This window comes from uncultured Mailhella sp. (assembly GCF_944324995.1).
Lineage (GTDB): Bacteria > Desulfobacterota > Desulfovibrionia > Desulfovibrionales > Desulfovibrionaceae > Mailhella.
Window position 1 is genome coordinate 57,161 of the sequence record NZ_CALUYL010000002.1, and the last position, 57,671, is coordinate 114,831.

Here is a 57,671-nt window from a genome sequence, read left to right on the forward strand (position 1 = left end):
ACGACGGGCAGATCAGCCCTGCGTCTTTCGGCAGTAGCCTCCCGGCAGTCCTTCAGGACTCAGCACCAGCTGCCAGAGCTGAATGCTTCGTGCGCGGAACGCTCCGGCGCAGGACAGCAGATAATAATGATACATGCGGCGCTGACGCTCCGTGCAGGAAAACGCCCCCGAACGGAATCCTCGCTCGAAGTTCTCATACCAGGCCATAAGCGTCTTGTCGTAATCCACGCCGAAATTCTGCCAGTCCTCAAGAATGAAGTCCCGCTCCAGCGCGTCCACCAGCGTGGAAGGCGAAGGCAGAATGCCGTTGGGAAAAATATAGTGCGTCAGCCACGGATCCGCGCCCGCGCCCGCCCCGAGCGCCCCGTTGCTGCCTATGCTGTGCAAAAGAAAAAGGCCGTCGTGTTTCAGGCAGTTTCGGACAACGTCCATAAACTCCCGATAGTTGCGCCTGCCCACATGCTCAAACATGCCCACGGACACCACTCTGTCCCAGGTGCCCCGCAGGCTGCGGTAGTCCATGAGGCGATATTCCACGTCCGCGCCGGAAGAGGCGGCCTTGTCCTGCGCAAAGGCGAGCTGCTCGCGCGACACGGTGATGCCCGTCACCTGCACGCCGTGCTCCTCGGCCATGTGCAGCGCAAGCGTGCCCCAGCCGCACCCGATGTCGAGCACCGTCATGCCGGGTTCCAGCGCAAGCTTGCGGCAGATCATTTCCATCTTGTTCCACTCCGCTTCGTCGAGACCTGCCGCCCCCGTCTGCTCCACGTCTTCCCAGCGGCCGCAGCTGTACTGCATGGTCGGTCCGAGCATGGCCCGGAAAAGCGCAGGATCGGTGTCGTAATGCGCGCGGGCCACCATGAACGCCCGGGCGCGACTCTGCAGATTGAACAGCGCGTGCGCCGCTTCCGTGAGCCAGTACGGCATGTTGCGCGAAAACGCCTGCTCCAGGCGGGCCCGCAGCGCGCGGCAGAACATGGCGTCCATTTCCTCGCAGTCCCACCAGCCGTCCATGTAGGCTTCGCCGAGCCCCAGCGTGCCCTGCTTGAGCACTCTTGCGTACAGCTCGTCGTTGTGAACCTGAATGTCCCACGGCCTGTCGCCGTTGATGCGGATATCGGCCTTTTCGGCCAGCTTCTGCACAATTTCCCGTGCCTGCATGAAATTCTCCTTTTTTCCCGCACCGTAGCGAAAAGACAGACACGGCTCCATGATAGAACGACATTTCGGGAAAAATGCTAACCTCAGGGCAAACACCTTGCGCACGAAAGACGGCCGCCAGCATACCGCCCTTGCATTTGCGGTAGAAATCGTGCTTCAATCGCTGCAGTCGTCCCTTATCAGCCGTGCCCTTCTTTCCGCACGCCGGACGGAGCCGCCATGTCCACGATCTCCTCTCCCTCGCGCCTTTTCGGCCTGACTACCCTTGCCGCAGGCGTTGCGCTCACGCTGACCTCCGCCGTCTATGTTTTCTCACGGTACTGGCACGCGGTGCCGGCCGCCGCAAAATTTGCCCTGGCCGGTGCCGGCATCGCCCTCTGCCTGATCCTTGCCCTGATCGCTGAACGAAAACGGCATGAAGCAGCCGCATCCACGGCCCTGTTCGCCACCGCAAGCTTCACAGGCATATTCTGGATCGTTTTCGGACAGACCTTCCAAAGCGGCGACACTTTCCGGGACTTCTGCCTGATCTGGGCGGCAAGCACGGCGCCGCTTTTTCTGCTGCGCCGCCGCGCTCCGCTCTGGAATCTTCTCATTCTGCTGCTTTCCGCGGCCGTCTGCTCCGAGCCTGTTCTGGAGCTCTGGCGCAACTCCTGCACCTCACACCTTCTGAAGCCGCTTCTGGTAGCTGCAACGGCCTGCGTTGCGGCGCTGCTGCCGCCCTCATGGCTTCGCCGCTCTCCCGGCCTGAATGCCTGGCTTGCCCTGCCGCTCACCCTGCTGCTGGCGGAAAGCACGGCTCTATGCACGTTCTGCATACTCTTTCTGCCCCTTGAGTATCACGCCGCTCTGCCGGAGCTCGTCGCCGGGCCGCTTGCACTGGCCGCAGTGCTCACGGCAGCCCTGCGCAGCCGCCACGCCCTCGCGCTCTGCGAACTCGCCCTGTGCGGCGTCGTGCTGCTGAACGCCGCCTTGTTCCGCCTGCTGGAGCCTCTTCCCGCCACGGACAAGGCCGCCCTGTTTCTGCTTGCAAACATCGCCTGCACATTTTTTCTGGTCTTCGCCCTGCCGAAGTTTCCGCAGCGGACCAAACATCCGCGTCTCCATCTTGCCCTCGCCCATGCCCCCGCTCTTTTTGGAGGCTTTGCCGCCGCTCTTTCGCTGCTGATTGCAACAACGGTCTTCTTCTCCTGCGCCGACTTCACCAGCACGCTTCTCCTTGCCGGACTTGTCTATACCCCGGGAGGCGTGCTGCTGTGGAAACTTCGCAGAAAAAGCGTCTTTTTCGCCGTGTTCGGCGCCGTGCTCGTCACCGGCGGCACGTTCTGCCTTCACATCGGCCTGCTCGACGAGTATCCGCCCTCCATTGTACTGCCCGTCATCTGGGCGACGGCCGTTGCGCTCTATCTCGTTCTGGACTACGCGCCGCTGCGCTTCTCCGCCGTGTTCTGGGCGCTTGCCTCCACCATTATTTTCGTTCCGCTGATTGCCACCGCGCACACCACGCTCACACTTCCCCTGTTTTTCTTCTGCTTTCTTCCGCTCGTCGCAGCCGCGTTCGGCCGATTTCCCCGCAACTTTCTGCGCCCCGCCGCCTTCGCCTGCCTCGTCGCGCTGCCCCTCTTCTCTTCATCCTTTTCCTTCATCTTGCCCCTTCTCACGAACTTCGACAGCCCGGAAGAAAAAATCGCCATCTCTCTTGCCGCCCTCAATCTGGGCATCATGCTCCTGCGTCGTCCGCCTTCTTCAAGCCCCGCCCGTCCCCGGCCTGCGGAACTTGCAGCATCCGCCTTCATTCTTCTGGCGCTGTGGCATCTGTGCACGCTGGAAAATCTTGTCGCCCTGAACCTTCTTGCCGCAGGCGTGGGCGGACTCAGACCGTGGCCCCGCGCCGAGGAAAACGACGCCCCCTCTCCCATCGACAGAACCATGCTTCTCTTCGGAGCTCTGGCCCTCATCATAAACAACATCGTGCTGTACTATGCGCCGATCTTCTCCTTCCGCTCCAAAATCCTGTCTCTGGGGATTCCCGGTCTCTGCCTGCTTCTCGCCGGACTCTGGATGGAACACAAAAATCACGCCTTCTCCCGCAGCTCCCATGCTTCCGACATCCCGAACGCTCCCCTTCTGCGGCAGGCTCTGCCCTTTGCCCTGTGCGCCGCAATTCTGACCCTGTTTTTTTCCGCCTTCATTTGGGACAGGCTGCATCTGCTTCACGAAGGAAACCCCGTGCTGCTTCCGCTCAAACCGCAGGACAGACAGATCTTCATGCTCGACGACTCCATGGATCTCCACTACGAGGCAGACTGCTGTCTGCCGCGAGGTCCGATCGGCCCCGGCTGTCTGCCGCTCGAAATTGACGCACACGGAACCGCGAGTCCTCTACCGGACGGCTTTCTGGAAGGAACGGACTGCAGCTTTGTTGCCGGACCCGCCCTCACCGTGGAAAAAACGGCGTTCGGCGACCATCGACTCCGCCTGCCGCGCCGCTGGCATTTTGAAGGGGATCTCGGCATATACTATGAAGACGCCGCCTTCGCCGTGCTGCGCTTCGACAAAAAGAACCGCATTCTTCTGCAAGGCCTTGCCGACGACAAGGGCCGGCTCATTCATCCCCCGCAAAGGTAAAAAAACGCGTCCCCATCCCGCGAAAGGATGAAGACGCGCATGACGCCCGAAAACAGCGGACTTTGGCCGCACGGCCGTTGCCGCCCGCAGCTCAGGACAAAAACGCCTCCGGATTTAGCGCCATGTCCTGCATCTCGTTGATGAGGCGGCAGGTATGATAGCCGTCGGCCACGGCGTGACTGACGGAAACCGACACCGGAATGACGAGCTTTTCGCCGCGCTGCTCATACCTACCGAACTTGATGAGCGGAGAAAAGAATTCGCTTTCGGCGTAGGAATCCTGCGCAAAATGCGTGAAGGTCAGCCACGGCACGTTGGACACGGGGCAGATGTTGGGCGGCTGCCCGTCGCGCGCCTTGATCTTGTCCGTCACATGGCGGTAGCGCTCCATGTCTTCCGTCACCGTGGCGTAAAAGCGGGAAAAATCCCCGGAGTATTCGCTCCAGATGTCGGTAAAGGTTTCCGTTTCCGGGTGAAAGAGCGTGTAGCAGGGGCACAGCTCCTCCCAGAAACCGAGCTCATGCCGCTCGTTGAAGGCCATGCGGAATTCCTCATGCGCGTTCACGGCCCGCATGACGACGTACAGCATGACGGGGAAAAACTTCAGCCCCCTCTCGCGCCTGAACCTCTGAAGATTCGTTATGTCGAGATCGGCTCCGAGATTGTAGCGGCACTTGATGGTCTTGAAATAGTAGTCGAAATACGCGCTTCTGGCCCAGGTTTCGCGATTGACGACGTGAAAGACGGCTTCGCCCATAATCCCTCCGCTTCCGGCAACGGACGCTCCTCGCCGGGCTGTGTTCTGCGGGCAGCCGACACTCAGCAGACGAACAGCTCCACCACAAAGACAAGCACGCAGGCCGCCACCGCCACGCTGAACAGACTGGCGCCGAACCAGGCCAGCGCCACGGCCGCCGCCAGACCGGCAAAGCCGGAAATCGGACTGCCCGTGGAATCCAGTATGGCCGGAAACGTCATGACAGACAAGGTGACGTAGGGAATATAATAGAGGAACGAGCGAATGGTGACGTTATGCACCTCGCGCCGGATGAGCGTGAGGGGAAGCACACGGATGAGATAGGTCACGAGCGCCATCACGGCAATGTAAACAAGAGTGTCACGCATGATCGCCTCCGTTGCCGCCGTCGTTTTTCGGGTTGTCGCCTGCGAGACCTCTGTCCACGGGGAAGAGGAAGGCCGCCGCGCCGGAAACGAGCACCGTAAGAATGATGATCTTCATGCCGCCGGAAATGCCGCTGAACAGAGGCAGACGGGCGAAAATCCAGCTCAGGGCCATGGACGCGAGAATGAGCATGCCGAGCAGACGATCCTTGCGGGCCGGGGGCACGATGATGGCGATGAACATGCCGTACAGCGCCACGCTGAGCGCCACCACGATGCGCGAAGGCAGCACGTTGCCGAGCACGACGCCGAACAGCGTGCCGAGCGCCCAGGCCGGAGAAGCGATGCTCACCGCGCCGTACACGTAGAAGGGATCGAGCCTGCCCGGCACGTTCACGGAAATGCCGAAGATTTCGTCGGTCACGCCGTAGCCCACGAGCAGCCGGTGATACATGGGCGTTTCGGGAGCCATTTTCTGCGAGAGCGAGCAGGACATGAGCATGTAGCGCAGATTGATGACGAACTGTGAGAGCGCCATTTCCCAGAAGGAAGAGCCCGCGGCCATGATGCCGAGCGCGGCGAATTCCCCGGCCGACGTCAGATTGGTGAAGCTCATCAGCGTGGAGTCAAAGGCCGAAAGTCCGATGTTGCGGCAGGCGATGCCCAGCGTGAACGACACGGCAAAATAGCCCAGCGCAATGGGAATGCCGTCGTGCATACCGCTGAAAAAATTCTTTTTGTGTTCCGCCATGGAATGATAATCCCCCGAGCGCGAGATGCGCTGTGCGTTGGCAGGGCGCGCGAATGCGGCCCGGTTCCCGGAAAACCAGGATATGTTCTTCGGCGCAGAACGGCGTTCAGTTCTGCCCTTCTTCCTCTTCTCCGCTGACGTAGAGTCTCTCGCGCAGGGCGCGGGCCCGGTCGCGCAGCTCGGCCGCGCGCTCGAACTCCAGCTCTCTGGCCGCCGCGCGCATGGCCTTTTCCAGCTCCTCGATGAGCTTTGCAATATCTGCCGGAGAATGCGGCGTCTCTTCCGCGGCCACCTGTGCTTTGCGTCCCTTGCCGGTCTTGCCCTTCTTGTCGGCACTCTTGCCGCCCCGACCCTTTTTCGTCGCGCCATCCTCATCCTTGCCGTACAGATTGTCCAGCGGATTTTCCAGCGCCTTGATGACGGTGCGCGGAACAATGCCGTGCTCTTCGTTGTAGGCGATCTGCCTGCTGCGACGGCGTTCCGTCTCGCTCATGGCGGCCTGCATGGACGGGGTCACCTTGTCGGCGTAGAGAATGACGCGTCCGTCGGCATTGCGCGCGGCGCGGCCGAAGGTCTGGATGAGCGCGCCCGTGGAACGCAGAAAACCTTCCTTGTCCGCGTCCAGAATGGCCACCAGCGACACTTCGGGAATGTCGAGGCCCTCGCGCAGCAGGTTGATGCCGATGAGCACGTCGAATTCTCCGGCGCGCAGCGCCTTGATGATGGCGATGCGCTCCAGCGTGTCGATGTCCGAATGCAGATAGCGCGAAGACACGCCCATGTCGTTGAAATACTCGGTGAGGTCTTCGGCCATGCGCTTGGTGAGCGTGGTGACGAGCACGCGCTCGCCTCTTGCCGCGCGCGCCTTGCACTCGCCGAGCAGATCGTCCATCTGCCCCTTGACGGGGCGGATTTCCACCGGCGGATCCAGAAGCCCCGTGGGACGGATGACCTGTTCCACCACGAGTCCCGCGCTGCGGTCCAGTTCCCAGCGTCCGGGCGTGGCGGAAACGAAAATGCTCTGCCCTATGCGCTGCTCGAACTCGGCGAACTGCAACGGGCGGTTGTCCAGCGCCGAAGGCAGACGGAAACCGTAGTCCACCAGCGTGTTCTTGCGCGAGCGGTCGCCCTTGAACATGGCCCCCACCTGCGGAATGCTCATGTGCGATTCGTCCACGAACAGCAGAAAATCCTTGGGAAAGTAGTCCAGCAGCGTGGACGGCGGCTCGCCCGGCGCGCGCCCGTCGAGGTGGCGGGAATAGTTTTCAATGCCGTTGCAGTAGCCGAGTTCCTCCATCATTTCCAGATCGAGCTGGGTGCGCTGCTCAAGCCGCTGGGCTTCCAGGAGCTTTCCGCCTTCCTTGAACTGCACGAGACGATCCCGAAGCTCGTCGCGGATGTCGCTCATGGCGCGCACGAGGTTGTCCCGGTCGGAAACGTAATGGCTCGCCGGATAGATGACCGTTTTGGAAATGCGTCCCAGCACCTCGCCGGTGAGCGGATCAATTTCGCGCACGGCGTCGATTTCGTCGCCGAAGAATTCGATGTGCAGGGCCTTTTCGTCTTCGTAGGCCGGAATAATCTCCAGAACGTCGCCTCGCACGCGGAAGGTGCCGCGATGGAAGTCGTAGTCGTTGCGCGTGTACTGGATGTCCACCAGACGGCTGATGATGCTTTCCATGGAGACGTTTTGCCCTTCCTCCACGGGAATGATGAGTCTGGCGTAATATTCCGGCGAACCGAGGCCGTAGATGCACGACACCGAGGCCACGATGATGACGTCGCGCCGCGTGAGAAGCGCGTGGGTGGCGGCGTGCCTGAGCTTGTCGATGTTGTCGTTGATGGCCGAATCCTTCTCGATGTAGGTGTCGGAAGACGGCACGTAGGCTTCGGGCTGATAGTAGTCGTAATAGGAAACGAAATATTCCACCGCGTTTTTGGGAAAAAGCGCGCGGAACTCGCCGTAGAGCTGGGCGGCGAGCGTCTTGTTGTGGGCAAGGATGAGCGCCGGACGGTTGGTGCGGGCAATGACGTTGGCCATGGTGAACGTCTTGCCGGAACCGGTAACGCCGAGAAGCACCTGATCGCGGATGCCGGCGTTCAGGTTGGCGACAAGTTCGTCGATGGCGGCGGGCTGATCCCCGGTGGGCGCAAAGGAAGAATGAAGCTGAAAAAGCTGTTCGGACATGTCCCCTGACTCGCTGCACGAAAAAAAGAAAGACGGAAACGGACTTCGTCGCGCCTCCGGAGAGGCACATTGTGCCCGAACAGGGGATTTTTTCAAGGGGCAGATTTGCGCCGCAGGACTGAAGGGACGCGTTTCGGGCCGGAAGCCTGCCGCCTGCAAAACCGAAGATCCGCTTGCGCGCACGCAAAAAGCACGCACGTATGGCTTCGGCCTCACTCCCCTGTGGCGGCAGGCCCGGCAGTCCGACGCCGCGAGCCTCCTCGACTCTCCGGCTGCGGCGCGAATCTTCGACGCCGCTCGCCGCGCGATCCCTCTTCGAGCGCCGAACTTCGGAACGTCTTTTCTCAGGCCGCCTGCCTGAGACGCAAAAGCGCGCGCCGCACGCTCTCTTCCGCAAGCCGGAAGTCCTGCGCGTTCGGATGCCTGGCCGCCTCGTTCAGACGGGCCATGCGTTCGGGCGTGCGCGGATGCGTGCTTCTCTCAAGCACCTGCGGATCAAGACGTCCCTGACAGAAAAAATGACCGAGCACACGGCAGCCCCGGCTCTCCAGCAGCGCTTCCGCGAGCCGGGCGCAGCGTCCGGCATGGGGAGAATCGGGAAAGGCGGCCATGGTGCCGAAGAAAAACACGCTCTGTCCGTGCAGGGTTTCCATGAAGGCGCGCATGGCCTCGTCGGGACCGCCGCGCCAGGCCCAGAAGCCGAGCACCAGCGCGTCGTAGCCGGAGTGCGGAGCGTTTTCCACGGAATACAGCGGCAGGGCAAGACGCCCGGAAAGATATTCCCCCACGGCGCGGGTGTTGCCCGTGCGGGAAGAGTACACAATGCAGACGCGCATATCAGTTTTCCATGAGACAGCGGCGCAGCGCCTCTTCATCCACAATGACTATGGTTCTGCGTTCGAGGCGGATGAGCCCTTCCTGCACGAAGCGGCTCAGCTGACGGCTGAGACTTTCGCGCGACAGACCGAGCAGACCGGCCAGCACCTCGCGGGTCATGACGTCCTCAAGCACGGAGCTTTTGTCCACGCGGGCCTTGTGCAGAAGCCAGCCCGCCACACGGCGGCGCACCGAAATCTTGCCCTGCGACACGGCTATCTTGTTGATGAACATGCGCTGACGCATGGCAAGCGCCCGCATGACGCGCTGCGCAAGGCCGATGTTTTCCGAAAGCAGCGCGCCGAGCACCCGGTTTTCCATGGCGAGCACTACGCAGGGCGTGAGCGCATGGGCGGAAATGAAGGAGATGCCGCCGCCGAACACGCCGTAGAGATCCAGAAAATGCCCCGGACGCACCACGTGCAGCACGGTGTTCTTGCCCGCTGCGGAGCCCTTGAGAAGGCCCACGTGGCCGGAAATCAGCCAGAACGTCACGGGAACGGCGTCACCTTCAACGCAGATCCACTCCCCTTTCGCGTAGGAAGAAAGCCGCGTGGCGGAGGCAAGTCTCTCCGTGTCCCCGGCAAGAAGTTCGGGAAAACACGCGCTCAGCCGTTCCCGCATGTCGCGGGAAGCATCTCCAGTCTCCGCCATAGTTCACTCCTGAAAGATGAATAGGACATACCGGAATGAGAAGGGCCCCGCCTGCGCGGTCGGCGTTCTCCTCCGCAGGTTGCCAAGCATAGATGATTTTTCCCGTTTCAGCCATGACCGCAGTCACATTCAAGGAAAACGTCGGGCGAGGCCTGGGAAAGACGCAAAAACGCGTCGACGGCATGAGGATTCAGGCAACGCGGACGATGCAAAAATTCCGCAGCCTGAGCGAAGAAAAAAGGATGGCGACCGGATGACGACCATCGGCAGCGGCACCGCGCCGAACCTGCCTGAGATACGAATGACGGCGAAGGGAAAAACGACGTTCCCGGAAGACGGCACGGCGTCCGCGCCCGCAGGCAGTCGGAACGCAGACAACCTGCCCGCAAAAAACAAAACGCCGAAAGGGAGAAAGTACAAACCTTCTCCCTTTCGGCGTTTTCTGAAAAAACGAAACTTAGGCGTCGAGAGCGTTGACGGCCTTGGCAAGGCGGGAAACCTTGCGGGAAGCGTTCTTCCAATGAATGATGCCCTTGCCGGCGATCTTGGAAACAGTGGAAGTAGCGGTCTTCAGAGCTTCTTCAGCGGCGACCTTGTCGTTCTTCTGAATAGCGGCGCGCACGGCCTTCACCACGTTCTTGATGCGGGTACGGGCGGCGCGGTTACGGGCGTTGCGCTTGACACTCTGCTTTTGGCGCTTGATGGCGGAAGCATGATTGGCCACGGGAATCCTCCAGAATGATGACCCCTGTCGGGGTGTGATGCGATACGTTGTCGGGCGGCGGACAGACGCCGCCCGTTATTGCCAGAACGATTATTCTTATGCGCCTTGGAGCTTTCTGTCAAGGGGAGGCGCGGCTCCTACATCTGCAGGGCCGAGAAATCGGCGAGTCTGCCCATGCGGGAAAGAAGAACCTGCAACAGATTCAGTCGGTTGGCGCGCACCTTCTCGTCTTCCGCCATGACCATGACGCCGTTGAAGAAGGCGTCCACCGTGGGACGCACGCCGTCCATGAGGGCAAGAAGCTCGTCGAAACGGTCCTGCGCCCACAGCTCGTCGAAGCGGGCGGTCATGGCGTCGAGGGCGTCGGCGAGCGCCGTTTCCGGCTCTTCCGCAAGAAGTTCGCGGCTGTACTCGCCCGTGACTCCCGCGCCCTGCTTGCGCAGAATGTTGGCCACGCGCTTGAAGGTCTGGGCGTTGTCGGCAAAGCCGGGCTTGCCGCTTTCGGTCACCAGAGCGGCCAGACGGCGGGAGGCGGCCCACACGTCGCTGCATCCGGCGTTCATCACCGCTTCCACAAGCAGGGTGTCGTTGCCCTGCGTGAGGAAGTAGTTCTTCACGCGGCCCGCAAAGAAGTCGTTGAGTTTTGCCAGCGCTTCCGGCTTTTCCAGCTTCCAGCGGATGCCGTCGCTGTAGAGCGACTGCGCCTTGGCAAAGAGCTCTTCCACGGGGAGGCGGTAGCCCTTTTCAATGAGAATGCGGGCAATGCCCAGCGCGCAGCGGCGAAGCGCAAAGGGATCGGCCGCGCCGGTGGGAATGTTGCCGAGGCCGAAGCAGCCCACGAGGGTGTCGGCCTTGTCGGCCATGGACAGCAGCGCGCCGAGATCGGTGGAAGGCACGGGAGTGTCGGGGCCGGCGGGCAGATACTGCTCGGCAATGGCGTCGGCGGCAACGGGATCAAGGCCCATCTTGTGCCCGTAAATGCCGCCCATGATGCCCTGCAGGGTGTCGAACTCGCCCACCATCTGGGAAACGAGATCGGCCTTGGCGCAGCGGCCGGCCACGGCGGCGGATTCGGGATTCACCTCGGCCGCGCGCTTCACGCCGGGCTGTTCCGCCAGCCAGCGGCACAGTTCGGAAAGACGACGGCACTTGTCGCCCATGGAACCGAGAGGTCCGAGGAAGATGACGTGATCGAGCTTTTCCTTCCACACGTCGAAGGAGGCCTTCATGTCGGTGTTCCAGTAGAAGCGGGCGTCTTCAAGACGGGCGCGCAGCACGCGCTCCCAGCCCTTCTTCACCACCTCGGGCTCGCGGGAGGTCAGGTTGGCCACGGTGAGGAAGTGCGGCAGAAGTCTGCCGTCCTCTCCGGCCACGCCGAAGCTCTTCTGATGCGTTTCCATGCTGGTGAGCAGCACCACGGAAGGCAGTTCGAGGAAGGAAGGATCAAAGTCGCCGAGAATGGGCTCGGGATGTTCGCTCAGGCCCTGCACCTCGTCGAGCAGACTTTCCTTCCACAGGATGTGTCCGCCGACCTTGCGGGCCAGCTCGTTGCCGCCGTCCACAACGATCTTGCGGCGGGCGGCTCCGGAAAGCACCACGCCGCACTTTTCGGCCATCACTCTGTCGAAGTCGTCGGCGCAGGCCACTTCAAAGGGTCCGCGGCCGTGGACGCGATGACCGGTGGTCATGCGGCCGGACTGCACGTCCGCCACGGTGAAGGGAATGACGTCGCAGTCCATGAGCGCCACCACCCAGCGCAGAGGACGGGCAAACAGAAAATGACTGGGGCTCCAGTGCATGCGCTTGGCAAAGGGAAGCGAAGCAATGATGGAAGGGGCGGCCTCGGCAATGATGGAAGAGGCGGACACGCCGCCCACGGTCTTTCTCACGGCCACATATTCGCCCTTGGGCGTTTCCTGGCGGAACAGCGCGGACACGTCCACGCCCTGACCGCGGGCAAAGCCGAGCGCGGCCTTGGTGGGATTGCCTTCGGCGTCGTAGGCGGCCTTCACGGACGGGCCGAGGGCCACTTCCTCGCGCACGGGCGTGGAGGAAAGCAGACCGCGGGCATGCACCACGGCGCGACGGGGCGTGGTGTTCACGGTAAGGGAATCGAACGTGAGGCCGTGTTCGTCGAACAGGGCGGCGAAGCGGTCGTGCAGTTCGCGTTCAAGGGAGGCAAGAAAACGGGCGGGCAGTTCTTCCACGCCTATTTCAAGAACAAAATGACTCATGGATTACCCCTTCTTCAGCATGGGATATCCCATGGCTTCGCGCTGGGCGGCATAGAGATGGGCCACGCCGGAAGCCAGCGTGCGCACGCGGGCGATGTACCCGGCGCGTTCCGTGATGGAAATGGCTCCGCGGGCGTCCAGCAGGTTGAACGTATGAGAACACTTCAGGCAGTAGTCGTAGGCGGGCAGAGGCAGCTTCACGTCGATGAGGCGCAGGCATTCCTTTTCGTAGTCGTTGAAATGCCGCAGCAGCATGTCCGCGTCGCTCTGATCGAAGTTGTAGCAGGACTGCTCGTATTCATTCTGATGATACACGTCGCCGTAGGTGATGGAGTCGTTCCACTTGATGTCGTACACCGATTCCACGCCCTGCAGATACATGGTCAGGCGCTCAAGGCCGTAGGTGAGCTCCACGCTGGCCGGAGAAAGATCGATGCCGCCCACCTGCTGAAAATAGGTGAACTGCGACACTTCCATGCCGTTGAGCCACACTTCCCAGCCGAGGCCCCAGGCGCCGAGCGTGGGCGATTCCCAGTCGTCTTCCACGAAGCGGATGTCGTGCACGGCCGGATCGATGCCGAGCGCCTTCAGGCTGTCGAGATACAGCTGCTGCGGATCGGCCGGCGCAGGCTTCATGATGACCTGGAACTGAAAATAATGCTGCAGACGGTTGGGGTTGTCGCCGTAACGGCCGTCGGTGGGACGACGCGAAGGCTCCACATAGGCGGCCTTCCAGGGCTCGGGTCCGATAACGCGCAGGAACGTGGAGGGGTTGAACGTGCCCGCACCGCATTCCAGATCCACCGGCTGCACCACGGCGCAGCCCTGTCTGGCCCAGTAATCCTGCAAGGTCAGAATAACATTCTGAAAATTCATGTAGTTCTCCTGAAGTTCGCCAATGGAGCCATTGGCCTTGCTTCCCATGCGCGAAGGCGCGCGGAAAAATCCCCGTTTGCCCGTGCCGCGCCGCTAAATGGACCTGAACCGGCCGTTACCCCATTCAAGCCCGAGATGATATCGCACAAAAGCGTCGATAAGGCGCGCGGCCTGCCTTGCGCCTTCCGGCGAAGGGTGCAGCCTGCCCCATGACTCCGGTGAGTATTCCTTCACTTTACCCAGTACGTCAAGAGCTTCCTGCCCCAGAACAAGACTCATGTCGCCCGGACGCCGGCAGGATGAGCAGCACACTTCGCCCTCCCCCACCAGAAAATGCACGTCGGGTTCGGCCTCAAGCGGGCGTCCGCAGCGCGCGCAGACATGCAGCTGCGGCGCGTAGCCCTGCTCCGACGCCAGCCGGAAACGGAACAGCACCGGCATGACGGCAGGCACGTCGTCCTCTTTTTCCAGAAGCTCCAGCATGCCGCGCATGAACGAAAAGCTCGCCCCGGCGTTGTCCGGCGGAACGCCCATGGCCTCCATGAAGCGCACACAGTTGGCGGCCATGCCCTGCCTGCGCCAGTTGCGGCGCAGCCGTTCGGGCCCGGACAGAAGCGTGGCTTCGCTCATGTTGAGAAAACGCCCGTCCCGGGAATAGCCCGCGCTGACCCTGATGAGATTGAACGCGTCGAGACAGCCGGTAAAGCGTCGTCTGCTTCTGCTGCCGCCGAAGGCAAAGGCCGTCACCAGCCCCTTTTCCCGGGCCAGAAGACGAACCCAGAGATCGACTTCCCGAAACTTTCCGACGCGAAGCACCAGCGCGTCATCAGTCCACTGCAGCATGGCAACATTCCCGAACCGAACAAAGAACCGTGCCGGATGCCTCTGTTTCCGGCAGGAGGCGCTCTGCAATGTCACGCGCCCGCCTGCGGCAGGCCCGTTTTCTCAGAAACGACGCACCCGCGCTGCTGCGGCAGCCCATCGGCTTCGCGGCAGGCTCAGGCCGAAATATTCCGGCCTCGCACCCGGCCGGGCACGTCGCGCCAGTCCGGAACGCCGCCCTGCCGACATGCTGCGCCCGGCACGTCGTTCTCCGCCCGACGCGGAAAAACTCCATCTTCGCAAGTCGCGCCGACATATTTTTCTCGGCGCGCCGCCGAAAAGCCGCAGGCGCAAGACACGGCGTTTACGCGTCTCCGCCGCCCCTCCGGCCTCAGCAACGGAAAAAGGAGCTCGTCGCCGGGCAGATCGCCCGTTTCGCCGCTCCCTTTCCGTCAAACACAGCTCAAACACGGGCCGCACGCCAAAGAACGCGCGGCCGCATTGCATTCATAAGTTCCCGGCCTTCCGCTACTCCGCAGCGGGAGGGAAGCTCATGGTCACCACGCGCGGCGAGGTAGAGCGGTCCAGCTCCTTGCCGTCGTAGCTCACGCGCACCGCCCGGGCGTTGCCCAGACGGATGACCAGAGAATCCCGGAAGGTCATGGAAAACGTATCGCCCTTGCGGAGCGTGCGCTGCTGCTTCTTGCCGTCCGGTTCAAAGCCCATCCAGCAGTCGCCGGAGTCGGCCACCACTTCCACCTGATGCATGCCCTCGGGCAGCGCCACGGGCTGGGCGTCGGCCGCAGGATCGGCGGGCGCGGCGGAAACCGCGCTTCCCTGCGTTGCCGCCGGAGCGTCGGACTGGAGAATCTGCGTGGACGGCGCAGGCTGCGTCGCCTGCACGGGCTCGGCGCTCTCCGCGGCAGGCGCGGGCTGGGCCTCGGCCGCGGCTTCGCCCTCCTGCTGCACGGGGGCCGCAGGCTGGGCGACGGGAGCCGGAGAAGCGGGCACGGGCGCAGGCGCGGACGTGCCCCATGTGGGCATGGGCGCGGCCGGTGCGGCCTGCTCGCCGGTTGTCGTCGTCTTTTCGTAGTCGCGCGCGGCAAAGAAGTGCAGATAGGCCATGTAGGCCCCGCTGGCGAGAGCGATCACCAGCACGATTTTGAGCACGCCGCCGACAATGACCGGCAGCAGGCTGGGCTTCACCGAAGTGTAGGGGGCGTTTTCGGCGATTACGGGACGGGAAATGTTCTCAAAGCCTTCCAGTCCGTGGAGCCATTCCGTCACCTCATCCTGGGCGAATCCCAGCAGAAGCGCGTATTCCTTGATGAAATGATGCACGTACACGGTGCGGGGCACGTTGTCCGAACCGTCTTCTATGCCCTGAAGAATGCGGGTGGGAATCTTGAGACGATCAGCTACGTCGGCCACAGTCATATTGCGGCCCTCGCGGGCCTCGCGGAGCCTTGCTCCCAGTTCTGCCAGAGTCATGGTGCGCCTCATTTACGGATGTCGACGAGCGCCTTGTCGCGGAGCTGCGCAGTGTACTGCTGAAAACGCTCCTGAAGACGAGGACGGCGCAGAATCTGTTCAATGCGCATGGCGGTCTGCGGATCGGGCACGGCGCTGCTGTGATCCACGTTTTCCGCCTCCTCAAAGTCAAGCAGAGCAATTTGCGCCTTGTTGGCGTTCATGGAAAGCACGGGGGAAACGTCGCCCTTCTTCATCATGGAAATCTGTTCCATCATGCCGGGGGCCATGTCGGAAAGTTCCATGAAGCCGAGGTCGCCGCCGTCCTGCGGGTTCGGGCCGATGGACACGGCGCGCACCGCGTCGCGGAAGGACACCTTGCCCGACGCGATGTCCGCGGCCCATTTGTCCGCATCGACGTCCACGGGATAGACGAGCATGGCCACACGCGCGCGACCGGACGCGAATCCGGCCATGTTCTTGCGATAGTAGTCGTTGATTTCATCTTCCGTCACGACCACCTTGCTCACCACGTTGCGGCTCATGAGCCGCTGCGACACGAGCTGCACGTACAGCCTGTCGCGGAATACCTTTTCAGTCACGCCTTCCTTTTCCAGCTGTTTGAAAAAGACGTCGCGGGAAAGCTGACTGTCCTTGATGATTCTGTCGAGGGCGGAGTCCACGTCGGCGTCGGAAACGTCGATTTTTTCCTTTTCCGCCTCCTGAAGCAGAATCTTGTCGTTGATCATCTTGTCGAGAACGGCCTTGCGGACTTCGGCCGCCATCTGGGGATTCTTGGCAGGATCGAGCTTCTGGGCGATCAGTTCGGACTGAAGAGCCTTGTCGAGCTCGCGAACGGTAATCATGTCGCCGTTGACCACCGCGGCAATGCGGGAAACGGGAACCGCAAACACCGGCTGTGCGGAAAGAAGAGACGCCGCACAGGCCAGAGATATGAAAAGGGTACGCAAGACAGCACACTCCTGATGTTCGTTATGTCGGTTGTTTATAGCCTGTTTTTTCAGCACTGGCAACGTTCCGCGGCAGCAATTTTCTCCGCAGAACGCCCTCCGGACACAACGCGCAATCGGGCGTCTTTGCTGTCAATATCGCCGATGTGGCCGCGGCGGCGGTGGCAGGGCTCCGCGTTATTTTCTCAAAACGCGCGCTCCGCCCTCCGCTGCGGAAAACGCGCCTCCGACCGGCATGCGAAGCGGCCGCCCCGGCGCTCAGGCCTGCCCTTCGCCGCTCGTGAGCAGAGATCCGAGCAGCGCACCGGCCTCGTCCAGCCTGCGGGCCATGCCGCCCTCCCAGCCGAGCGAGAGTTCCAGCGTTGCCGGAGGCTGAAGGTGAATGCGGTCCCTGTGCGCCATGACAAGACGCACTATGGCTTCCGGCTGCACCTTTTTCTGACCCTCCGCCCATGTGACGCGGACGCGGTCGGGCAGAAGATCGGCCCGGGCCACGCCGAGCTCGTTCACCCGGCCCTTGAACGCCAGCACCGCAAGGAAGGTTTCCAGCGCCTCGGGGAACGGACCGAACCGGTCGCGGATCTCCATTTCCACGGATTCCCTGGCCGCCGCGTCGGTGGCGGAAGAGAGCATCTTGTAGTACTTGAGCCGCTCGTGCGCATCCTCGATGTACGAATCGGGAATGTGCGCCGGTATGCCGAGATTGATTTCCGTTTCCGTGCGCAGCAGCTCCTCTTCGCCCTTGAGCCTGGCCACGGCGTCTTCCAGCATTTCCAGGTACAGATCGAGTCCCACGCGGGCCATGTGCCCGGACTGCGCCTCGCCGAGAATGTTTCCCGCTCCGCGCAGGCGCAGATCCTCCATGGCCACCTGAAAGCCCGCGCCGAGATAGTCCATTTCCAGAATGATGCGCAGACGCTCGCGGGCCAGACTGGGCAGATGTTCCACATCCGACACCACGAACACCGCATAGGCCTGTCTGTCGGAGCGCCCCACCCTGCCGCGAAGCTGATAGAGCTGGCCGAGCCCGAACATCTGCGCCTGATCCACGATGAGCGTGTTCGCCCGGGGAAAATCCAGTCCCGATTCCACAATGGCCGTACACACCAGCACGTCGAGCTCGCCGTGCCAGAACTTGTGCATGGTGTCTTCGAGTTCCTTTTCCGCCATCTGACCGTGCGCCATGCCCACGCGGGCGTTCGGCACGAGTTCCTTCACCATGGCCGCCGTCTGCGGCAGCGTCTGCACGCGGTTGTGAACGAAAAACACCTGCCCCTGACGGGCGAGCTCCCGCTCCATGACCTGCCTGAGCGCCCCGCGATCCCGGTCGATGATGGCCGTGGCCACGGGCTTGCGTTCGGCGGGCGCGGTTTCCAGCACGGAAAGCTCGCGTATGCCCGACATGGAGAGCTGAAGCGTGCGCGGAATGGGCGTGGCCGTCAGCGTAAGCGCGTCCACGTTCTTCCTGAGCTCCTTCAGCTTTTCCTTGTGCCGCACGCCGAAGCGCTGTTCCTCGTCGAGAATGAGCAGGCCGAGATTGGGCAGCTGCACGTCCTTGGAAAGCAGCCGGTGCGTGCCTATGAGAATGTCTATCTGACCGCGCGCCGCGGCCTTCAGCGTTTCCGTCTGCTTGGCCCGGGGCACGAAGCGGCTGAGCAGCCCCACGTTGATGGGAAAGCCCGCCATGCGCGAACGGAACGTCTGATAATGCTGTTCCGCAAGCACCGTGGTGGGACACAGAAGCGCCACCTGCCGCCCGTCGCAGGCAGCGCGGAAGGCCGCGCGAAGCGCCACTTCCGTCTTGCCGAAGCCCACGTCGCCGCACACCAGCCTGTCCATGGGCACGGGCTTGTCCATGTCCGCAAACACTTCCTGAATGGCGCGGGCCTGATCGGGCGTTTCCTCAAATCCGAAGGTCGCCTCGAACTCGTGATACATCTCGCCCACCGGCGAATAGGAAAAGCCCTTGGCTACCTTGCGCCACGCGTACATCTGCATGAGGTCCGCGGCCACCTTTTCCACGGCCTTGCGCGCCTTTTCCCTGCTGCTCGTCCAGGCCGTGCCGCCCAGCTTGTCCAGCGCGGGCGGCGGACCGTCCGCCTTGAACTTCTGCACCACGGAAAGTCGATCCACCGGCAGGTACAGCTTCGCGCCGTCGGCGTATTCCAGCAGCAGATAATCGTTGTCCACGCCGGTTCCGCCGGGACTCATGCGGTGCAGACCGCCGAAGCGCCCCACGCCGTAATCCCGATGCACCAGAAGATCGCCCACACGCAGATCGTCGTACCTGTCCAGTCCGCGGAAGGCCCCCGACGCCACGCGATGCGAACTTTCCGCCTTGGGCTGCAGAATCTCCTCGCCGAGCACGAGGCAGTCGTCCCACACAAGCTCCGCGCCCTGCCGGTACGGGGCCACCACGGCGTAAAGTCCGCGCCCCTCCGGATCGTAGCGGAGATTCGGCAGCAGGCCGTCCTGCTCCGCCAGCTTGAGAAACTTGCGCCGTCCGCGCTCGGACGCAAAGGCCAGCACCACCTGCCTGTGCGAAGACGTCCACTTCCTGAGCCCGGCCGAAAGCTGCTGCCACGGCCGATCCTGCTCCGTGCGCCCCGGAAAGAGCTCGGCAAAACTGTGCAGACTGCGCTCCAGAAGATCCTCGCCCGACGTCTCGGAGCCCATGGTGAGCGGCTCCGCGTACAGCCTCGGACGACTCTCCAGCGCCTTTTCCGCAAGGTCGGCGTCGCGCACGTCCATGTGCGCCGGCTGTATCAGGCTCGTTTCCTCCGACTGCACGCGCAGGTCTTCCCGCCACCGGCGCTCCGCTTCTTCCAGATCGTCGCGCAGCTCGCGTCGTCCGGGCAGAAAGCACATGGCGTCCGGCGCAAACCAGTCGTCGAGAAACGTGGCCGAGGCATGCACGCTGCCCGGCAGAAGACGCATGTCGTCCTGCTCCAGCGCGTGTTCGAGCGAATTGCGCGAGCGCTCGCTCAGCACTTCCGCCCGCGCCCGCTCCTTCCAGAACGCGCGCACCCCTTTTTTCCACGCCTCGCCGCTGCCGAGCGCCGTCACGGGCAGAAGCGTCACTTCCTCAAGCTGGCCCACGGATCGCTGCGTGACAAAGTCGAACACGCGCATTTCGTCCACCGTGTCGCCGAAAAATTCCAGACGCAGAGGCTTTTCATAGCCCGGAGGCAGCACGTCCAGAATATCGCCGCGCCGCGCCATGTCGCCCGCGTGCGCCACCATGGGCACGCGCTGATAGCCCCATTCCACGAGCTGCTCCATGAGAAGCTCGGGAGCAATGTCCTCCCCGCGCCGCACGGTCATGACGCGACTGTCCAGAAAATCCAGCGGCGGCAGCGCGGGAATCAGGTTGTCCGCCGTGAACACCACGCCCTTCGCCGTTCCCGAGCGCAGGGCGTACAGCACCGACAGCCTCTCCGCCCAGCCCTCGCGGCTGAGCGAACGCTGACTGAACGGCGGCAGGAACACCCACGGCCTTTCCCAGAGCGGACGTTCCGCCTGGCTGCGGGCCGAGGAGTCGGACGCGCCGGCGCGTCCCACGGAAAGTTCGGGAGTAAACAGCGTGGTCAGACCACGCATGACGGCAAGCGCGTCCCGGCTGCGCACGGCGATGGCCGCATGGCGTCCGGCCCGCACCGCTTCCACCGCCAGACGGGCCAGCGAGGCCGACCCGGCACGGCACACCGTAAGACCGGCGCTCTCTTCCATTCTACGGAGCAGCGATTCTTTATCCATGAGCAACAAGCGATATGATAGAAAAAAAGACAAAAAATCTCCCGAACCGGGAGCGTACTCTTTCGGTGATATCAGCAAGCCGCGCCATGCGCAAGAACGACGCCGTGAGACTTTGTCCGAACGCGCCCACATCGCCGCGGATCAGGCTCCCGCGCCGGAACGGCAGCCCCGCCTGCCGCCTTGCTGAACCGGGCCTACCGGGGGGGGGGCGTCCGGGCCTGATTTCCGCCCGTGCCGCCGTCTGACGGCAAAGCACGCCGCATCCTTTCGCGTCCGCGCTCCGCACCTTGCCCGATATTTTCCGCCCCGGCTTGCCTTCCCTCTGAGACTCGGCTATCCTCTTTCCATGCATACTCGACGGATACTTGCCCGCATCTTCTTCGCCACCATCGCCGAACGGCACTGGCGCAGCCATCTCTAGGAATCAGCCCTTCGGTCTGGTTCCGAAGCCCGCCCTTGCGGGGCTCGTTGCTGCGGCCTGCCCGCTCTTTCGGTGCGCGCCGTCACTTTCCGCCCCGTTTCCGCTCTCTGCCTCCCGCCGACGCGACATGCGCGTGCGCTTTCGGACTCCCGGATCTTCCCGGTCGCGGCTTTTTCGCCGCACAGCTCCGCTTCCCGCTGAAGCGGCTTCCGCACATCCGAAACACAGGAGCATACCGTGTCTCTTTCCCTTTCTCCCAGGCTGTGCCTGCTCAATCTCGCAGGCAGCGCCATTCTGTCCTTCGGCCTTTACAACATCCACGCGCTTTCCGGCGTCACGGAAGGCGGCATTCTGGGCGCAACGCTGCTGCTGCATTACTGGTTCCACATTTCTCCCGCCTGGTCCGGCCTCGTCATGAACGCCGCCTGCTACCTGCTGGGCTGGAAGCTCATGGGCGGCGGCTTTGTACTCTATTCCCTCGTGGCGGGCGGAGGATTTTCCCTCTTCTACGCTCTCTTTGAACTCTTTCCGCCCCTGTGGCCCCAGCTTGCCGACATGCCGCTCACGGCCTCCGTGCTCGGAGCCCTCTTTGTGGGCGTGGGCGTGGGGCTGTGCGTTCGAGCCGGGGGCGCGCCCGGCGGCGACGACGCCCTGGCCATGAGCATTTCACACGTCACGGGCTGGAACATCCGCTGGCCCTATCTTCTGAGCGACCTGATCGTGCTGCTGCTCTCCCTTTCCTATATTCCCCTGGAACGCATAGGCTACTCTCTGCTGACGGTCATCCTTTCCGGGCAGATCATCGGCTTTGTTCAGTCCTTCCGGGCCGGAGAGAGACCCGCCGCCTGACCTGGTTTCATCAAAAGCGCCCGGCTCCCCGGAACAGGGCCGGGCGCGCGCTTCCCCAGCCTGTCCGCCCGACCTTTTCCGCCGACCTGCCCGCAGACACGCCGTTGAAACAGGCCGGGCCGCTTTTTTCGCGTCCAAGCCTGAACACTTCATGGATATGTGCAAGTCAGAGCGGCAGGAACCACTCTCCACAACCGCGCCTGCCCCCTGTCCAACGACCCACCGGGAGGCCGGGATTCACCGGTCTCCGTATCCGAACGGGGCCCCGCCTTTTCCGACCTGCCCGCCTCACGCAGAAGCGCGCATCTCAACGTTGCCCGCCCCCATCCCGTCAAGCCTTCGCAACGTCTTTCCTCCGGCTGCGAAGCTTAAACGCGCCTGCATCGCTCTTCGCACCATCCGCGAGCGGCGTTCGTGTTTTCTCTTCCCGTCATTGTTCCGTCACTGCAGGAGCTTCCGAACAGACCATTTTCCTCCGCGACATTCCGCAAAACGTTCCCAGCCGCGTCAAGATTGCATCCCCCAGGCGTCCGATCCGCCGCATGTTCCCCACATTTCTCTGAAACAGCGTCGAAAAGCGCCACGTCGGCATGTTCTTTTTCGTACAAATAAAACCCAAACAACGCTTCCGGAACACGTCCTTCCTTGCTCGTCGCGAGAAGACACAACAAAGTTTTCCGCATCATCCTGTTTCCATCCTCTGCGCAGCTTCTTTCCGTTCATTATTGTATGTTTTCTCAAAGCGCCTGTCCCTTCACACAACATTTGCGCATGTTACGTCAGATCTCGTCGGTTTTCCGCCCGCTCATACAGAAAATTTTCCATATGTCCATCTTTCGTCAGAGAATGACTTGACGCAGCATGCAAAAATTATTTTTATCGAAGAGCGAAGAGCGGATTTTTTACATATCCACCGCGCATACATCACCCATGCAGGAGTTTCTCATGATTACGAACTGGCCGCTTGTTTTCTTCACCGTGTTCTCGCAGCTCGGCACGGGGCTGGCATTTTTCGCCTGGTGGAAAGACCATCATGGAAGCTCCCCCAGCGCGAGAACCTGGCAATCGGCCGCCGTGTGCGCCGCTATCGCCGTTGTCGCCTCGCTCGTCGCCTTCGGCGGAGCGGGTGAAGGCGTCATGCTGGCCGCCCAGATCGGCTGCGCGCTGCTCCTCGTCCTCGCGCTTTCGGCCTTGAAGTGCTCCTTCTGCGGACTCCTTGCCTGGCTCGCCGGCGCATGCTGCGTCATGAGCGAAGCCGTGGCCGCCATTCCCGGCGAAGTCGGCACCACGTCCGGCCTGTTTCCTCTGCTTCTGTTCCCGCTGTGTACCGTCATTCTCGGCGCCGTCTTCGCCCAGCTCAAGCAGATGGGCGAACCCGACGATCCCGCCGTGCGCTACGGCCGCTTCTATCTGCCTTTGCGCGTCTGCCTGTGGATCATGCTCGTCATCACCGCCGTCGCGCCCTGCATGGCCTGGGACGACCCCTTCATGAGAAAATCCGCCATCATCTGGATGCAGACCCAGCTGTACTGGATGGGCGTCATCTTCAGCGGCGTGGTCATCGGCCTTTCGCACATGGGTCGCATCACCCTGCTCGTGCAGGCCATCGTGGCGTTCGTCAGCATCATCGGACTGCGCACGGCCTTCTATGCCGACGGCGTTCACGGCATCATCGACATGAGCACCCTGTACATGCACTGATGCCGCAAAATCCTTTTCTGCGGGGCTTGACAAGCACTGACGCTTAGTGTAGCTATGTCCCCGTTGCGTATGACACTGCGCTTCACTGCGCGGAGAGATGTCCGAGTCGGCCGAAGGAGCTCGCCTGCTAAGCGAGTATACGGGCATAAACCTGTATCGAGGGTTCAAATCCCTCTCTCTCCGCCACGACAAAGTCTCAGAAAGCCCTATAAGGTACTTAAAGCCTTGTAGGGCTTCACTTTTTTAATTCTGTTAGTCTCACTTGGTCTCAGTTGATTCTTGTGCATATCCGCTCTGGGGATGTATGAGGGGATGTATGGAGTCCATGCATCCCAGGGCCCTTTCCGCCATACATCCCCAAGGAGCATTTCATGAGTGGAATCAACAAGTTGACAGACACAAAAATCAAAAAAACACAGCCTTCCGACAAGATTATTCAGCTTGGAGACGGCGACAGGCTCTGGCTTGTCGTTTACCCCTCCGGAAAAAAGGTCTGGCGGGTCAAATGGAAAAGCGATCACAGGCAGGATCAATTCACCATTGGCCATTATCCGGGTATTTCACTGAAGCAGGCCAGAATGGAACGGGACAGGATTACCGGACTGCTGGATCAGGGAATTGATCCCAACGTTCAGAAGAAGGCCGAAAAAACGTTTGCCATGGAGCAGATGGAAAAGGATGCCAGAACCTTTCGTGTAGTCGCTCTGGAATGGCATAAGAAAAGAACCAAGGTGCAGACGGAAAGCACACGCCGCCTGAAAATGCAGCGGCTTGAAAAGCACGTCTTCCCCGTCATCGGCGATAAGCCTATGGCGTCACTGACCATGGCTGATCTTGTTGCCATGCTGCAGCAGATAGAAAGTACGGGCCATGCAGAAATGGCACGACGTGTCGGACAGATCGTAGGACAGATATGTCGTTACGCCAGATTACTCGGTGATATTCCCTATGACATCTCTACCGGCATGACAGAGGCTCTTGAGGCAAAACCGCCGGTAAAGCATCGAGCGACCATCACTGAGCCTGAACGAGTGGCCCGGCTTCTTCTCGATATTGATGAGTATAGCGGAAATATCGTCACACGCTATGCTCTGCGCATCATGCCCTATGTCTTTGTCCGCTCGCAGGAGCTTCGCCTTGCCAGGTGGTCGGAAATCAATTTCGAGAAGCATCTCTGGGTAATCCCTAAAGAGCACATGAAAATGAAAAAGCAGCACGTCGTTCCGCTGGCCTCTCAGGTGGAACGGCTCTTTCGTGAGCTCCATACCTGGACAGGAAGTCATGAGCTGATCTTTCCTTCGACCCATTCCAAGACACGGGCGATTACGGACGTGTGTCTTCTGAATGCACTGCGTCGCATGGGATACGGACGAGATGAAATGTGCATCCACGGATTCAGAGCCATGGCTTCCACGCTTCTTAATGAACAGGGATATCGTCCGGACGTCATCGAAGCCCAGCTTGCCCATACGGATAAGAACCAGGTTCGAGCTGCGTACAATCACGCCCAGTACCTCCCTGAGCGGATACGGATGATGCAGAAGTGGGCAGACTATCTGGACAGCCTGAAGAAGACCTGCCGAATTCGTTCTTCAGCAGAAGACTTCGCCTCTGCAGGCACAGCGTTAACGAAAAAAAGCGATCTGGTGCTGGACAGTTCCGACGAAGGTCCGTTGCCGGAAATGGCGGTATGACTTTTTCTCTTGCCTTACGGAGCAATTCTTCGTATGTTTTTCCATGCACAACACCTCACGTGCACTCCGCTCCATCCAGGAGTCGAGGAATAACGGTCTCTGACCTTATTATAATTGTACGACAAGTATAAAAGTAGCTGCCCGGTCGGTACTCCCGGAAGCGCATTATAAAATTATTACTTCTAATTACCGATAATGAAACGTATTTCCATCAAAATCCCTCAAAACAGCTGCTCCTCATTTGGTCCCTTTTTCGGATCGACTTTGACGTCAAGCCGATAACGGCTTCTCCCCCTTTTTGGGTGTGTGTAATTGCTCAGGTCTCAGAGGTTGCAGCCAGGAGACCTGACGATGACAACTTCAAGATCATCTCAATTCGTTCGGGCATCGGATCTCGCCGCCATTCTGGGTGTCAGCAAGTCAACCATCTGGCGTTGGCGGGCTGAAGGCAAGTTGCCCGATCCTTTCCGCCTTTCAAGTCGTGTAACAGTCTGGGAGCTGAAGGAAGTTCTCGCCTTCGTTGAACAGAAGCGAGATCTCTCTCTTTAGGCCTATCTTCGAGTACGGCGTGCCGTGCGAGGTAGGCTTGCGCACTCCGCCTGCTGTCTCACTAATGGTCTGCATACGCTGCTATCGGTGCAGCCTTTCTCGGCATGCGTACTCTCCTGAATACCGGTGCAGGGTCAAACTCTTTGGCGGCTCTGCACTGTGAAGGTAAGGAGCTACAAGTGAGTACTGCCATCGAACCTTTTGGGTCCTATATTACGAACTTAGAGGGGGAAATCATTTTTGAAAAATATCTGCTAAGGTGTTTGCTTTCCCCCACTGCTCGATTTAGCATCATAGGAACTACGGAAAATTCAACCAGCCACAAATGGGGACTACTCGTATCCTTCAAGGATTATAGCTCCCATGAAAAGAAACTGGAAATCCCTCTTTCCTGCATCTATGCCAAGAACAGTTCTTTCTTCCGGAATATTCTCTGTGACGGCGGGTATTCTTGTCGGAAAGGATTTCCTCCGGATGTCTTGTTTGAGCGTATTCAGCAGGATTTGAGTTGGTATCCTCCTGTCACACGTATCACCAAAGTAGGCTGGCAAAGAGCCCCAGAGGTGTACATCCTTCCTAAACGTATCTACGGCACCTTTGACCAAAGCAAATATCACTTTGAATGCAGCTGCAGTGGTTACCGCAATCATGGAAACCTTCAGGAGTGGGGCCAGCTTGCCGAAACTGCTGTTGGAAATACCCGTTTCGTTTTTGCGCTGTGCGCAGCTTTTGCTGCAGTTCTCCTGACTCCTTTGGGAATTGAAGGGGGAGGATTTAATTTTGTGGGTGAATCATCCTCCGGGAAGACTACGGCTCTCAAAATTGCCTCGTCAGTATGGGGAAATGATATAATATCTTGGAATTCAACGATAAATGCTCTTGAAAACATTGCTTCGGAGCATAACGACAATCTTCTGGTCCTTGACGAGCTGGGAGAAATGGATTCAGGGTCCTTTCATCAGACAGTGTACATGCTGGCCAATGGCTTTGGCAAAAACAGAAGCAGCGGAAACGGTAAACTGCAGGAAAAAAAGTCCTGGCGTTGTTTGTTTCTTTCGAGCGGAGAGGTAGGCCTCATGGATAAGCTCTCAGAAAAAAAAGCGTCCTGCCATGACGGGCAACGTGTTCGCTTCCTGGACATTCCTGTACGTGCCGACATGATTATGCATCTCCATGGGAGAAGCAGTGCCGCTCAGCTTGTTTCGGATATGGTCTCCCTTGCTGATCAATACACCGGTACGGCTGGACCTCAGTTTTTAGAGTGGCTGACGGAAAATTTGCCAAGTCGGATTAGCTGCTTGAAAAGACAACTGAAACAAAAAGAGGATATGCTTTGCGGCTCTGAAGAAAAAACTGTGATCAGGCGAGCAGCTCGTCGTTTTGCCCTCGTATGGATTGCTGGCGAGGCTGCCTGGAACGCAGAAATTTTACCTTTCGAAATGGACATAGAAGCCGCAGTTCGCAGTTGCTACGATGACTGGCTGAAGGACTACGAGAATTCATCGAATCAAGAACAACAACAATTTCTCTACAAGTTTCGGGCCTGTATTGAACGGAACCGGTCAAAGTTCATCCATGTCAGTATGTCTGGAGATAACGTTTCCAAACTGATCGGATACTATAATCCCAAATCGAAAGGAACGGAGTATCTCTTCTCCAAGGCAACCTTTCACACCATGTTTCCCCAGAAAAAGGCGGTGGAATGGCTGAAACAGGCAGGATGTCTGAAGACCCGCAAGGATCGTGATGACAACGAGCGTGTGGTCTGCGGCAAGAAAGGATATTACTATGTGGTAGTTCTTCCCAAGGACTGATAAGCTCAGGGCTCTTTTCAGCAATGAAAGGAGCCTTTTTATTTTTGCTGTTCGTCAGAAAATTGACGGAAAGATGCTGCGCATATTGGCTGTCTTGACGAAAAAATAGCGTCATCCAGTTGAAATAGATCAGATAATTAAAAAATCGTCAGAATACCGTGGCTAAGGGGGGAAAGAGCTGTCATAGCCCAAAAGTACGACGCGCTGTAAAATGAATACCACTACCGATGCAAACAGGGAGGTCGGAAGAAAAGCGTCATCACGCGGCATATGATTCGACACGCTCGCAAAAAGTCAGGACCGCCCCTTCAAGGGGCGGTTTGATTTGACCCTATAAGGGTCTGTTACTCGGCTGCCCTCTTAAGAGGGCTCGGTCTCGACTCCTGCCGCAGTGTTATTTCCTGCTGCTCGTAAACGAGCTGACGGGCCGTTCTACCAAACTATACTGATCGGTTATTTTGTCTCGTTCTTCCTGTTCCCGGACATACTTGATGATCATCGCTTCATTTACTCCCACAGTGCTGACAAAATAACCGGTGCACCAGAAATGGCGATTGCCGAACTTGTAGCGCAAATGCGGAAAGCTCTCGAATATCATCAGGGAACTTTTCCCTTTCAAATACCCCATTATTTGCGCCACACTATATTTAGGTGGAATCTTGATGCACATATGGATATGGTCCACACACGCATTTGCTTCTACTATCTCTATTCCTTTGTATTCACACAGTTTTCTCAAAATTTCCCCTATCGTCCTGCGATACCTTCCGTATATCAGCTTGCGTCTGAATTTTGGAGCGAAAACGATGTGATACTTGCAGTTCCAACGGGTATGGTAAACTCTGGTCATTCATTGTTGGGTTCCTTTGTGCATAGATTTCGAGTCGAGACAACTTGTTATCTCACAAAGGAACCCTCTTTTTAACTTATTTAAAGGCTTCGCCTTTTTGGAACTCCCCGCATAGCGGGGAGTTTTCGACCTTAAAAAATGCCCCGCCAGAACATGGTACTGACGGGGCGAATATGGAGGAGAACGCTCAGGGAGAAGCAGTGCGTTTAGTGTTGGGCAGGAGCTTCTTCCGGGATATCCCAGGAATCGGTGTGAACAATGATGCCGTTCCGGATCTCAAAGATTCCGCCGAAGCCCTGCTCTTCCTCCCATCGCCATTGCCAGTGGCCTTCAGGGCATGATGCTGCCATGACCTCCGTAAACGCTTCAGGATAGCTCCAGGGCGTATCGAAGAAGTAGCTGGTGTCATCATGTTTCCGGCAACAAGCATCCCACTTGCAGCCCCAATGGCTGTTTGTGAAGGTGTACCAGTCTGCGGCTCCGAATCGCCTGATGAGAGTTCGGGCACACTCGGCGGTACAGCAGCTTTCGATGAAGCCTGACGGATGCTCCACATAAAGCAGTCCTTCCTGCTCATACTCCGTGCAAACACGATCCACATACCGTTCCTTAAACATCTGCATTTCCTCCGGGGAAACGATTCTGTTCGGAGAACTGGTTTTTGAGAGCTCACGCGGGAGAGGGACAAGCCTGCTGAAGCAGAATTCGCCTTTCTCATCCACGATGCGCTCACGGGTGAACGAAACAGCCGCGTCATTGAGTGGGGTCACGGTGTTGGATACCCAGTTCGGCATAACAACCTCCTTAAATAGCAAAAGCCGGACTCCGTGAGGAATCCGGCCTTTTGCGGTTGATGGTACTGATGAATTTGACGATCCCAATTTACAGATCCGACAGGTTGAAAAATCTTCGGCAGTGAGGGCAGAAAAGAATTTGCTTTCTAAGCCGTTCATACCGAGTCTTTCGACCTCGGACGTGTACGTTGAACAGGATCCATAAAAACTGTAATTCAATATATGCAACTGTATACATTGAACGATTATAATGGTATATTACGATTATATATTAAAATTTATATAGCATAATATGAGTAAATTTCGAATATTATTTTTATATAAAATACTATAATGTAAAAAGTAAAATTATTGATAAAAAATCAACAATTGTCTCGCCTTTTATAATATTTTTCTGTATTCTTTCCCTACCGATGACGCTAAAAGGGGAATGTCATGCTTCGCTTCGAAGATATTGCAACCGGACAAATTCTGACGGGAGTTGAGCAGGGAAAGTGCACTGAAGTCATCATGCTGCAGATTGTCAGCGCAAATGCTGCTACGCTTTTTTATAAAACCGATGATGGCAGCTTGCGGGAACGCCTGTTGACACGAGAAGACGAAGCAAGTCTCTCCATTGCAGAGTCGGAACGACCTTGGAGCTTTGATGTCTCCGCTCAGGATTTTAAACGGGCAGCAGAAGCCTATCGCATCAGCCTTGCCTATCTTTTTGATCCTATGATGGCCGTCCACACTTCCAATGTGCAGCCTCTCCCCCATCAGATTACCGCAGTCTATGAATCCATGCTTCCCCGGCAACCTTTGCGATTCGTCCTTGCCGATGATCCGGGTTCCGGTAAAACCATCATGGCTGGTTTGCTTATCCGTGAACTGATCATGCGAGCCGATGCCAGACGCATACTCATTATTTCCCCAGGCAGTCTGAGCGAGCAATGGTATGATGAAATGTCGTCGAAATTCGGACTTCAGTTTGACCTTTTCGACCGCAGTATGCTGAACCTTTCCCACAGTGGAAATCCTTTTGACGATCATGATCTGCTTATCGCCCGCCTTGACCAGCTTGCCAGAGCCAAGGACTTACAGGAAAAGTTGGAATTGTCCTCGTGGGATCTTGTCGTTGTGGACGAAGCACACAAGATGTCAGCTTCTTTTTTTGGAAATAAAATCACTGAAACCCAGCGGTTCAAGCTGGGAAAAATGTTGAGTAAACGCACACGACATCTTCTGCTCATGACGGCCACGCCGCATAATGGAAAAGAGGAGGATTTCCAGCTGTTCCTGTCACTCCTGGATACGGAACGTTTTTATGGTAAGTTTCGTGAAGGCAAGACGGCAAAAGTGGACGTCAGTGACATCATGCGTCGCATGGTCAAGGAAGACCTTGTAAAATTTGACGGCACTCCTCTGTTTCCCAAGCGTTATGCGTACTCTTTGAATTATCATCTGTCGGAACTGGAAGATAACCTTTATAAGGCGGTCACCCGTTATGTGAAAGAGGAAATGGGAAAAGCTGATCGTCTGCAGGGCAGTCACCGTGGCCGGGTAGGTTTTGCTCTGACCGGTTTGCAGCGTCGTCTCGCTTCCAGTCCCGAAGCCATTTACCAGACGCTGTGCCGCCGCAGAAAAAGACTGGAACGGCGACTGGAAGAAATGGTTCACAGCCATGAAACAACGATGTTCTGGAACAATTCCGATTTTCCGGAAGATGCCTGGGAGATGGAAGAAGCCCTGGATGCAGCAGAATTTGAGCAGGCAGAAGAGAAGCTTGTAGATCAGGCAACGGCCTCGCAGACGCGCAGAGAACTGCAGGACGAAATCGAGGTCCTGAAGGCTTTGGAAGTGCAGGCCCAGGGAGTTGTCAAATCCAAAAAAGACAGAAAATGGGATGAGCTGTCCCAACTGCTTCAGCAAAACGAGCTCATGCGTGACAGTGAAGGCTTTCAGCGCAAGCTCATCGTTTTTACGGAATACAAAGATACGCTTGCCTATCTTGCGGACCGAATCAGCACTCTTCTGGGAAGTGCTGACGCCGTTGTCACCATTCATGGCGGAGTGAACAGGGAGGAGCGCCGTCATGTGCAGGACCTGTTCCGCAACGATAAAGCCGTGAAGGTTCTGGTAGCAACGGATGCCGCTGGTGAAGGCGTCAACCTTCAGAATGCCAATCTCATGGTAAACTATGATCTGCCATGGAACCCCAACCGGCTGGAACAGCGATTCGGGCGCATCCATCGTATCGGTCAGCAGCAGCCATGCCATCTGTGGAACCTCATTGCCAGTGGAACGCAGGAAGGCAAAGTCTTCGAGACTCTTTTTGCAAAGCTCGAAGTTGAAAAGGAGGCGCTGGGCGGACGGGTCTTTGATATCCTTGGAGAAGTATTTGAAGAAAAAAGTCTGAAAGACCTTCTTATTGAAGCCATCCGTTATGGAGAACAGCCCGAAACGATGGAGTATCTCCGCAGGCGGGTGGAAGGCGCTCTGGATACCGAAAGACTGCGCGGCATTCTGGACAGAAATGCGCTCTGCAAGGAAATGATGACGCCTGAGCGGCTTTTTGCCGTCAAGGAAGAAATGGACAGAGCCGAAGCGCGAAAATTGCAGCCTCACTATATGCGGGCCTTTTTCCTTGAGGCTTTTCAACATCTGAAAGGAACGATTCACCACAGGGAAGAGCGCCGCTATGAAATCACCTATGTGCCGGAGCTGATTCGGTCCAGAGGTGATGCCCTGCGCCAGAAAAACAGCCGTATCCTCCCGCGCTATCAGCGCATATGCTTTGAAAAGGAGCAGATACAGCTTCCCTTCAGGGTATCGGCTCCCATGGCGGAACTCATGCATCCCGGTCATCCTCTTATGAGGGCTGTGCTGGATCTCGTGCTGGACAAGGGGCGCTCGCAACTCAAGCAGGGAACCGTATTTCTTGACACTGCAGACAAAGGGCAGACGCCTCGCATCCTTCTTTTTCTCAGTCATGCCATACGGGAAGAAAAAAATCAGAATGCCATTGTTTCCCAGCGTGTTCAGTTTGTGGAGCTGCTGCAGACAGGGGAGGAAAAAGATCCAGGCTGGGCTCCGTATCTTTCCTATGAGCCTTTTCCGGAATCCGACCTGCCTCTCATACAAGATATTCTGAATTCTCCATGGCTCAATCACGATCTGGAAAAACGCGCCGTGAGCTATGCTTCCGAACATATGGCTCCCCAACATTTTAAGGAAGTAAGCCAGCGCAGGGCAGCTCAGGCGGATAAAATCCGCGATGCCGTACGCGTGCGACTATCCAAGGAAGCCAGCTACCAGCAGGATCTCTTGCTGAAATATCAGGAAATGGAAAAACAGGGGCAGGACAGACGACTGCAGATCGAAAGGATCCGCAAAATCCTTGAAGACCTGCGGGGCAGGCGTACTCTGAGAGAGGCAGAGCTTGATGCCATGAAGCATGTTGTCTCAACGTCCCCTGTCGTTGTGGCTGGAGCGCTTGTTATTCCCGTCGGCCTGCTTGAAGAGAGAAAAACAGGCACAGTCTCGGCAGTATTTTCTGCCGATGCCGCCGCACGAAGACGCGTGGAAATGCTTGCCATGAAGGCGGTTCTTCAGGCAGAACAGGCGCAGGGATGCACCTGTGTTGATGTTTCCTCCCAGAACTGCGGCTGGGACATCACGAGCACTCCTCCGGCAAAGGAAGACGGTGTTATTCCAGAGGACAGACACATAGAAGTCAAGGGCAGAGTCGCCGGGCAGACTACCATCACGGTAAGTCACAATGAAATATGTGCCGCCCTGAACCAGGAAGATAAATTCTGGCTGGCAATAGTGTTTGTGGATGGCGACAAGGTGGACGGCCCGCATTATGTGCATCAGCCCTTTACGCAGGAACCGGAAATGAGTGTGGCCAGCGTGAATTACAACATCAAAGATCTTCTTGGAAAATAATGATGCGAGATGAAGATATAAAACAGGTATTTAATGGCCTTGTAAGCAATGCGTTTGATTTTTTGACAAGAAGTGTTGCTGAGTTTGACACTGATATAAAATATTCCATTATTCATTTCTGCATTGCCGTTGAAAATATTTTGAAGGCAGAGCTTCTTCATAAAGATTGGAGTCTTATTTTTAAAAAGCCTGAAAATGCCAGCTGGGATAATCTTATTACTGGTAATTTTCAATCTGTGTCTCTGGGAGAGACTATAAATCGGCTATGTAATATTAATAAAAAAGATATAACTCAAGAAGCTAAAGATTGCTTTCTTGATATTGCAAAAGAAAGAAATAAGATAATTCATTTTTGTAATGTGAATATATCAAAAGAAGAAATAGCCATTAAACAGTTTACTGCATGGTACCATATTGATAAGCTTTTACGGTTGTGGCATGGTCACTTTAATAAATTCTTGAAGGAGAAAAGAAAATTTCGAAACATCATGGCAAAACAAATCGAATATCTTAAAATAAGATATGACAAAATAAAACCAACTCTTGACAAGTTAGATAAAAATAAAGTGTTTTTCGCCACATGTCCTTCTTGTAAATACGATGCACTTGTTCTTTCTGTATCTGAACTTCATGTCAGAGAGGAAAGATGCAGAGTATGTGACGTCAGTTCTCGAGGGATAGTCATTCATTGCCCGGATTGTGGAGCACTGACGCTGTTGACGGATGATCATACTACAACTTGTAAATGTCACAAGCGTATAGATAGTAAAGATTTGATAGATATTATAGAAAATAAATTATCATACTATGCTGATATTCCACATGGTGAAGAAGTCGACTGGTTGGCAAACTGTACAGAATGTGATGGGCATGAATCAGCTATAAAACTTGCGGAAGACTTATGGTTTTGTACCGAATGCTTTGCAACCTTTGATAAGGCTTCTTGCTGTGAATGGTGCAATGAATTTTATACAGGTGAAAAAGAAGACACCTATATGTTTGGCTGTGGATGCGGTTGCTGTGAAGGCTATGCAGCCAACCATATGGATGATTAAAGGATAACTCATGCCCGCTATCAAGACCCCGAAGAAACTCATTGAAGTAGCCTTGCCTCTGGACGCCATCAATGCCGCGGCAGCGCGTGAAAAGTCCATACGGCATGGCCATCCCAGCACGCTGCATTTGTGGTGGGCGCGTCGTCCGCTGGCCGCAGCGAGGGCTGTTATTTTTGCCCAGATGGTCAACGATCCGGGGTATGAACGTCAGTATCAGCGGGGCATGAACAAGGAAGCCGCCGCCAGAGAACGGGAACGTCTGTTCAAGATCATTGAAGATCTGGTGAAGTGGGAAAACACCACCAACGAAGATGTTCTGGAGCGTGCGCGCGAGGAGATTCGCAAATCCTGGCGGGAAACGTGCAGACTCAACAGAGACCATCCGCAGGCTGCCGAGCTGTTCAATCCCGACAAGCTCCCGGCCTTTCACGATCCCTTTGCCGGTGGCGGTGCTCTGCCTCTGGAAGCGCAGCGTCTCGGACTGGAAGCCTGGGCTTCCGATCTCAATCCTGTGGCGGTCACCATCAACAAGGCCATGATAGAAATTCCGCCCAAGTTTGCGGGACGTGCTCCTGTCGGCCCCATTCCCCCGTCTACAAAAGAGGCGCTGACCATGAGCGAGTGGAAAGGCGCTCAGGGACTGGCCGAAGATGTGCGTCGTTATGGCCACTGGATGCGGGAAGAAGCGCAGAAACGCATCGGTCACTTGTACCCACAGGTGGAAATCACGGAAGAGATGGCGGTTGAACGCCCCGATCTGCAGGAATATGTGGGCCAGAAACTGACCGTTATTGCCTGGATATGGGCGCGGACCGTCAAAAGTCCCAATCCCGCGTTTTCGCATGTGGATGTGCCACTGGCGTCCACTTTTGTGCTGTCCAGCAAGGCAGGCAAAGAAGCCTGGGTTCAGCCAGTGGTGGAAGGCGACAGCTATCGCTTTATCGTGCGCATGGGCAAGCCGCCGGAAGAAGCCAAAAACGGAACGAAAGTAAGCTCCAGAGGGGCAAATTTCCGCTGCCTGGTTTCCGGCTCGCCTGTTGCTGCTGCATACGTAAAAGAACAGGGGCTGGCTGGTCACATGGGAGCCAGACTTATGGCTATCGTGGCCGAAGGAACGAGAGGACGGATCTATCTTTCGCCTCTGCCGGAACACGAAGATCTTGCCAGACAGGCGAGACCGACATGGAAGCCTTCCTCCTCCATGCCTGATAACCCGCGCTGGTTTTCACCTCCTCTATACGGCTTGACTACCTACGGTGATCTCTTCACTCCTCGCCAGCTTGTGGCTCTGACTACGTTTTCCGATCTGGTGCAGGAAGCCATAGCCAAATGCCGCAACGATGCGCTCGCGTCCGGCATGTCGGACGATGGACTGGGTCTTGAAGCCAGCGGCACAGGCGCACAGGCCTATGCTGAAGCTGTGGGGGTGTATTTGGCCTTTGCTGTGGATAAAGTAGCAGATAGAGGGTCTTCGTTAGGTAGATGGGACCCAACACCTACACAAAGTGGCATTATCAATGCGTTTAGTAGACAGGCCTTGCCTATGACTTGGGATTTTGCAGAGTCAAATCCCTTAGGAGAGGCATCTGGCAACTTTTTAAGCGCAGTTATATTAGTATGTAAAAATTTTATTAATTTTTCAGCAAATAATTTAGGACATGCACTTCAATTATGTGCAAATCAACAAAATACTAGTATTAATAAAATCATATCAACAGATCCTCCATATTATGATAATATCGGGTATGCCGATTTATCAGATTTTTTCTATATATGGCTTCGTCGTTCCTTGCGCAAAGTTTTTCCGTCTCTGTATGCTACCATGTCTGTACCAAAAGAAGAAGAACTGGTAGCGACTCCCTATCGACATGGCGGGAAGGAAGCTGCGGAAACATTCTTTTTGCACGGCATGACGGAGGCTATACGCAACCTGGCCATACAGGCTCACCCAGCCTTCCCTGTGACCATCTATTACGCCTTCAAGCAGTCGGAAACAAAAGCTGAAAAAGGCACATCCAATACCGGTTGGGAAACCTTTCTGGAGGCAGTTCTGAGCGCTGGTTTTGCCATCTGCGGCACATGGCCTATGCGCACAGAGCTTGGTAATCGTATGATCAGTTCCGGCACCAACGCCCTTGCTTCTTCCATTGTGCTCGTCTGCAGAAAGCGCCCGGAGGATGCTCCCAGCATCAGCCGCAGAGAATTTCTACGGGAACTGAACGACGTTCTGCCTACGGCCTTTGATGAAATGACGCGCGGCGGCGTGAACTCACCCGTAGCTCCTGTGGATCTTTCTCAGGCCATCATCGGCCCCGGCATGGCAGTGTTCAGCAAGTACAAGTCCGTGCTTGAAGCCGACGGTTCCCCCATGAGCGTGAAAAATGCTCTGCGCATCATCAACCGCTTTTTCGGCGGAGAAGACGACTTTGACAACGACACCATGTTCTGCCTGAGCTGGTTTGAAAGCAACGGATGGGCGGCAGGAAAGTTCGGCGATGCCGATGTTCTTGCCAGAGCCAAAGGGACCAGTGCCGCAGGACTTGCCGAAGCCGGGGTTGTGGCCTCCGGTGGAGGGGAAGTGCGTCTCTTGCGCTGGCAGGATATGCCGGAAGGCTGGAACCCGCTGCATGACAACAGAAAGCCGGTATGGGAATCGCTGCATCAGCTTATCCGCAGTCTGAACCTGCATGGAGAAGGCCCGACAGGAAAACTGCTTGCGTTGTGCGGAACGCAGAGTGGAGCCATCCGCTCCCTTGCCTATCGTCTGTACACGCTTTGTGAACGCAAGGGCTGGGCCGAAGATGCCCGCGCCTATAACGAACTTGTCGTCGCCTGGCCCAACATCGAACAGGCCTCGATACAGGTTCCTGTCAGAGAACAGGAACAAGGCTCGCTGCTGTAGGGAGGGAATATGCTCAAAACACTATCTATTGAAAATTTTACGGTTTTCCAAAATGCCAAACTTCAATTTTCTCCCGGTCTTAATGTCATCGTAGGGGAAAATGGGACAGGAAAAAGCCATCTGCTGAAGTTGGGCTATACCATCCTGAAAACACTGGAATCATTTGGCGACAAAGCTCCTGCCCGAGAAGTGGCAGAGCGGGAGTTCGCCAAGAATCTTGTAGATATCTTTCGTCCTGAAGCACTGGGTAGACTTGCGTCCCGTGTTCAGGGCTGCAGTGCTTCCTCAGTTTCAGCAGAATGGGGGGGAAAAGGAAAACTTGGCTTCTCCTTTTCCACAAGAAAAACGGAAAAAGTGGACATCTGGCCAAGTCCAAAATATGAAGAATTAAGTTCATCCATGCTTTTTATTCCTCCTAAAGAAATCCTTTCTGTTTTTGAGGGATTACAAGCTACTCTAAAAAAAAGGGAACTCGCCTTTGATGGAACCTATCTGGACTTGGCTGACGCGCTAAGTTCCGCAACACTAAGAGGAAAACGACCTTCAGATATAGCAAATCTCATTAACTCACTAGAATATACCATTGATGCATCTGTTGTAAAAAAAGATAATCGATTTTACCTTCGTTCTAAAAGGACTGGTAGTAAGGTTGAAGCACCTCTTGTAGCAGAAGGCCATTGCAAAATCGGTATGCTGGTCTATTTGATCTTGAATGGGGAGTTACGCAACAAATCTTCTTTGTTCTGGGATGAGCCGGAAGCCAATTTGAATCCCAGACTATTGGTGAAGCTCGCACAAATTCTTGTGGAACTCAGCAAGGTCATGCAGGTTACCATCGCCACGCATAGCCTTTTTCTCCTGCGGGAGCTGGAAATTCTTCAAGAACAGAAAAAGCTCTCCAAAGCCCGTTATTTCGGGCTACACATGACTGATAACGGCGTTGAAGTGCTATCGGGCAAATCTTCCAACGACATTGGGGACATCGCTGCTCTGGAGGCTAATCTCGATCAATCTGACCGATATATGAATCTTGCCTATGAGGAAGCCTTAAATGCCTGATATTAACGTTGACGGATTAGTATTGTGTTTTCCTGACGGTTGGCAGATAACCAAGTTCGATGATTGGGATTTTTATCGTAACCAATTTTCTCGTGCACATAATAAAATCAAAGCTGTAGATGTTCTTGCCATCTCTCCAGACAACAGTAGTTTGTGGATGATTGAAGTTAAAGATTTTCGTGTGCACCAAAGAAAAAAGACGTATCCATTATATGAAGAAATTTGGGAGAAAGTTTTTTCAACCCTTGCAGCGCTATTACCAGCACAGACAAATGCTATAGATAAAAATGAGAAAAATTTTGCAAAAATAGCATCTCAAGTATCCAATATTAGAGTTATATTTCAGGGTGAACAACCTGTAACTAATTCTACAGTTTTTTCTCAAAGCTATAACGTAGCAAACCTTCAAAAGAAATTTAAAAGACTATTTCAGGCCATTGACTCAAGCGCTTTGGTTATCAATAGCAGTAAGATGCCCGATTGCATACCGTGGACGGTGAAACTATGACTACACTCAAGCCCTGGCGTGAACTTGTCTCTCCCCATGCCGATGTCCTTCGCGGCACGTTTCAGCAGTCGGAATTTGCTGCCGACATCTCCCGCGTTCATGCCGGAACGGCAACGGAAGAATATCAGAATCCCGCGCTGTTCTTCCAGCGCACGTTCATTACCGAAGGCATGAAGCATCTGCTCCATTCCGTTCTGGAGCGGCTTTCCGGCAGAGGAGGCGATCCCGTCATTCAGCTGCAGACGGCCTTCGGCGGCGGCAAGACTCATACCCTGCTGGCCGTGTATCATCTGGCTACGGCTACATGCCCTCCCAGCGAGATGCCGGGGGTTCCCGCGCTGCTCGATGAGGCCGGTCTCACGGAACTGCCGCGGGCCCGTATCGCCGTCATCGACGGCATAGGAATGTCTCCCAATCAGCCGGTGACGCATGGTGAATTGACTGTCCGTACCATCTGGGGAGAACTTGCCTGGCAGCTCGGCGGAGCTGAAGGCTATGCACTGGTAGCCGATTCCGACCGGGCAGGCACATCTCCGGGAAAGGATGTTCTGCAAAAGCTGCTGCAAAACGCCGCGCCGTGCATTGTCCTCATGGACGAGCTGGTAGCCTACATCCGGCAGTTTTCCGAAACGCCTTTGACCGGCGGCACATTCTCTTCCAACCTGAGCTTCATGCAGGCGCTTACGGAAGCCATAAAAGGCGTTCCCAATGCCGTGCTTCTGGCTTCTCTGCCCGAATCCATGGCAGAGGCCGGAGATATGAACGGGCAGCGTGCGCTGGAAACGCTTTCGCATACCTTTGGTCGCATTCAGGCACTCTGGAAACCTGTCGGTGCGGAAGAGGCTTTCGAGGTTGTACGGCGCAGACTTTTTGCTCCTGTGACAGACAGAAAAAGCGCCGACGACGTATGCAACGCCTTTGCCAACTTCTATATTGAAAATGCCTCCAGCTTCCCTCAGGAAACGCAGGAAAGTCACTATCTCGCACGCCTGAAATCCGCCTACCCCATACATCCGGAAGTGTTTGACCGCCTGTATGAAGACTGGTCGTCCCTGGATAACTTCCAGAGAACGCGCGGCGTATTGAAGTTCATGGCCAAGGTTATCCATCGTCTGTGGAAGGACAACAGCACCGATCCGCTCATCATGCCCGGCAGTCTGCCTCTCTACGATGGTGGAACACGGGCTGACATCATTTATTACCTTCCTCAGGGATGGGACCCCGTTGTCGATAAGGATATCGACGGAGAAAACGCACAACCGACACAGCTTGATATGAGTATGCCGCGTTTCGGCAATATTCAGTCCTGCCGTCGTGTGGCGCGTACCATCTTTCTGGGCTCTGCTCCGGCTGGCAATCTGGGGGGCAGCAACGTGTATCGGGGCATTGACGAGAAGCGCATTTTTCTGGGGGCGGCGCTCCCGTCCTGTTCTCTGGCCGTTTTCCGGGACTCCCTGCAACGCCTTCAGGACAAGCTGTATTACCTGAATGTGGAAAACGATAAGTACTGGTTCAATGTGCGTCCCAATCTGCGCAGAGAGATGGAAGACCGCAAGGCCAGATACGGTATGGAACAGGCCATTCCTTTCATCAAGGAACGTCTGCGCCATACGCTGAAACAGGGGATGTTTTCCGGCGTGCACATCTTTGCTTTCAGCAACGACATTCCTGATGACGAGCATCTTCGTCTTGTTGTTCTCCCACCTCGGGAGGCATACAGCAAGACGTTGGATAACGGTGCTCTGTCTGCGGCACGAAGCATATTGGAAAACCGTGGAGACGTGCCCAGACAAAACAGGAACCGCCTGATCTTTCTTGCGCCGGAGCACGATAACATCGCCCGACTTATTGATCAGATCAAATCCTTTCTTGCCTGGCAGTCTATTCTTTCCGACAGTCAGGAAGATAAGCTGGTACTGGATACGCTTCAGATAAAAAATGCCCGTACATCTGCAGACAAGGCCAAACAGATTGCCTCCCGCTCCGTCGAGGAAGCCTTCAAATGGATTCTTGTTCCCTACTGCGGGGAAAGAAACCTTACCGAAACCGTATGGGAACGACTTTCCATTCCCAGTGGAACGACCAGCCTTATTTCCGAAATTGAAAGGCAGCTTCGTGAAAACGAAATGGTCATCGAACGCTGGGCTCCCGTTCATCTCAAGCATATCCTGGAACAGTGGTTCTGGAACAGCGGCGAACCGTACAGAAAGGCTGTGGATGTGTGGCAGGCAACCTGTCGTTATCTGTATCTGCCTCGTCTGGGCAGCAGAAGCGTATTCACGCAAACGATAACCGACGGACTGCCGTCCCGTGACTTTTTCGCCATGGCGCAAGGACAGGAAGGAAAGAAATTTCTTGGCTTTTCCTTCGGCAAGTCTGGCATGGTCATTCTGGATTCGTCCATGTTGCTGATTTCTCCTGAAAAGGCAAAAGAATATGAAGAGGCTCTTGCCGCTGCCGATGCTCAGGTTGCTTCTTCGACAAAGCAGCCTTCACAGATGGGAGGTAATGCAACACAAGGAAGTGTAATAACTGCTTCCGCTGGGAATTCGGGAACGTCAGCTTCGGTAAAAGTTTTTCGTCGCTTTATAGGAAATGTGAATATCGACCCCATGATGGGTAAGATGGACAGTCAGGTTATTTTTGATGAAGTCATACAACATCTGTATGAATATACGGGGAGCAATGTCAAAATTACTCTCGAAATAGAGGCCGTTACCGACAGTCCGAAGGGTTTTGACTCCAGCATTCAGAGAACGGTCAAGGAAAACAGCAAGCAGTTGAACTTCACTATTGCAGAATTTGAACAGAACTGATGAATAATTAAATAATATAGCTTCAATGTTACTCCTCAAGCCCCGTGATCATGTCATGGGGCTTTTTCATTTTTCATATAGAAATAGTATCAGATAGGAGGTTTTATTATGATTACTGACTATCTGAAAGCCGGTTTTCCCGCCATCCTGTTACAAACTCAGGAACCGCATCGAGCGGATGAACTCATGAGGAAGATTCCCGAATGGCAGATATGCCGTTGGGATTGTGTCTCCGGTGTTCACGGCATGGCCCCGTCATCCTTCACTCTCAACGAAATCCAAAACCCTGTCGAAGCTGTTCAATGGCTTTCCACTGTGAAGGATACGGTGCTCATCGCCCATGGACTCCAGCACTTTCTTGACGATCCCGTTGTCTGCCAGTCCATTCTGAACGGAATTCTTCTCTGGAAAAGTGTCGGTAACTGTCTGGTCATGGTCTCCCCATTGCCGACTCTTCCGATTCAACTCCAACCATTCTTTCATCTCATCGAGATGAAGCTCCCCGATGAAGAGGCGTTAATGCGCCTGCAGGCCGAGATCGGCGAAACCACCAACATCAGGACAAACCGCAAAGCCTCAAGGCTCGCCACTGGTTTGACTGAATTTCAGGCAGAAACTGCCTTCAGCTTATCGCTGGTAAAAAAAGGCTATTTCAGTTCCAAGGTCATCACTGAAGCCAAAGCGCAGATGATTAAGAAGTCTGGTCTGCTGGAGCTTTATCCCCCTGCCGACATGCAGAACGTAGGAGGCCTGAAAAGACTGAAAAGCTACATCCAGAACCGCGCACAGGCCTACTCCCCTGACTCGTCGCTTCCCAGGCCTAAAGGAATACTTCTTGTGGGCATTCCGGGAACAGGCAAGTCACTGTCCGCCCGTGCCGTTGCTTCCATGCTGGATTTTCCTCTGCTTCGTCTGGACATAGGGCAGCTCAAAAATTCCCTTGTCGGCGAATCGGAACGGAGAATCAGAGAAGCAACCAAGATCATAGACGCCTTCGGCAACTGTGTCCTTTTCCTCGATGAACTCGAAAAAATGTTCGGAGGCGTCAAGGGCAACGGAAGCAGCGACGGCGGAACCACCAGCGGCATGTTCTCTCATTTCCTCACATGGATGAATGATCAGAACAAGGCGTTCATCGTGGCCACGGCAAACAACATCAGGGAACTGCCTGCGGAGTTTTTGCGCTCCGGCAGATTTGATTCCATCTGGTTTGTCGATCTTCCCGCTCTTGAGGAGCGAAGGGAGATCATTGCCATCATGAACAGAAAATATGGAACTGCCATGCCCCTTGAGTGGGCGGAGCAGCTGAACGGATACACTGGTTCCGAACTGGAACAGATCGTCAGGGATTCCCTCTTTGACGGTCTGGAAGAAGCCAGAAAGAACCTGATTCCGCTTTCCCGAACCATGAAGGAAGAGATTGACGCCTTGCGTTCCTGGGCCATGTCCAGAGCAAGAATAGCCAATACCCCCGACGAGGCTCCTCAGGAAGTGAGAAAAATCCGTTCCGTAGCCAGAAAACCTCTTACCCCGGCCAAGTGAGGCAACCATGTCGCACATCGCTAAAATCAAACTTCAGATCAAAGACCTGAACCTTCTCAAGAGAGCCTGTGAACGGCTCGATCTTCGCTTTGTGGAGAACCAGAAAACCTATACCTGGTATGGGCGTGTGGTGCATCCCGAAGACCTGAAGATTCACACGGACATCACCGAGGAACAACTCGGCAAATGTGACCATGCCATACAGGTTCCCACGGCCAAACTCGGCTATGAGATCGGCGTCATCAGACGTGGTGACGAATACATCCTGCTCTTTGACGACTGGGATCAGGGACTCAGAAAGGCTGTCGGCCATCATGGCGAACTGCTCAAGCAGGCATATACGGCAGAAGTCGTAAAAGCCCAGGCAAAACGCCACAACTATTTCTACTCGGAAAAGAAGGTCGACAATACCCTGAGAATCACCCTGACCGCAGTATAGGAGAGCTCCATGAAAACCATCACCATTTCCATCGACGCCACAGGCGAAGTCACTCTGGAAACTTCCGGCTTCAAGGGCAAAACGTGCCTGGAAGCTTCGGAATTCATCAAGCAGGTTCTCGGCGAGGAAATCTCCCGTGAACTGACGCCTCTTTCCTATATCAACAGGGAAGGGAAAGAAGTGACCCGTCATGTTCCCGTGTGCAGGAACGGCGGTTATTCCATCCATTAGGAGTCCGACGTGTCGTATTCTGATATCTTCAAGGATGCGGCGCTTCTTCAGCTCACGGCAACCTGCTGGAGCATTGACAGAAAACTGCCGCCCGCACTTCTGGCTGAGGTCGGAAACGTGGACTATCTGAAAGGGAGAAAACTTCTCCTTGATCCGGAATCCACGGCTCCCATCAAACAAATAACCGGCAAAGCCCGAAACTACATCCGAAAACTGGCCTTGCCATTTCCCATTCGAGGCTGCGTACTCGTTCCACGGAAGCTGATCCCTGCCATACAGGATCAGCTTTCAACGTTTAAAAACGATTACGAATGTTCCGTGGAAAGTTTTCTCTACTGGTATCCTTCCGCCATCACGGAAGCAGCGGAGAAGCTGGGAGAACTCTTCGATCAGCTGGACTACCCTTCTGCCGATCAGCTGAAGGGACGCTTTCGCTTTGAATGGCGTTACCTCACGGTCGGCCCGTCCACATCCCGAATACTCCCTGCCTCTCTGTACCAGGAGGAAATGACCAAGTTCAAGGAACTCATGGCGCAGGCACGTCAGGAAGCCGAAGAGGCGCTGAGAATGGAGTTTGTCGATCTGGTATCCAATCTGACCGACAAGCTGAACGGAACCGACGGAACGCCAAAACGCCTCCGGTCCTCCGCTGTGGAAAACCTGCATGAGTTTCTGTCTCATTTCGATGACAGGAACATCTTTCAGGATGAACAGCTGGAGTCGCTGGTGCAGCAATGCAAAAGCATTGTGGACGGCGTATCGCCCGCACGGCTTCGTACCGACGTTTCCTTCAAAACGGAAATGCACGGAAAAATGAGCGAGCTGCTTGCTGCCATTGATCAGTCGCTGGAGAATCTTCCCCGAAGAAAAATCCGCATGAGCGATTAAGGCACAGGCTTGTTCCCGTCACAATTCAAAAGGGTGGCGGGATCTCTCGCCGCCCTCCTTTTCGGAGGAATCATGACCACTCTGAGACTCTCCAAGTCCAAAATCGGCACATTTACCCTGTGCCCTCAGAAGTACCAATATACATACGTAGATAAGATCATTCCTGAAAAAACTCCGAAGGCCATGCTGGAAGGCTCTGCCCTTCATCATGTCATCGAGAATACCATCGTGTACGGTGACAAGATTGCAGAAATTTCCAGAGTGGCATCCGACGAATTCTGGAAGGACATCGAGCTGACGGGCACAGAATATGAAAGCCCGGAAGCCATGAAAAAAGCTCAGGACAGCGTACTCAAAGAAGCTGAAACATTTCTCTCGCAGATCGACCCTCTCAATCCCGTGGATATGGAAACGTACTTTGAGTATCCGTTGTTCAATCCTGAGACAGGTGAGGTCCATGAGAACATACTGCTTCGCGGATACATGGATCTCATAGACTGCACAGATGACGGAATTTACCGAGTCATAGATATCAAGACTTCGGCACGAACTCCGTTTGACTGGCAGGCAGATCGTTCCCTGGAACTCAGTACCTATGCGTACCTTCTGGCCAGTCGTTTCGGCTGGAACAGTTGTGTTCCGGTTTCTTATCTGTACCTTGTCAGAACTAAAAATCCCAAAGTCGTATGGCTCAACTCTGCACGGAGCAGAAAGGATTTCCAGCAGACATACTCCATGCTGCTGTCCATATCCCAGGCTATCATGCAGGGTAACTTTTATAAAAATATCGGAATGCACTGTTCCTGGTGTCAGCATCAGGACATATGCTTCCATTCAAAATCCATAATGTGAGGTTATCGTATGGAATTTTCCTATGCATCAGATGATATACGTGAATTGGCAAAAGCGCTTCTGAATGTGCAGAGGCAGCTTCAACCTGCTATTAAAGATGCCGTCAATCCTTTTGTCAAAAACAAGTACGCGACACTGAACAGTATTATGGACTGTTGTCGCTCCGTATTGATTGACAACGGCATTCTGCTGGTTCAGCACCAGGTTCCCGCCGAACCCGGATACTGCGGCATTGTCACCAAGCTTGTTCATGCGGAAACTGGTCAGTATCAGGCAGGTCTGGCCATGATCCCGCTGGCAAAAAATGACGCTCAGGGTTTCGGCTCTGCCTGTACCTATGGACGACGCTATGCGCTTTCTGCCATGCTCGGCATAGTCACGGAAGAAGATGATGACGGCAATGCCGCATCCTTCCCACAGGAAAAGTGTCCGTCACGGCGTACTTCCCGGTCGCAGTCTTCGACCGCACAAAAGAAGATACCGCTGAGTCAGATACTTTCGTCCTTGAATCTTGCCGACTACATTCCCCATTACCGGAAATACCTGGAGCAGCTCTACGGCTGTCCTGTGGAGAGCATGACTAATGAGCAATATCAGGAACAGGTTGAAATACTTAGAGAATGTAAGGGAAGTCCCTTGGCTATGCGGGGATTGATCAAAACCCTCAACCCCTACAGAAAACCGCAACCCATCAGACAATAGCTTCGACAGGCTAAAACAAAAGCTCTCTTTTACATCAAAAGAGGGCTTATTTTTGTGTCGTAAATTTTTTATGTTTTTATATAGAAATGGTATTAGTAGTTTATTTTTTTTGTTTAACATTCAACAATGGAGTTAATTATGGCTTCTTTTCAAGATCAAATTAGTGAACTGAGTGATCAAGTTTTTGAAAAACTCAACATCAATACGTTTCCACTTGTTCCCGTAGATGAGAACAGAAGGGAATATGAAGAGAATAAGGAATACGAAATTCCCGTTGACCTTATTTTCGACAACCCATGTGAAATTCGTAAGCACATGGATACGGAAGAGCTTGAGACTCTGAAGAACAGCATCAAAGCCACTGGTCAGAACAGCAGCATTATCCTTACGGAAGCGACTGTCGGAGATAAAGCAAAGCCGGAGCAGTCTGAGAAGCGGATATATCTGATTTCCGGTCAGCGTCGGTTGCGTGCCTGTCGAGAACTTGGATTTAAAACCATCCGGGCCAGATTTATTTATTCCAATCTCAGAAATGTCTGTCTGGAAGATAACATTGCCAGAGCAGATATTCATTACATCGACATGGCCGAGTACATAAATAAGTATCACCTAACGACAAAGTATCTTACTGAGACGCTTCATATATCGAAACAAACGGTTTCAGATTATAGAACGTTGATGAATCTTGATGAAAAAATACGTAACAGCATACGACAAAGACACGATATTCCAAAACGAGACATGCTGATCATTGCAAGAAAGAAGGAGGATAAGCAAATGGAAGCGTTCAATAATTACATGGAAAAAAAGGAAAACAAACCTATGAGACAGAAAAAAGACCCGAAGAGTAAAGCCTATTATGATATCAATAAATTATACATGTATCTATTGAACAATTCTGATCTTGCACAAGAAAATCTTACAGATGTATATGAAGTTGCACAGAAAATTGTAAATTTAATAGAAAAATATAATGAAAATGAATATATAAATTTTGTAAATGGTAATGAAGAAAGCGTATAATATATGGTAATATCTGAGAAGACGGTATATATTTTACCGTCTTCTTAAAAAATAAAATAAGTTAACTTGAAATATATTACATAAATATATCAAGTTTTATATGCAAAAGAGGAAGATATGGCATTTGTAATTCGAAAAAATAGTGAAAATCTTATTGATAAATTGGAAAATGCTGGTCACTTTAGAAGAAGATTTTTAGAAAATTGTTCTTCTTTTATGTATGTTATTAATAAAATAAATGAAAATACAGGTGAAATTACACAAAATCCTATTGGATTTTATAGATGTAAAGACTGTATGTGTCCTATATGTAATGATATTAAATTGTATAAAATTAAGAATGATCTGATTAGTAAGATAGAAAGTATGGATACTTGTAATGCAATATTTTTTACAATTTCACCAAAAAGAGTTGAAATCAGATATATTAAAGATTTAATAAATGTATTAAGAGGAACATTTACAAAAATAAAAAATAATAAATTTTTCAGAAATAGAATTTCAGGATATATTACATGTATAGAATTTGGAAGTATTACTGATAAAAACTATATTCATATACATATGCATTGTGTATTAGCCATGTCAAATAGTGTAAAAGGTAGAAATTTTATAAAAAATACTGATTTTAATAGTATAGTATGTGATATATTTGATAGCATTGCGTCTAAGTTAAAATTTACGCCATATATGGTAAATAAAATAATATATGAAGTTTCTTGTGAAGAAAATTACATACCAGTTCAAACTAATATACAGTCAATTACAAGCATAAGTAAAATAATTCAAAAGATGAAATATATACTAAAGTCAAAGGATTTAGAAAATCTTATATTATCATTAAATAGAAGCTCTTTAACTTCGTTTATAAGTCAAATTGTAAATATGAAATATGTAACTAGAGGCGGAATATTTAGCAAAAGTAATACTAAACATAATATATCTTCTGCTGACTTCGCAGCAGAGTATAAAAATTGTTATTTACTTAATAGATTAGATACAGAAAAATATATTCAAAAAAATAAGGAAAAATTTCTTCTGTGGAAGAGTGCGGATACTTTTTATTCAGAAATTGGAGAAGTCTGAGTCATAGTATCGACAGATTGATCTCCATAAAAAGTCTCCGACTCAGAGTTACATGAAACTGTACATGCATTATATAATAACATATTGAAATATATGTGTTTATAGTCGATTTTAAAAGATAAATTTGTGATCAGAAGTTTCTATACTATTAAATAAGGTTGCCCTCTGGCATTTACGATGCCCTATATCCCCATGCCGAATGGTATGGGGAATTTTTTAACTGAGCGACAGGTGCCCTCCTCCCATGCGTCCATTGGATGCGTTTTTCAGGGGAAGAAGACGTGGAAAAAACGGGAAAAAGATCATGTCCCTTTGACTCTTGTTGATTTTTACATAACTAGTTGAAATTATTTATTTTTTGTATAAACGACGGGGATGTATGAAAAGATGTATTCTCCATAAGCAAACTACAGTATTTTATATAAATATCAATATGTTATCTTGTCAGTTCAAATCCCTCTCTCGAATGTAACCCGTTGATTCATCAACGGGTTTTTTCTTTTAATCACAGCTCATTCGTCATGGAAGCATCTTCCGGATGCGTTTCAGGCACAGGCCGTGAACGACCTCGAGCACTGCATCCTCCCGAAACGTCTTCTCCCTCCCGGCACCTTTTTGAAGTACCAGCCCAGCTGTTATCATTATTCCGGCATCGGGCATGTGGGAACAACGCCTGTTCCCTCCTGGTAAAACGAAAGCTGTCGCGCTCTGGATGGAATGAAAAATTTCTCCAACGCGCTCCGGCTCTCTGTAACTGCCTGAGCCTGCGCTGTCCCCATGGAACAATCATCGACATGGAGATGACAACAGTCCGGCCCTCCTCCCCCCCGAATATAATAGGTTCCCACGAAGCAGAGAGCATCCCGGTTCATGCCCGATAATGCAAAAATGTTTCTCCTGCATCAGCATCTTTCCCATGTCTGCGGCCTTCTTTCCCGGCATGGATGATTTACTCGGCATGAAAAACAGATTACGCTGAGTACAGTTTTCCATAACTTCCGTTTACCGCCGCTCCTGCGCGCCGTCTGGAAAATGCCATGCGCTACAAGCTCTTCCTCTTTCATGCCGACATGTTCAGCACCGCCATCATGCACGTTCTGCAGGAAGGGCGCGATAAAAACGGCTGGCTCAAACACCTGCTTCCTTTCCCTGCCGCTGCCTCTGCTGCGGAACTGGCCGAACAGCTCCGGTCCGTGACGCCGTCATCCGGCGCCCTGTATGCTTCCGCCCGTGAAAACGTATGGGAATGGCGCACGGAACACGGCACGCTCTGGAAACTCACTTCTCAAAGAATCAACACGCAGGAAGAGCTGCCGCCTGAACACGGGCATCTTCTGACCATCCGGCTGGACTGGCATTTCGCCTCCAGACTCATTCCCGCCGTTCTCGACTTTGCCTGCCGTCACAACTTTTATCTGGCGGATGTTCAAAGACCTGATCCTTTTCTCTGGAGTCCGAACAGGCTCGGACACACCGAGATCTTTCAGTGCCGCGAGCGCTCCCGCGAACTTGTAGCGACATTGGAAAAACGCATGACAGGTTTGCGAAACATCGTAAAAATCGCAGACTGGACCATCCCTCTGGACATGAGAGAAGAAAAAAGGATGCACGGTTATGCGGCGTATGCAGTCGTGCTGTCGAGCAGAAAGGCGTGCGCCCCGCGGGACCTGGGCAAAAAGGCCGAAGAGCTCTGCACCATTCTTAAAGAAACGCTGAGAGCTGACGAACGCCTCATGTTTCATGACCGTTTTTTCTGGGTGAACTCGGAAAAAGGAGGATATGAAACCGCCTTCTGCCTTGAAGGCTACGGTAAGAATCCTTCCATGACGGCACACATGGATGCGCCTGAAGACGACTATCGACAAGATCTTCCCGGGAGCACGACCATCGAACCTCTCCGCCGCCTTGGAGCGCTGAAGCTGAAACGCAGAGCGCAGGAATTTTTTCCTGAAAACCCGAATGATTCCCCCATTGCGCGCCGTATGATGCTCCGCGACATGGTCTTCCGTTTTCCCGATCCCGGGATGCGTCTTGCCGCCAGCATCCACATGGAAAAACAATGCAGAGTCATGGGAAACCGCCTTCGCTACGATGTCGGCGGCAGATATGAGGGCGCCGTATTCGGACTGGAAGATATTCCTTACGATGCCTTGCTGGACACAAAAGAACATACCGGCACGCTTTATGTGGAAAGCAGCCTCTTCAACCTGCTGCTGCCCGCCATTGACGCTCATGTCCCCGGAGGCATTGAAGTCTATTCTTCCCTCAATATGCTGAGTCCCGTGCAGTGCGGACTGATTGCCAGGGAACTTAAACGGCTTTCATGGCTGGCAAAGCATGAACCGGATTCCCCGGAGATGGAGGAATACCTCAAAGATGTCTGGATCAAAGCTCTCGCGCCTTCAGAGGAGTGGACAGACGAAAACACTGGTCCGGAGGCGGAAAAAGCCTGTCTGCTCAAATATCGCAGGAACTTCTGTTCCTTCCTTTCCTTTATGATCGACTGGTTTTCCGCCAGGGACGACAGCGTGACCACACAGGACGAAGCCGTGAATATCTTCGGGCTGTAAAAACATTCTGCCAAAGCTGCCTCCAAAGCCGGATACGCCGCTTTTGCCGTTGCCGATTGCCCTCGGGCAATGCTATCCAGCATCCGCAGTCTTTTATGCTTCATTCGCCTTTTACGCTTCTTTTCAGGAGAGCATCATGGCAGAACACATCGAGCGCAAGCCCTTCAAAGCAGGCGACATCGTTCAGCATTTCAAGCATGAACGCTACCCCGCCGACTCTCCCATGTACACCTACAGGATTCTTGGATACGCCACGCATTCCGAAACCAGAGAAACTCTCGTCCTCTATGAGGCGCTCTACGATATGAACTCCGAGGATACGCTCAAAGTCTTTGCAAGGCCGCTCGACATGTTCATGTCCAAAGTGGACAAGGAGAAGTATCCCGACATCCGGCAGGAATACCGATTTGAGCTTCTGAGCAGGGGATGATGGCGCATGCCTGCTTTGCCGGTCGAACGCAAAACACATGCCTGCGACGTTGAAGAACGTGCTATCTTCACATCTGCATGGGATCGCCCGTCTGAAAAATCAGACGGAGCTTTTCATTCCGCTCATCTTCCCTGATCCCAGCCCGTTCTTGTGCGTATCCGTTCCAAGGCTGAATGAAGAGAGAGGCTTCGTTTTGCGGCGGCTCCGACGCTTCTCCTCTGAAAAGATGGAGCGCACTGAAAGATGGAACTCCGGCAGAAACGCTTCATCGCTCATGACTTCCATGTGTGAGGAGACTTGCAGAGAGGCAAAAACAACTTCATGCTGACGGCAGCATACCGTCACCCACCTTCGAGGCAACATCATGAATATTCTTTGCATAGGCGACAGCCTTACCTACGGTTACGGCGTCGGACGTTCGGAAACGTGGTGCGCGCTGGCCTCGCAGCTTACGGGGCATGAGTTCATCAACAAGGGCGTCAACGGCGCGACCACCGGAGAAATGGCGGAACAGCCGCTCTACGGCGACGAAGTCCTCGTCATGGGAGGCCTCAACAATTTTTTCATGGGCATGCCCGTTTCCGTGCCGCTTGCGGACATTCGCAGCCTATGCAAGCGCGCGGCAGACATGGGAATCCGGCCCGTGGTGGGGATTCCCATGCAGATTTCGCAGGATGTTTCGGAAGCCTGGTGTGAAGGCCCCATAGATATGGATATCGTGCGCTCCGCCTACGCCGAATTTGCCTGCGCCCTTCAGCAGCAGTGCCTGTGCGACGGCACGGAATATCTCGACTTTCGTCCCGTCGTCGGCCCTGACGATCTTTCCTTTGACGGCATTCACCTCAACAGACGCGGCCATAAGCACATGGCAGACGCCGTTGCCGCGCACTGGAACGCCCGAAAAAAATAACGGCGCACAAGTTCTGACGGCACGGGTTCTTTCGCCGCCCGCCGCCTCGAACGTCTATTCCGAGCGCCCCGCACCGGTCGGCTTCAATGTTCCGGCAAAGGAAGGCAGAAGTCTTGTTGCCGCAATGAAGACGGCAAGCCCCACGCACGGAGCCGCGGCAAGCGCGAGAAAGGCCGCGCTGTAGCTGACATGATGAGCAAAAAGTCCGCCGTAGGTATTGCTCAGCGAAGCGCCGACGCCCTGAACGGTAAGCACCATGCCGAGGCCCATATTGATATGCCCGCTGCCCTGAAGCAGACGCGCGACAATGCCCGGCGTAGCCACCCCCAGAAGACCGGCGCCGACGCCGTCAAGCATCTGCACGGGAATGATGTTCCACGGGCTTTCCCACAATCCGGCAATGCATCCGCGAATCGGAAGCGCCAGCAGCGCCAGAAGAAAAAGCCAGCCGTAACCTTTTTTCTGGGCGACTTTTGCGCCCCAGAGCGCCATGCCTATCATGGTGGCCTGCGCCAGCACCACGGTTCCCGCCGTGTAGGCCGCGCCGTTCACACTGAACCTGGCCACGGCGGACTGCCCCAGAAGAGGCAGCAGCGCCGCATTGCCGAGATGAAAGAAAAACAGCGTGACGGCTACGGCAAGCAGACCTTTATCCACAAAGAGCAGACGAAAATTCCGCGCGGGCCGCTCCCTGCTCGGCGAATCCGAAGGTTCAAGACCGCGCGCGGCGGCATAGTCGATATGGTCGGGATTGATGCGGGCCAGACTGAACACGGCCAGCGCGCCCATGACCGCCATCACGAAGAACACGCCGGGAATGCCGAAAAAATACCCTACCGTTCCTCCGAGCACGGCGGTCGAGGCGTTGCCGGCATGGCTCCAGGCTTCGTTTCGGCCGAGCCTGGCGGGAAGTCCCTTCTGCCCCACCATGCCCAGCGTGATGCCGGTAAGCGCGGGAGCAATGGCCGCCGCCGCGATGCTTTGAAGAATGCGGGAGAAACCGGCGGCCGCCGCGCCGCTCTGCACAAAGACCAGTCCGCAGCCCGCCACGATGAGACATACGCTTGCCGCAATGAGTCTGCGCTTGTGCCGCGTGTGATCGGCCAGCGCCCCGAGCGGCGTGATGCAGAACAGTTCGGCCAGCCCTCCCGCGGTCATGACAAAGCCGATTTCATCGGGCGTCCAGTTCTGTTCCTGCAAATAGACGCCGAGAAAAGGTCCCAGACCGTCGCGCACGTCGGCAAGAGCAAAGCAGAGTAAGGAGAGAAATATCAGCGATCCTTGTTTCGACGTGTTGGACATCTATTGCCTCTTTTTACCTAACAGCATGAATTTTCAAAAAATTTTTTACAGTTCTAGCAATGCGCATGAAAAAGTCAACCACTGCCTGTTCACGGCATGAAGACGGTGCCGCTCCATGAAAAGATCCCGACGCATGACCGAAAGAGCAACCATGCCGTGGATGATACATAAAACAACGACTGCCTGCTGACGACAGGAAAACGCATTGTTTGAGCTCATGCTATCAAAAGAACGATGACGCCCGTCCGGAACAGAACTTTCTCCTGGTCAGGCATTTCTGCATGACTTTTTTCTTTTTTCCAACCCCTCTGACATTCTTCAGCAGATACGGAACATTAAACAGAAAACCAGCCTGTCCGGGATAGTCGGCAGGCTGGTCGTGCAGAGGAAAACAAAAAGAGGAGGGTATGGAAGGTTTCGGGTCATGGGTCTCGGCATGACCGTCCACGCTTTTTTTCTAGTCAAAAGACGAAAAAAGGTCACGTTTCAAACTCTTTCTCCGTGTTTCGCTACCTTGCGCAGCGTCCCGAGCTCCGATTCCAGCGACGCCGCGCTCAACATGACGAGCCCCGACGTCCGCGTCTTTTCAGGGCGACGCCTGCTTCGCCGACAGCCGAATGATCCGCCGATCCTTGAAAAGCGTTGAGCAGCTCTTCCGGCGACAGCGCTTCCGTCTTTAAACACAACACCGGTCTGATCGGAGGAGGTCTCGACCAGACCGGCACACAGGAGGAAAGCAGACACACGAGAATATGCAAAGGTTTTCCAGGGGGAAGAGGCAACCTGCATGCTATTTTTATAGCACGGCTGCCCGAAAAGTCATGTTTCAAACTCTTTCCGACGGCTGAAACACTTTGAAAGGCTTTCGGAAGAACTTCCGGCACGCCGTTTCTTCATGCTTTTTCAGATGCGCTCCGTTCTCCGGCCATGCACAAATGAAGTTATCCATGGAAATTCCATAACTTTTTTCTTCTTCCTTTCCGCATGACGGGCAACACGCTCCCCTCGGGCTCTTCAAGCGCATGCAGACCGCGTGTTTGCCTTTTGCCATGGTCGCGGCTATTCTTTTCGCGAACTTGCGCTTTTCCAACGTGTTTCCGCTCCGTTGCCGAAAACACGCCCGGCGAAACGCGCATCCTTCATCCCAGAAAAGCAAGGAAGGAATACTCCATGAAAAAACTCTGCACGCTCGGACTCATTGCCACGCTGCTGCTCGGCAGCGGCTGCGCCATGCAAAGCAACACCGGCAGAGGCGCCGCCTACGGAACCGCCGGAGGCGCAGCCGCCGGAGCCATTCTCGGTCAGATCATCGGCGGCAACACCAAGTCCACGCTCATCGGCACGGCCGCAGGCGCCGTCATCGGCGGCCTTGCGGGAACCGGCGTCGGAGCCATGATGGACAAACAGGAAAACGACATGCGTCAGGCGCTGGCCGATTCCGAAGCCGTGGCCGTTCAGCGCGAAGGCAACGCCCTTGCCCTCACCTTCAAGAGCGACTTCACCTTCGACGTGAACTCTTCCAGCATCCGTCCCGGCCTCTACTCCGAGCTCGACCGCGTGGCGCAGGTGCTCTCCGCCTACCCGCAGACCACCATTCTCATTGCCGGACACACCGACAGCACCGGTTCCGACGCCTACAATCAGCAGCTTTCCGAACGCCGCGCCCAGAGCGTGAAAAACGCCCTCGTTCAGCGCGGCATTGCGGCAGGCAGAATTCAGGCCGTGGGCTACGGAGAAAGTTCTCCCATCGCCGACAACAGCACGGAATACGGCCGTCAGCAGAACCGCCGCGTCGAAGTGCGCATCAATCCGGTGCAGCAGTAAGACCGGCATACGGCGCGACGTCAGCTGGTCGCCCCGCCGTATGCGTCAGTTTCGCGGAGCGTCCGCCCGGGCGCTCCGCAGCCCTTTCTCTGCCCTTCGCCCTTGTGCCGTCGCTTGGAAGACGCTCCTTTCCGGCGTTTTCGATTCCGGCCTTCGACGTTCTTTTCCGGCCCTTCCATGACGGAATACCTTCTCATGTTCTTCGTGGCCTTCATTTCCGCCACGCTGCTCCCCGCCCAGTCGGAAGCGCTGCTTGTGGCGCTTGTGGCCGAGGGAACACACTCGCCCTGGCTGCTTGTGGCCACGGCCGCCGCGGGCAACACGCTCGGCGCGGCGGTCAACTGGCTGCTCGGTCTTTTTGCCCAGAAATTCAGGAACAAACGCTGGTTTCCCGTGAAGGAATCCGCCCTTCTCCGCGCCGAGGCGTGGTATCACAAATATGGACGCTGGTCGCTGCTCATGAGCTGGCTGCCGCTCGTCGGCGACGCGCTTACCGTGGCGGCGGGCGTTCTGCGGGAGCCCTTCCGCTCTTTTCTGCCCATCACCCTTACGGGCAAGCTGCTGCGCTACGTGGTGCTGGTCGGCATGTATCTCATGGTCTGCGAGTAAATGCTGCCTGCTCCGCCGCAAGCGCCTTCACGAAAGCAGTCTGCGCCTTCCGAAAAAAACGCGACGGACGCTTCCGTTCCCGACGCCCGCAGACGCGCAGCTCTTTACGACGCCCGCAGGCCCCTCGGTCTTGTCCGACGCGCCGAATGCTGTTCAAGGAGAACTCATGAAATCTTTTCTGACGGAAATACCGCTGAGCGACATTCCCGGATTTTTTATCGGACACGCTCAGGACGAGAAAGGCATGACGGGCTGCACCGTGGTGCTTGCCGAAACCGACATGGCTGCGGGCCTCGACGTGCGCGGCGGCGGCCCTGCGTCCCGCGAAACGGAGCTGCTCTCTCCCGTGGCCGCCTGCGAACGCATTCACGCCGTGCTGCTTGCCGGCGGCAGCGCCTTCGGACTGCGCGCGGCGGACGGCGTCATGCGCTTTCTGGAAGAGCGCGGCCGGGGCTTCGACACCGGTTTCGCCCGCGTTCCGCTGGTGTGCGCCTCCTGCCTGTACGATCTCGGCATAGGCGACGCTTCGGCAAGGCCCGATGCCGACATGGCCTATCATGCCTGCCTCGACGCCGCCGGAAACCGCCCCGCGTGCGGCAACGTCGGCGCGGGCGCAGGCTGCACCGTGGGCAAGCTCAACGGCGCGGGATGCATGATGAAATCCGGCCTCGGCGGCTATGCCGCGCGCATCGGAGAGGTCATGGTGGGGGCCGTGGTGGCGGTCAACGCGCTGGGCGACGTGTTCGACATCGACACGGGAAAGCGCCTCGCCGGCATGCTCTCGCCGGACAAAAGGAGCTTTGCAGACAGTGAACGGGAACTGCTGCGCACCTGCGCCGAACGCGCGGACAATCTCTTCACCGGCAACACCACCATCGGCTGCGTGCTCACCAATGCAGCATTCGACAAGACCCGGCTGAAAAAAATTGCCGCCATGGCGCATAACGGTCTTGCCAGAACCATACGTCCGGTTCACACCTCCGCCGACGGCGACAGCATCTACGCGCTCTCGTCGGGGCGCGTGCGCGCCCATCAGGACGCCGTGGGCACGCTGGCCGCCTACGTCATGGGAAAAGCCGTCAACGCGGCCGTGCGCTGCGCCGTCGGCACGGCAGACTGCCCTGCCGCGCGCGATCTTTCGTTCTAACGCGCGGCCCCTTTCCCGGCGACACAGCAGCGCGCCGCAAACGCGCTCCGGCCCGAGACCTGCCCCCTCTTTCAGGCACAAAAAAACGCCTTTTTCCCGTTGCGGACATGCCGTTCGGAGAAAAGGGCGTTTTCATTATGGCGCGCGCATGCCGCGCGTGGGAGGAGGGGCGGCTGCGGTGCTGCCGAGCGCGTGCCGCCCGAAGAAAAGAGGAAAGCCCCCGTCCGGGAGGGACGGGGGCCTGAGATCGGTGTTCAGACAAAAACCGAGAGCTTACTTCACTTCGGTGAAGTCGGCGTCAACGACGTCGTCGTCCTTCTTGCCGCCGTTCGGCTGAGCCTGCTGGCCGGCCTGAGCGCCCTGCTGCTGAGCCTGAGCGTTCTTGTAGAGCATTTCAGCCAGCTTGTGGGAAGCCTGCGAGAGGTCGTCGGAAGCCTTCTTGATGGCATCGGTGTCGGAGCCTTCCATGGCCTTCTTGAGCACTTCGGTCTTGCTTTCCACGTCGGACTTGACCGCAGGATCAACCTTGTCGCCGAGATCCTTGAGGGACTTTTCGGTGGCGTAGATCAGGGCGTCGGCCTGGTTGCGGGCCTCGATGTTTTCCTGCTTCTTCTTGTCTTCCGCGGCGTTGGCTTCAGCTTCGCGCACCAGCTTGTTGATCTCTTCTTCGCTGAGGCCGGAAGAAGACTTGATCTGGATGGACTGTTCCTTGCCGGTGCCGAGATCCTTGGCGGACACGTTCACGATGCCGTTGGCGTCAATGTCGAAGGTAACTTCAATCTGCGGCACGCCGCGGGGAGCGGCGGGAATGCCGGTGAGCTGGAAGTTGCCCAGAGTCATGTTGTCGGCCGCCATCGGGCGTTCGCCCTGCAGAACATGAATGTCCACGGCAGGCTGGTTGTCCGCAGCGGTGGAGAAGGTCTGACTCTTGCGGGTAGGAA

At 55.2% G+C, this 57,671-nt stretch carries 44 protein-coding genes and 1 tRNA gene (1 of these 45 cut by a window edge); 27 read left to right on the top strand and 18 right to left on the bottom strand.

The genetic code is table 11. The features are described 5' to 3' along the window. Positions 1-12 precede the first annotated feature (12 nt). Positions 13-1,161, bottom strand: coding sequence for a cyclopropane fatty acyl phospholipid synthase (cfa, locus tag Q0K02_RS02190; protein ID WP_294484642.1), 1,149 nt, complete (start codon positions 1,159-1,161; stop codon positions 13-15). Between the two features lie 219 nt (positions 1,162-1,380). Here cfa and Q0K02_RS02195 point away from each other — a divergent pair, with 219 nt between their 5' ends. After that, a complete protein-coding gene (locus Q0K02_RS02195; protein WP_294484644.1) occupies positions 1,381-3,789 on the top strand; it encodes a DUF2157 domain-containing protein in 2,409 nt (802 codons plus the stop codon). Between the two features lie 91 nt (positions 3,790-3,880). Here the strand turns inward: Q0K02_RS02195 and Q0K02_RS02200 are convergent, their stop codons facing one another. The 13 genes from Q0K02_RS02200 to mfd all read right to left on the bottom strand — a co-directional run bounded on the left by Q0K02_RS02200 (position 3,881) and on the right by mfd (position 20,233). Beyond that, a complete protein-coding gene (locus tag Q0K02_RS02200; protein WP_294484646.1) occupies positions 3,881-4,546 on the bottom strand; it encodes a CatA-like O-acetyltransferase in 666 nt (221 codons plus the stop codon). A 62-nt stretch (positions 4,547-4,608) separates the two neighbouring features. Beyond that, positions 4,609-4,914, bottom strand: a complete 306-nt coding sequence (locus Q0K02_RS02205; protein WP_294484648.1) for an AzlD domain-containing protein — start codon at positions 4,912-4,914, stop codon at positions 4,609-4,611. Next, positions 4,907-5,662 carry an AzlC family ABC transporter permease gene (locus tag Q0K02_RS02210; protein WP_294484650.1) on the bottom strand — a complete coding sequence of 252 codons (756 nt, stop codon included), beginning with the start codon at positions 5,660-5,662 and terminating at the stop codon, positions 4,907-4,909. The genes Q0K02_RS02205 and Q0K02_RS02210 overlap by 8 nt, the downstream gene beginning before the upstream one ends. Positions 5,663-5,768: 106 nt before the next feature. Beyond that, positions 5,769-7,850 carry an excinuclease ABC subunit UvrB gene (gene uvrB, locus Q0K02_RS02215; RefSeq protein WP_294484654.1) on the bottom strand — a complete coding sequence of 694 codons (2,082 nt, stop codon included), beginning with the start codon at positions 7,848-7,850 and terminating at the stop codon, positions 5,769-5,771. A 344-nt stretch (positions 7,851-8,194) separates the two neighbouring features. After that, complete coding sequence (locus Q0K02_RS02220) at positions 8,195-8,686, bottom strand: flavodoxin family protein (RefSeq protein ID WP_294484656.1); 492 nt, start codon at positions 8,684-8,686, stop codon at positions 8,195-8,197. A gap of 1 nt (position 8,687) precedes the next feature. Beyond that, positions 8,688-9,380, bottom strand: a complete 693-nt coding sequence (locus Q0K02_RS02225) for a Crp/Fnr family transcriptional regulator (protein ID WP_294484658.1) — start codon at positions 9,378-9,380, stop codon at positions 8,688-8,690. 457 nt (positions 9,381-9,837) lie between these two features. Then, complete coding sequence (gene rpsT, locus Q0K02_RS02230) at positions 9,838-10,104, bottom strand: 30S ribosomal protein S20 (RefSeq protein ID WP_294484661.1); 267 nt, start codon at positions 10,102-10,104, stop codon at positions 9,838-9,840. A gap of 137 nt (positions 10,105-10,241) precedes the next feature. Continuing rightward, a complete protein-coding gene (gene glyS, locus Q0K02_RS02235; protein ID WP_294484664.1) occupies positions 10,242-12,338 on the bottom strand; it encodes a glycine--tRNA ligase subunit beta in 2,097 nt (698 codons plus the stop codon). Positions 12,339-12,341: 3 nt separating this feature from the next. Then, positions 12,342-13,214 (bottom strand): glycine--tRNA ligase subunit alpha, encoded by an 873-nt coding sequence (glyQ, locus tag Q0K02_RS02240; RefSeq protein ID WP_294484667.1) that lies wholly within the window; start codon positions 13,212-13,214, stop codon positions 12,342-12,344. A 93-nt stretch (positions 13,215-13,307) separates the two neighbouring features. Next, on the bottom strand, positions 13,308-14,057 hold the full coding sequence (gene recO / locus Q0K02_RS02245; protein ID WP_294484670.1) for a DNA repair protein RecO: 750 nt from the start codon (positions 14,055-14,057) through the stop codon (positions 13,308-13,310). 507 nt (positions 14,058-14,564) lie between these two features. Further along, complete coding sequence (locus Q0K02_RS02250) at positions 14,565-15,527, bottom strand: helix-turn-helix domain-containing protein (protein ID WP_294484673.1); 963 nt, start codon at positions 15,525-15,527, stop codon at positions 14,565-14,567. Between the two features lie 8 nt (positions 15,528-15,535). Continuing rightward, positions 15,536-16,477: a SurA N-terminal domain-containing protein gene (locus tag Q0K02_RS02255; protein WP_294484676.1), complete on the bottom strand. Its 942-nt coding sequence runs from the start codon at positions 16,475-16,477 to the stop codon at positions 15,536-15,538. Positions 16,478-16,735: 258 nt separating this feature from the next. Then, complete coding sequence (gene mfd / locus Q0K02_RS02260) at positions 16,736-20,233, bottom strand: transcription-repair coupling factor (protein ID WP_294484679.1); 3,498 nt, start codon at positions 20,231-20,233, stop codon at positions 16,736-16,738. 658 nt (positions 20,234-20,891) lie between these two features. Here mfd and Q0K02_RS02265 point away from each other — a divergent pair. From Q0K02_RS02265 to Q0K02_RS02285, 6 genes are all read left to right on the top strand, one after another. Beyond that, the gene (locus Q0K02_RS02265) at positions 20,892-21,503 is read left to right on the top strand and encodes a YitT family protein (protein ID WP_294484683.1); all 612 of its coding nucleotides are present in this window, start codon (positions 20,892-20,894) and stop codon (positions 21,501-21,503) included. 945 nt (positions 21,504-22,448) lie between these two features. Further along, a complete protein-coding gene (locus Q0K02_RS02270) occupies positions 22,449-23,204 on the top strand; it encodes a hypothetical protein (protein ID WP_294484686.1) in 756 nt (251 codons plus the stop codon). A gap of 91 nt (positions 23,205-23,295) precedes the next feature. Beyond that, positions 23,296-23,390 (top strand) — tRNA-Ser (locus tag Q0K02_RS02275). A 185-nt stretch (positions 23,391-23,575) separates the two neighbouring features. Beyond that, a complete protein-coding gene (locus Q0K02_RS02280; protein ID WP_294484690.1) occupies positions 23,576-24,898 on the top strand; it encodes an integrase arm-type DNA-binding domain-containing protein in 1,323 nt (440 codons plus the stop codon). Between the two features lie 351 nt (positions 24,899-25,249). Beyond that, positions 25,250-25,447 (top strand): AlpA family phage regulatory protein, encoded by a 198-nt coding sequence (locus Q0K02_RS12355; protein WP_346664763.1) that lies wholly within the window; start codon positions 25,250-25,252, stop codon positions 25,445-25,447. Between the two features lie 179 nt (positions 25,448-25,626). Further along, the gene (locus Q0K02_RS02285; protein WP_294484692.1) at positions 25,627-27,261 is read left to right on the top strand and encodes a DUF927 domain-containing protein; all 1,635 of its coding nucleotides are present in this window, start codon (positions 25,627-25,629) and stop codon (positions 27,259-27,261) included. Between the two features lie 394 nt (positions 27,262-27,655). Here the strand turns inward: Q0K02_RS02285 and tnpA are convergent, their stop codons facing one another. Continuing rightward, entirely contained in the window at positions 27,656-28,111 is a 456-nt protein-coding gene (tnpA, locus tag Q0K02_RS02290) for an IS200/IS605 family transposase (RefSeq protein WP_294484696.1), read from the bottom strand. A 206-nt stretch (positions 28,112-28,317) separates the two neighbouring features. Next, the gene (locus tag Q0K02_RS02295) at positions 28,318-28,905 is read right to left on the bottom strand and encodes a hypothetical protein (protein ID WP_294484698.1); all 588 of its coding nucleotides are present in this window, start codon (positions 28,903-28,905) and stop codon (positions 28,318-28,320) included. 435 nt (positions 28,906-29,340) lie between these two features. Between Q0K02_RS02295 and Q0K02_RS02300 the strand changes: the two genes are divergently transcribed. The 17 genes from Q0K02_RS02300 (at position 29,341) to Q0K02_RS02380 (ending at position 51,848) form a co-directional block, all read left to right on the top strand. Further along, positions 29,341-32,835, top strand: coding sequence for a helicase-related protein (locus tag Q0K02_RS02300; RefSeq protein WP_294484701.1), 3,495 nt, complete (start codon positions 29,341-29,343; stop codon positions 32,833-32,835). Positions 32,836-32,837: 2 nt separating this feature from the next. Then, positions 32,838-33,890 carry a hypothetical protein gene (locus tag Q0K02_RS02305; protein ID WP_294484708.1) on the top strand — a complete coding sequence of 351 codons (1,053 nt, stop codon included), beginning with the start codon at positions 32,838-32,840 and terminating at the stop codon, positions 33,888-33,890. Positions 33,891-33,900: 10 nt separating this feature from the next. Further along, positions 33,901-36,792 carry a DUF1156 domain-containing protein gene (locus tag Q0K02_RS02310; protein ID WP_294484710.1) on the top strand — a complete coding sequence of 964 codons (2,892 nt, stop codon included), beginning with the start codon at positions 33,901-33,903 and terminating at the stop codon, positions 36,790-36,792. A gap of 9 nt (positions 36,793-36,801) precedes the next feature. Next, complete coding sequence (locus Q0K02_RS02315; RefSeq protein WP_294484711.1) at positions 36,802-37,851, top strand: AAA family ATPase; 1,050 nt, start codon at positions 36,802-36,804, stop codon at positions 37,849-37,851. Beyond that, positions 37,844-38,359 (top strand): hypothetical protein, encoded by a 516-nt coding sequence (locus tag Q0K02_RS02320; RefSeq protein ID WP_294484713.1) that lies wholly within the window; start codon positions 37,844-37,846, stop codon positions 38,357-38,359. Before Q0K02_RS02315 ends, Q0K02_RS02320 begins: the two co-directional genes overlap by 8 nt. Beyond that, positions 38,356-41,175: a DUF499 domain-containing protein gene (locus tag Q0K02_RS02325; RefSeq protein WP_294484715.1), complete on the top strand. Its 2,820-nt coding sequence runs from the start codon at positions 38,356-38,358 to the stop codon at positions 41,173-41,175. Before Q0K02_RS02320 ends, Q0K02_RS02325 begins: the two co-directional genes overlap by 4 nt. Positions 41,176-41,283: 108 nt before the next feature. Continuing rightward, positions 41,284-42,717 carry an AAA family ATPase gene (locus tag Q0K02_RS02330; protein WP_294484717.1) on the top strand — a complete coding sequence of 478 codons (1,434 nt, stop codon included), beginning with the start codon at positions 41,284-41,286 and terminating at the stop codon, positions 42,715-42,717. Between the two features lie 7 nt (positions 42,718-42,724). Beyond that, positions 42,725-43,156, top strand: coding sequence for a hypothetical protein (locus Q0K02_RS02335; protein ID WP_294484718.1), 432 nt, complete (start codon positions 42,725-42,727; stop codon positions 43,154-43,156). 9 nt (positions 43,157-43,165) lie between these two features. Beyond that, positions 43,166-43,387 carry a DUF2997 domain-containing protein gene (locus Q0K02_RS02340; protein ID WP_294484720.1) on the top strand — a complete coding sequence of 74 codons (222 nt, stop codon included), beginning with the start codon at positions 43,166-43,168 and terminating at the stop codon, positions 43,385-43,387. Between the two features lie 9 nt (positions 43,388-43,396). After that, positions 43,397-44,275 (top strand): DUF3150 domain-containing protein, encoded by an 879-nt coding sequence (locus Q0K02_RS02345; RefSeq protein WP_294484722.1) that lies wholly within the window; start codon positions 43,397-43,399, stop codon positions 44,273-44,275. A 72-nt stretch (positions 44,276-44,347) separates the two neighbouring features. Beyond that, complete coding sequence (locus tag Q0K02_RS02350; protein WP_294484724.1) at positions 44,348-45,127, top strand: PD-(D/E)XK nuclease family protein; 780 nt, start codon at positions 44,348-44,350, stop codon at positions 45,125-45,127. A gap of 9 nt (positions 45,128-45,136) precedes the next feature. Continuing rightward, positions 45,137-45,829, top strand: coding sequence for an ERF family protein (locus Q0K02_RS02355; RefSeq protein WP_294484726.1), 693 nt, complete (start codon positions 45,137-45,139; stop codon positions 45,827-45,829). Positions 45,830-45,967: 138 nt separating this feature from the next. Further along, complete coding sequence (locus Q0K02_RS02360; protein ID WP_294484728.1) at positions 45,968-46,852, top strand: ParB/RepB/Spo0J family partition protein; 885 nt, start codon at positions 45,968-45,970, stop codon at positions 46,850-46,852. Positions 46,853-46,969: 117 nt separating this feature from the next. Beyond that, positions 46,970-47,938: a protein rep gene (locus Q0K02_RS02365; RefSeq protein WP_294484730.1), complete on the top strand. Its 969-nt coding sequence runs from the start codon at positions 46,970-46,972 to the stop codon at positions 47,936-47,938. Positions 47,939-49,458: 1,520 nt separating this feature from the next. Beyond that, complete coding sequence (locus Q0K02_RS02370; protein WP_294484732.1) at positions 49,459-50,508, top strand: hypothetical protein; 1,050 nt, start codon at positions 49,459-49,461, stop codon at positions 50,506-50,508. 136 nt (positions 50,509-50,644) lie between these two features. After that, positions 50,645-50,938 (top strand): DUF1653 domain-containing protein, encoded by a 294-nt coding sequence (locus Q0K02_RS02375; protein WP_294484733.1) that lies wholly within the window; start codon positions 50,645-50,647, stop codon positions 50,936-50,938. A 364-nt stretch (positions 50,939-51,302) separates the two neighbouring features. Next, positions 51,303-51,848 (top strand): GDSL-type esterase/lipase family protein, encoded by a 546-nt coding sequence (locus Q0K02_RS02380; RefSeq protein ID WP_294484735.1) that lies wholly within the window; start codon positions 51,303-51,305, stop codon positions 51,846-51,848. Between the two features lie 54 nt (positions 51,849-51,902). On the opposite strand, the gene Q0K02_RS02385 is transcribed toward Q0K02_RS02380, so the two are convergent. Continuing rightward, positions 51,903-53,150 carry an MFS transporter gene (locus tag Q0K02_RS02385; RefSeq protein WP_294484737.1) on the bottom strand — a complete coding sequence of 416 codons (1,248 nt, stop codon included), beginning with the start codon at positions 53,148-53,150 and terminating at the stop codon, positions 51,903-51,905. A gap of 1,170 nt (positions 53,151-54,320) precedes the next feature. Here Q0K02_RS02385 and Q0K02_RS02390 point away from each other — a divergent pair. The 3 genes from Q0K02_RS02390 to Q0K02_RS02400 all read left to right on the top strand — a co-directional run bounded on the left by Q0K02_RS02390 (position 54,321) and on the right by Q0K02_RS02400 (position 56,730). Next, the gene (locus Q0K02_RS02390; RefSeq protein ID WP_294484738.1) at positions 54,321-54,974 is read left to right on the top strand and encodes an OmpA family protein; all 654 of its coding nucleotides are present in this window, start codon (positions 54,321-54,323) and stop codon (positions 54,972-54,974) included. Between the two features lie 177 nt (positions 54,975-55,151). Beyond that, complete coding sequence (locus Q0K02_RS02395; protein WP_294484740.1) at positions 55,152-55,583, top strand: YqaA family protein; 432 nt, start codon at positions 55,152-55,154, stop codon at positions 55,581-55,583. Positions 55,584-55,749: 166 nt separating this feature from the next. Further along, the gene (locus Q0K02_RS02400; protein WP_294484743.1) at positions 55,750-56,730 is read left to right on the top strand and encodes a P1 family peptidase; all 981 of its coding nucleotides are present in this window, start codon (positions 55,750-55,752) and stop codon (positions 56,728-56,730) included. 273 nt (positions 56,731-57,003) lie between these two features. Here the strand turns inward: Q0K02_RS02400 and dnaK are convergent, their stop codons facing one another. Next, positions 57,004-57,671 carry the end of a molecular chaperone DnaK gene (dnaK, locus tag Q0K02_RS02405; protein ID WP_294484744.1) on the bottom strand. It continues 1,234 nt past the right edge of the window, so the window shows 668 of its 1,902 coding nt (coding positions 1,235-1,902); the start codon falls outside the window, past its right edge; its stop codon occupies positions 57,004-57,006.

Coding starts and splice junctions, on each gene's coding strand:
- Q0K02_RS02205 (WP_294484648.1), bottom strand. CDS start 4,914: ATGCGTGACACTCTTGTTTACATTGCCGTGATGGCGCTCGTGACCTAT.
- recO (WP_294484670.1), bottom strand. CDS start 14,057: ATGCTGCAGTGGACTGATGACGCGCTGGTGCTTCGCGTCGGAAAGTTT.
- Q0K02_RS02305 (WP_294484708.1), top strand. CDS start 32,838: ATGCGAGATGAAGATATAAAACAGGTATTTAATGGCCTTGTAAGCAAT.
- Q0K02_RS02400 (WP_294484743.1), top strand. CDS start 55,750: ATGAAATCTTTTCTGACGGAAATACCGCTGAGCGACATTCCCGGATTT.
- Q0K02_RS02325 (WP_294484715.1), top strand. CDS start 38,356: ATGACTACACTCAAGCCCTGGCGTGAACTTGTCTCTCCCCATGCCGAT.
- Q0K02_RS12355 (WP_346664763.1), top strand. CDS start 25,250: ATGACAACTTCAAGATCATCTCAATTCGTTCGGGCATCGGATCTCGCC.
- Q0K02_RS02335 (WP_294484718.1), top strand. CDS start 42,725: ATGTCGCACATCGCTAAAATCAAACTTCAGATCAAAGACCTGAACCTT.
- Q0K02_RS02300 (WP_294484701.1), top strand. CDS start 29,341: ATGCTTCGCTTCGAAGATATTGCAACCGGACAAATTCTGACGGGAGTT.
- Q0K02_RS02310 (WP_294484710.1), top strand. CDS start 33,901: ATGCCCGCTATCAAGACCCCGAAGAAACTCATTGAAGTAGCCTTGCCT.
- mfd (WP_294484679.1), bottom strand. CDS start 20,233: ATGGATAAAGAATCGCTGCTCCGTAGAATGGAAGAGAGCGCCGGTCTT.
- Q0K02_RS02315 (WP_294484711.1), top strand. CDS start 36,802: ATGCTCAAAACACTATCTATTGAAAATTTTACGGTTTTCCAAAATGCC.
- Q0K02_RS02350 (WP_294484724.1), top strand. CDS start 44,348: ATGACCACTCTGAGACTCTCCAAGTCCAAAATCGGCACATTTACCCTG.
- Q0K02_RS02395 (WP_294484740.1), top strand. CDS start 55,152: ATGACGGAATACCTTCTCATGTTCTTCGTGGCCTTCATTTCCGCCACG.
- glyS (WP_294484664.1), bottom strand. CDS start 12,338: ATGAGTCATTTTGTTCTTGAAATAGGCGTGGAAGAACTGCCCGCCCGT.
- Q0K02_RS02375 (WP_294484733.1), top strand. CDS start 50,645: ATGGCAGAACACATCGAGCGCAAGCCCTTCAAAGCAGGCGACATCGTT.
- tnpA (WP_294484696.1), bottom strand. CDS start 28,111: ATGACCAGAGTTTACCATACCCGTTGGAACTGCAAGTATCACATCGTT.
- glyQ (WP_294484667.1), bottom strand. CDS start 13,214: ATGAATTTTCAGAATGTTATTCTGACCTTGCAGGATTACTGGGCCAGA.
- Q0K02_RS02360 (WP_294484728.1), top strand. CDS start 45,968: ATGGCTTCTTTTCAAGATCAAATTAGTGAACTGAGTGATCAAGTTTTT.
- Q0K02_RS02220 (WP_294484656.1), bottom strand. CDS start 8,686: ATGCGCGTCTGCATTGTGTACTCTTCCCGCACGGGCAACACCCGCGCC.
- Q0K02_RS02250 (WP_294484673.1), bottom strand. CDS start 15,527: ATGACTCTGGCAGAACTGGGAGCAAGGCTCCGCGAGGCCCGCGAGGGC.
- Q0K02_RS02200 (WP_294484646.1), bottom strand. CDS start 4,546: ATGGGCGAAGCCGTCTTTCACGTCGTCAATCGCGAAACCTGGGCCAGA.
- uvrB (WP_294484654.1), bottom strand. CDS start 7,850: ATGTCCGAACAGCTTTTTCAGCTTCATTCTTCCTTTGCGCCCACCGGG.
- Q0K02_RS02390 (WP_294484738.1), top strand. CDS start 54,321: ATGAAAAAACTCTGCACGCTCGGACTCATTGCCACGCTGCTGCTCGGC.
- Q0K02_RS02340 (WP_294484720.1), top strand. CDS start 43,166: ATGAAAACCATCACCATTTCCATCGACGCCACAGGCGAAGTCACTCTG.
- Q0K02_RS02355 (WP_294484726.1), top strand. CDS start 45,137: ATGGAATTTTCCTATGCATCAGATGATATACGTGAATTGGCAAAAGCG.
- Q0K02_RS02385 (WP_294484737.1), bottom strand. CDS start 53,150: ATGTCCAACACGTCGAAACAAGGATCGCTGATATTTCTCTCCTTACTC.
- Q0K02_RS02195 (WP_294484644.1), top strand. CDS start 1,381: ATGTCCACGATCTCCTCTCCCTCGCGCCTTTTCGGCCTGACTACCCTT.
- Q0K02_RS02330 (WP_294484717.1), top strand. CDS start 41,284: ATGATTACTGACTATCTGAAAGCCGGTTTTCCCGCCATCCTGTTACAA.
- Q0K02_RS02295 (WP_294484698.1), bottom strand. CDS start 28,905: ATGCCGAACTGGGTATCCAACACCGTGACCCCACTCAATGACGCGGCT.
- Q0K02_RS02320 (WP_294484713.1), top strand. CDS start 37,844: ATGCCTGATATTAACGTTGACGGATTAGTATTGTGTTTTCCTGACGGT.
- cfa (WP_294484642.1), bottom strand. CDS start 1,161: ATGCAGGCACGGGAAATTGTGCAGAAGCTGGCCGAAAAGGCCGATATC.
- Q0K02_RS02380 (WP_294484735.1), top strand. CDS start 51,303: ATGAATATTCTTTGCATAGGCGACAGCCTTACCTACGGTTACGGCGTC.
- Q0K02_RS02270 (WP_294484686.1), top strand. CDS start 22,449: ATGATTACGAACTGGCCGCTTGTTTTCTTCACCGTGTTCTCGCAGCTC.
- Q0K02_RS02280 (WP_294484690.1), top strand. CDS start 23,576: ATGAGTGGAATCAACAAGTTGACAGACACAAAAATCAAAAAAACACAG.
- Q0K02_RS02365 (WP_294484730.1), top strand. CDS start 46,970: ATGGCATTTGTAATTCGAAAAAATAGTGAAAATCTTATTGATAAATTG.
- Q0K02_RS02225 (WP_294484658.1), bottom strand. CDS start 9,380: ATGGCGGAGACTGGAGATGCTTCCCGCGACATGCGGGAACGGCTGAGC.
- Q0K02_RS02210 (WP_294484650.1), bottom strand. CDS start 5,662: ATGGCGGAACACAAAAAGAATTTTTTCAGCGGTATGCACGACGGCATT.